The 45131-nt window shown below is 71.3% G+C and carries 39 protein-coding genes and 1 riboswitch; of the genes, 14 read left to right on the top strand and 25 right to left on the bottom strand.

All coding sequences use genetic code 11. The annotated features are described in order from the left end of the window. Positions 1–138 precede the first annotated feature (138 nt). Both BG452_RS35435 and BG452_RS35430 read left to right on the top strand, forming a co-directional pair. Entirely contained in the window at positions 139–1590 is a 1452-nt protein-coding gene (locus tag BG452_RS35435) for a glycosyltransferase family 2 protein (RefSeq protein WP_188308442.1), read from the top strand. A 16-nt stretch (positions 1591–1606) separates the two neighbouring features. Then, entirely contained in the window at positions 1607–2800 is a 1194-nt protein-coding gene (locus BG452_RS35430) for a glycoside hydrolase family 113 (RefSeq protein ID WP_188308441.1), read from the top strand. Positions 2801–2836: 36 nt separating this feature from the next. Here BG452_RS35430 and BG452_RS35425 read toward each other — a convergent pair whose 3' ends face one another. Then, the gene (locus tag BG452_RS35425; RefSeq protein WP_188308440.1) at positions 2837–4951 is read right to left on the bottom strand and encodes an acyltransferase family protein; all 2115 of its coding nucleotides are present in this window, start codon (positions 4949–4951) and stop codon (positions 2837–2839) included. Between the two features lie 192 nt (positions 4952–5143). Beyond that, on the bottom strand, positions 5144–5638 hold the full coding sequence (locus tag BG452_RS35420) for a GNAT family N-acetyltransferase (protein WP_188308439.1): 495 nt from the start codon (positions 5636–5638) through the stop codon (positions 5144–5146). Positions 5639–6038: 400 nt separating this feature from the next. Between BG452_RS35420 and BG452_RS35415 the strand changes: the two genes are divergently transcribed. Beyond that, positions 6039–6995 (top strand): helix-turn-helix domain-containing protein, encoded by a 957-nt coding sequence (locus BG452_RS35415; protein WP_188308438.1) that lies wholly within the window; start codon positions 6039–6041, stop codon positions 6993–6995. Between the two features lie 146 nt (positions 6996–7141). Here the strand turns inward: BG452_RS35415 and BG452_RS35410 are convergent, their stop codons facing one another. From BG452_RS35410 to BG452_RS35395, 4 genes are all read right to left on the bottom strand, one after another. Further along, positions 7142–7999 (bottom strand): histidine phosphatase family protein, encoded by an 858-nt coding sequence (locus tag BG452_RS35410; RefSeq protein WP_223243192.1) that lies wholly within the window; start codon positions 7997–7999, stop codon positions 7142–7144. A 155-nt stretch (positions 8000–8154) separates the two neighbouring features. Then, a complete protein-coding gene (mctP, locus tag BG452_RS35405; RefSeq protein WP_188308437.1) occupies positions 8155–9765 on the bottom strand; it encodes a monocarboxylate uptake permease MctP in 1611 nt (536 codons plus the stop codon). After that, the gene (locus BG452_RS35400) at positions 9762–10025 is read right to left on the bottom strand and encodes a DUF3311 domain-containing protein (RefSeq protein WP_188308436.1); all 264 of its coding nucleotides are present in this window, start codon (positions 10023–10025) and stop codon (positions 9762–9764) included. The genes mctP and BG452_RS35400 overlap by 4 nt, the downstream gene beginning before the upstream one ends. 372 nt (positions 10026–10397) lie before the next feature. Next, a complete protein-coding gene (locus tag BG452_RS35395) occupies positions 10398–11189 on the bottom strand; it encodes a GntR family transcriptional regulator (RefSeq protein WP_223243191.1) in 792 nt (263 codons plus the stop codon). Positions 11190–11528: 339 nt separating this feature from the next. On the opposite strand from BG452_RS35395, the gene BG452_RS35390 reads away from it, so the two are divergent. From BG452_RS35390 to BG452_RS35360, 7 genes are all read left to right on the top strand, one after another. Further along, positions 11529–12815 carry an extracellular solute-binding protein gene (locus tag BG452_RS35390; RefSeq protein WP_188308435.1) on the top strand — a complete coding sequence of 429 codons (1287 nt, stop codon included), beginning with the start codon at positions 11529–11531 and terminating at the stop codon, positions 12813–12815. A gap of 91 nt (positions 12816–12906) precedes the next feature. Next, positions 12907–13935 carry a carbohydrate ABC transporter permease gene (locus BG452_RS35385; RefSeq protein ID WP_188308434.1) on the top strand — a complete coding sequence of 343 codons (1029 nt, stop codon included), beginning with the start codon at positions 12907–12909 and terminating at the stop codon, positions 13933–13935. Then, complete coding sequence (locus tag BG452_RS35380; RefSeq protein ID WP_188308433.1) at positions 13932–14759, top strand: carbohydrate ABC transporter permease; 828 nt, start codon at positions 13932–13934, stop codon at positions 14757–14759. Before BG452_RS35385 ends, BG452_RS35380 begins: the two co-directional genes overlap by 4 nt. A 6-nt stretch (positions 14760–14765) precedes the next feature. After that, positions 14766–16319, top strand: coding sequence for a glycoside hydrolase family 3 protein (locus tag BG452_RS35375; protein ID WP_188308432.1), 1554 nt, complete (start codon positions 14766–14768; stop codon positions 16317–16319). A 421-nt stretch (positions 16320–16740) separates the two neighbouring features. After that, on the top strand, positions 16741–18054 hold the full coding sequence (locus BG452_RS35370; protein WP_188308431.1) for an extracellular solute-binding protein: 1314 nt from the start codon (positions 16741–16743) through the stop codon (positions 18052–18054). 205 nt (positions 18055–18259) lie between these two features. Next, complete coding sequence (locus BG452_RS35365) at positions 18260–19318, top strand: SIS domain-containing protein (protein WP_188308430.1); 1059 nt, start codon at positions 18260–18262, stop codon at positions 19316–19318. Between the two features lie 775 nt (positions 19319–20093). Then, positions 20094–21614 carry a PAS domain-containing sensor histidine kinase gene (locus BG452_RS35360; protein WP_317621381.1) on the top strand — a complete coding sequence of 507 codons (1521 nt, stop codon included), beginning with the start codon at positions 20094–20096 and terminating at the stop codon, positions 21612–21614. Between the two features lie 482 nt (positions 21615–22096). Here the strand turns inward: BG452_RS35360 and BG452_RS35355 are convergent, their stop codons facing one another. Both BG452_RS35355 and BG452_RS35350 read right to left on the bottom strand, forming a co-directional pair. Further along, the gene (locus BG452_RS35355) at positions 22097–22348 is read right to left on the bottom strand and encodes a WhiB family transcriptional regulator (RefSeq protein WP_014138019.1); all 252 of its coding nucleotides are present in this window, start codon (positions 22346–22348) and stop codon (positions 22097–22099) included. Between the two features lie 369 nt (positions 22349–22717). After that, positions 22718–23689 carry a diacylglycerol/lipid kinase family protein gene (locus BG452_RS35350; RefSeq protein ID WP_188308429.1) on the bottom strand — a complete coding sequence of 324 codons (972 nt, stop codon included), beginning with the start codon at positions 23687–23689 and terminating at the stop codon, positions 22718–22720. Between the two features lie 50 nt (positions 23690–23739). Between BG452_RS35350 and BG452_RS35345 the strand changes: the two genes are divergently transcribed. Beyond that, the gene (locus BG452_RS35345; protein WP_188308428.1) at positions 23740–24156 is read left to right on the top strand and encodes a hypothetical protein; all 417 of its coding nucleotides are present in this window, start codon (positions 23740–23742) and stop codon (positions 24154–24156) included. A 93-nt stretch (positions 24157–24249) separates the two neighbouring features. Here the strand turns inward: BG452_RS35345 and BG452_RS35340 are convergent, their stop codons facing one another. The 8 genes from BG452_RS35340 to sodN all read right to left on the bottom strand — a co-directional run bounded on the left by BG452_RS35340 (position 24250) and on the right by sodN (position 30529). Then, complete coding sequence (locus BG452_RS35340; RefSeq protein WP_317621380.1) at positions 24250–25248, bottom strand: RNA polymerase sigma factor SigF; 999 nt, start codon at positions 25246–25248, stop codon at positions 24250–24252. Between the two features lie 154 nt (positions 25249–25402). Then, on the bottom strand, positions 25403–25813 hold the full coding sequence (locus BG452_RS35335; RefSeq protein WP_188308426.1) for an anti-sigma regulatory factor: 411 nt from the start codon (positions 25811–25813) through the stop codon (positions 25403–25405). 137 nt (positions 25814–25950) lie between these two features. Further along, on the bottom strand, positions 25951–26427 hold the full coding sequence (locus BG452_RS35330; protein ID WP_188308425.1) for a GNAT family N-acetyltransferase: 477 nt from the start codon (positions 26425–26427) through the stop codon (positions 25951–25953). A 9-nt stretch (positions 26428–26436) separates the two neighbouring features. Then, positions 26437–26820 carry a nuclear transport factor 2 family protein gene (locus tag BG452_RS35325; protein ID WP_188308424.1) on the bottom strand — a complete coding sequence of 128 codons (384 nt, stop codon included), beginning with the start codon at positions 26818–26820 and terminating at the stop codon, positions 26437–26439. 90 nt (positions 26821–26910) lie between these two features. Beyond that, positions 26911–27909 carry an ABC transporter substrate-binding protein gene (locus BG452_RS35320; RefSeq protein WP_188308423.1) on the bottom strand — a complete coding sequence of 333 codons (999 nt, stop codon included), beginning with the start codon at positions 27907–27909 and terminating at the stop codon, positions 26911–26913. Positions 27910–27961: 52 nt separating this feature from the next. Further along, positions 27962–28759: an ABC transporter ATP-binding protein gene (locus tag BG452_RS35315; protein WP_188308422.1), complete on the bottom strand. Its 798-nt coding sequence runs from the start codon at positions 28757–28759 to the stop codon at positions 27962–27964. Continuing rightward, positions 28756–29808 (bottom strand): FecCD family ABC transporter permease, encoded by a 1053-nt coding sequence (locus tag BG452_RS35310; protein WP_188308421.1) that lies wholly within the window; start codon positions 29806–29808, stop codon positions 28756–28758. The genes BG452_RS35315 and BG452_RS35310 overlap by 4 nt, the downstream gene beginning before the upstream one ends. A 96-nt stretch (positions 29809–29904) precedes the next feature. Next, positions 29905–30044: riboswitch (cobalamin riboswitch) on the bottom strand. Between the two features lie 89 nt (positions 30045–30133). After that, the gene (sodN, locus tag BG452_RS35305; protein ID WP_188308420.1) at positions 30134–30529 is read right to left on the bottom strand and encodes a superoxide dismutase, Ni; all 396 of its coding nucleotides are present in this window, start codon (positions 30527–30529) and stop codon (positions 30134–30136) included. A 176-nt stretch (positions 30530–30705) separates the two neighbouring features. Between sodN and sodX the strand changes: the two genes are divergently transcribed. Then, positions 30706–31149: a nickel-type superoxide dismutase maturation protease gene (gene sodX / locus BG452_RS35300; RefSeq protein ID WP_188308419.1), complete on the top strand. Its 444-nt coding sequence runs from the start codon at positions 30706–30708 to the stop codon at positions 31147–31149. Here the strand turns inward: sodX and BG452_RS35295 are convergent. From BG452_RS35295 to BG452_RS35275, 5 genes are all read right to left on the bottom strand, one after another. After that, positions 31146–31733, bottom strand: a complete 588-nt coding sequence (locus BG452_RS35295; RefSeq protein ID WP_188308418.1) for a CGNR zinc finger domain-containing protein — start codon at positions 31731–31733, stop codon at positions 31146–31148. The genes sodX and BG452_RS35295 overlap by 4 nt on opposite strands. A gap of 112 nt (positions 31734–31845) precedes the next feature. After that, positions 31846–32649: an amino acid ABC transporter ATP-binding protein gene (locus tag BG452_RS35290; RefSeq protein WP_317621379.1), complete on the bottom strand. Its 804-nt coding sequence runs from the start codon at positions 32647–32649 to the stop codon at positions 31846–31848. Next, on the bottom strand, positions 32646–33620 hold the full coding sequence (locus BG452_RS35285) for an amino acid ABC transporter permease (protein ID WP_317621378.1): 975 nt from the start codon (positions 33618–33620) through the stop codon (positions 32646–32648). The genes BG452_RS35290 and BG452_RS35285 overlap by 4 nt, the downstream gene beginning before the upstream one ends. 37 nt (positions 33621–33657) lie before the next feature. After that, positions 33658–34587 (bottom strand): ABC transporter substrate-binding protein, encoded by a 930-nt coding sequence (locus BG452_RS35280; protein WP_188308417.1) that lies wholly within the window; start codon positions 34585–34587, stop codon positions 33658–33660. A 454-nt stretch (positions 34588–35041) separates the two neighbouring features. Then, positions 35042–35968 (bottom strand): ABC transporter substrate-binding protein, encoded by a 927-nt coding sequence (locus BG452_RS35275; protein WP_188308416.1) that lies wholly within the window; start codon positions 35966–35968, stop codon positions 35042–35044. A 585-nt stretch (positions 35969–36553) separates the two neighbouring features. On the opposite strand from BG452_RS35275, the gene BG452_RS35270 reads away from it, so the two are divergent. Beyond that, positions 36554–37747: an NADP-dependent malic enzyme gene (locus BG452_RS35270; RefSeq protein ID WP_188308415.1), complete on the top strand. Its 1194-nt coding sequence runs from the start codon at positions 36554–36556 to the stop codon at positions 37745–37747. 203 nt (positions 37748–37950) lie between these two features. Further along, positions 37951–38913 (top strand): zinc-binding dehydrogenase, encoded by a 963-nt coding sequence (locus BG452_RS35265; protein WP_188308414.1) that lies wholly within the window; start codon positions 37951–37953, stop codon positions 38911–38913. A 60-nt stretch (positions 38914–38973) separates the two neighbouring features. Here the strand turns inward: BG452_RS35265 and BG452_RS35260 are convergent, their stop codons facing one another. The 4 genes from BG452_RS35260 to BG452_RS35245 all read right to left on the bottom strand — a co-directional run. Continuing rightward, positions 38974–40044 carry a PadR family transcriptional regulator gene (locus BG452_RS35260; protein WP_188308413.1) on the bottom strand — a complete coding sequence of 357 codons (1071 nt, stop codon included), beginning with the start codon at positions 40042–40044 and terminating at the stop codon, positions 38974–38976. A gap of 1 nt (position 40045) precedes the next feature. Continuing rightward, on the bottom strand, positions 40046–40969 hold the full coding sequence (locus BG452_RS35255; RefSeq protein WP_188308412.1) for a DUF4097 family beta strand repeat-containing protein: 924 nt from the start codon (positions 40967–40969) through the stop codon (positions 40046–40048). A gap of 205 nt (positions 40970–41174) precedes the next feature. Further along, positions 41175–41357: a DUF6104 family protein gene (locus tag BG452_RS35250; protein ID WP_188308411.1), complete on the bottom strand. Its 183-nt coding sequence runs from the start codon at positions 41355–41357 to the stop codon at positions 41175–41177. A gap of 127 nt (positions 41358–41484) precedes the next feature. Next, a partial coding sequence (locus BG452_RS35245) for a multifunctional oxoglutarate decarboxylase/oxoglutarate dehydrogenase thiamine pyrophosphate-binding subunit/dihydrolipoyllysine-residue succinyltransferase subunit (RefSeq protein WP_411293074.1) occupies positions 41485–45131 on the bottom strand: 3647 nt, incomplete at its 5' end.

Genomic DNA, 45131 nt, shown 5'->3' with positions numbered 1-45131 from the left:
CCGGTGGCCCCCGGCCCGGTCGTGCCGCCGCCCGCCGACGCCCCGCCGGCGAACCGGCCGCCGCAGGCCTGACCGCCCACCGACCACCCGTGCCCCGCCCGGGGCCGGACCGAGACCAGACGAGGAACGAGTCCCGCCATGACAGCGACAGCCCCCGCGCGGACGGTGCTCACCACCTCCCGCGAGGCCGCCCGGCTCGCCGAGCGACAGATGTCGTGGAAGCCCCGGGTGCTGCCGTTCTACATCGCCTTCGCGATCATCTTCACCTTCTCGATCTGGGCGTACGTGCCCAACCCGACCCCGCTCGGCTGGGCGATCACCATCCTGTGGGGCATGCCGGTGTTCGGTGTGCTGATCGGCTTCCAGGGGGTGCTGATGGTCCGCCGACGGCTGCGCCAGGTGGGCCGGATGACCCCGCCGGCGCCGGTCGAGGACGACTTCCTGATCGTGCTGGTGCCGACCATCGGCCGGCATGACACCTACCCGGCGCTGGAGCGCTCGGTGCTCTCGTACGTCGAGCACCTGCCGTCGTACTTCCCCTGGATGCGGGTGGACATCCTCACCGAGGAGGGCTGCGCCGCCGCCGAGAAGATCGACGAGCTGGCCGAACGCCACCCGCTGATCAGGGTGGTGACCGTGCCGAAGGCGTACCAGACGGCCAACGGCACCAAGTTCAAGGCCCGCGCCAACCACTACTCGCACGAGCTGCGGATCGAGGAGGGCGAGGCGCAGGACGACGTCTGGGTGCTGCACATGGACGACGACACCGGCGTCGGGCCGGACACCGCCGCCGCCGTCGCCCAGTTCGTCAACCGGCAGCGCCGGGCCGGGGACGACGCCAAGCACATGGCGCAGGGCATCCTGACGTACCCGCGGGAGAACGCCGTCTCCACCTTCACCTGGCTCGCCGACGCGATCCGCCCGGCCGACGACATCGCCCGCTTCCGCGCGATGACCGGCACCGGCACCCCGATCGCCGGCGTCCACGGCGAACTGCTGATCGTGCGCTCCTCGGTGGAGGCCACCATCGGCTGGGACTTCGGGCCGAAGACCATCGTCGAGGACGCCCAGATGGCGCTGAACTTCTGTCAGCGCTACCCGGGCCGCAGCGACTGGTTCAACGGCCGCTGCTACGGCGCCTCGCCGGCCGGTGTCAAGGACTTCCTCAAGCAGCGCGAGCGCTGGGCCTGGGGCCTGGTCGCGCTCTGCTTCAACAAGACCATCCCGCTGCGGTACCGGCTGTTCATCGGGATGGGCATGGTCAGCTGGGTGCTCGGCCCGCTGCAGCACGTCGGCCTGGTGCTGATGGTCGCCTGGTTCACCGGCACGTGGAACACCTCACCGGTCACCCAGTCCGTGGTGCTGCTGTGGGCGATCAACTTCGCCTACGTGATCTGGACCTACTGGGAGGGGCTGCGGCTGAACGTGGTCGCCTCGGCCAACCACCGGCGCAAGTGGTGGGAGCCGATCGTCGTGGTGGCCTGCATCCCGGTGTTCTCCTTCCTGGAGGGCTGGGGCGGGCTGCGGGGGCTGATCAAGTTCCTCAAGCGCGAGGAGAACAAGTTCGTCGTCATCGCCAAGCCGGCCTGATCGGAAGTCACGACCGTTGAAGCGCCCAGCCATCTTCATCCTGCCGACCGTCGTCGTCGCCATAGCCGTCGCCGTCCCCGTGGTGTGGGGCGACCACCCGATCCGGTTCGACCACCAGCGCCCCACCACCGTCCACTTCGCCGCCCCCACCGAGCAGGGCCGGGTCTGGGGCTTCGGCAAGGACGCGCCGCCGGTCGCGGACACCGGCCCCAAGGTGGCCCGCCCGTGGACCAAGGGAAGCCCCGAGTGGGGCGTGCAGGTGTACTGGCTGGACGACCCGGCGGACCCGGACAACTTCGTCCAGGGCAAGGCCGACCGCATCGTCAAGTACGTGGTCGGCCTGAACGCCAACTCCCTGTCGGTGACCTTCCCTTACTACACGACGGGTTCCAAGTCGAACGCCGTCGCCGCCCGGCCGACCTCGCCCACCCCGGAGCGGCTCGCCATGCTGCTGGACGCCGCGCACCGGGCCGGACTGCGCACCACCGTGCGTCCGATCATGGACGAGGAGGTGTTCGACTACCTCAACACCCTCAAGTGGCGCGGCAACATCGCCCCGACCGACCGGGACGCCTGGTTCGCCAGCTACGCCGCCTTCCTGGAGCCGTACCTGAAGACCGCCCAGGACCACAGCGCGGCCGAGTTCACCATCGGTACGGAGTTCAACTCGCTGGAGGGCGACCCGCACTGGCCGGGGCTGATCGAGCAGGCGCGCAAGACCTTCCACGGCGAGCTGGCGTACGACGCGAACTTCGACAACTGGTCCCAGGCGCCGGTCGCGGTGCCGGCCGACGTCACGGGTGTGGACGCCTACCCGCCGGCCAAGAACGCCGCCGACGACGCCTCGATCGCCGAGCTGGAGGCCAGTTGGAACGCCTGGCTCGACAAGCGCGGCAAGGGCGCGCAGCCCACCACCAAGCTCACCGAGGTGGGCATCCCGGCGCAGAAGGGCGCGTACAAGACGCCCGGTGAGTACTACAAGAAGACCGAGGTGAACGAGGCCGTCCAGGCCAGCTGGTTCACCGCGGTCTGCCAGGTGGCGCAGCAGCGCAAGCTGAGCGGGGTGTACTTCTGGTCGCTGTACTTCGGCATCGACCCGACCCTGCCGATCACCCCGGACACCCCGCGGATGGACTACGCGGGGCGCGCGGGCTCCGAGAAGGCGATCCGCGACTGCTTCGCGCAGACCTACGAACTCCCGCCCGCGTAAGCCCTGTCCGGCCGCCGGTCACTGCCGGGCCGGGCCCTAGCCGGCCGTCGCCCTGCTGGTCGGGCTGTGGGCCGGCCTGGTGGTGCTCGGGTGGGCTCCGGGCTTGCTGGCAGTCGGCGTCGGAGTCGGGGTCGGTGTGGGGGTCGGCGTGGGCGTCGGGGCCGGAGTGGCGGTGGGGGACGCCGTCGGCGCCGGGGCGGCCGGGGGGTCCGGCTGCACCCCGGCCAGCGCGTCCGCGATCTGCTTCTCCAGCCACGGCGTCACGAACCGCATGCCGGCCGGCGTGAGGTGCACCCCGTCGTTGGCGGGGGTGACCCAGTGGCCGTCCTTGTCCTTCCACACGCAGGTGTCGTACGGGCAGTAGAAGCCGTCCAGGTCGACCAGCCGGACGGTGCCGCCGGCGGACTTCACGTAGTCGGAGATCTGCTGGTCGTAGCAGGTGCCCCAGGCCTTGCTGATGGCGCCGTTCTCGACGCGCTCGTTCATCAGCAGCACCTGGGCGCCGGGCGCCCGCCGGTGGATCTGGTCCACGGCCTGGGCGAGCTGGGTGCGGTACCGGGTGCGGTAGTCGTCGTCGCAGGGGTTGAGCCAGGTGCCGTCCAGGTGCTGCTCGGCGGCGTCCCAGCCGAGGTGGACCAGGACGGCCTTCGGGGCGGCGGAGGCGAGCTGCCGGTCCCACGCGGCGGCCCGGTCCCGGCAGTCCGTCTCGGTGTCGAACTCCACCTGGGAGGTGGTGCGCACCTTGTCCGGGTCGAACACCCCGCAGCCGCTGATGCCGCCGTCGACCACCCGGTAGCGGTCGCCGTGCCGGTAGAGGCCGGTGGCGAGGTCCTGGGCGAAGGAGTCGCCGAGTACCAGGACCATCGGCTTGCCGTCCGGACCGGACCGCATGTCGTGGGTGACCCAGGCGGGCAGGTACCAGGCTCCGGCGGTGGCCACCGCGGTGGTGACGGCCAGCAGCGGGACGGCCGGGAAGGCCCGCCAGCGCAGCACCCGCAGCTTCTCGGTGGCGGTGTGCAGCAGCCAGGCCAGCACCCAGGAGACCGGTCCCCCGATCAGCAGCAGCTTCTGCGGCGAGATGTCGTCGACGTAGTGCTGCAGCAGCCAGTACACCGGCAGGTGGAGCAGGTAGAGGCTGTACGAGATGGTGCCGGTGAGCCGCAGCGGGGGCAGTGACAGCAGCCACACCAGGGGGCCGCGGTCGTGGCAGAGCGAGGCGGTCAGTACGGCGGCGAGCGCCGCGACCACGGCCAGTCCGCCCTGGTAGAGCCAGGGGTCGTGGTAGGTGCCGACGGACAGGCTGGCCCAGACCAGGCCGCCGAGGGCCGCGGTGCCGACCAGGGTGGGCAGCGCGACGCCACCGCGCCGGGTCGAACGGGAGCCGTCGGTGGTGGCGCGGGCCTTGCCGCGCAGCCACAGGTAGACCCCGAAGGCGGCGGTGGCGCCGGCTGCGAAGCCGACGGCGCGGGTCTCGGTGCCGAGGTAGAGGCGGTCGCTGTTGCCGCCGTTCCACATCAGCGGGGCGACCGCCGCGGCGGCCGCGAACAGGACGGCGGTGGCGATGCCGGTCGCGCGCAGCGAGCGGCGGCACAGGCCGAAGACCACGAGCAGCAGCACCGGCCAGACCGCGTAGAACTGCTCGGTGATGCTGAGCGACCACATGGCGGCCAGCGGGTCGATCGACGCGAAGTGCTGCCAGTAGGCGTCGCCGCGCGACAGCTGGGCCCAGTTGGCGACCTGGGCGAGCGCGGCGAGTGCCTGCGGGCGCAGGTCCTTGACGTCCCGTAGCGGGCTGACCAGGGCGGACAGTCCGACGACCAGGATGATGGTGGCGAGCAGGCCGGGCAGCAGCCGCTTGGCGCGGCGGCGGTAGAAGACGCCGAGCCGGATGCCGTCGGTGCGATCCAGCTCGCGGATCAGCACCAGGCTGACCAGGAAGCCTGAGAGCACGAAGAAGACGTCCACACCGAACAGGCCGTTCTGGAACCAGTCGGTGTGGTAGAGCAGCACGGAGGCGATGGCGAGGCCGCGCAGCCCGTCGACCGCTGTGAAGCGGACCGAGGGCGGCAGGGGGCCGCGCGGCGCGGGGACCGGCGCGGGGATCGCGTAGCGGCTGGTGGTCGGGGCCGCTGTGCCCCGTGCTTCGCGCATGTCCTGAAGCGTGGGGCCGCTTCCGGGCACGCCGAGGCTGGGCCCGTCGTCCATGTGGTGCGTCCCCCCGGTCGATCGACTGTCGCGACGTGTCAAAGACATGTCTTGATCTGTGGTTTATATCAAAAGACGCCTGTTGATCGTCTGCCGGTCACCGGGGACGGGGATGACCGGCGAGCCGGCGCCGGGGTGTCAGAACGCCATGGTGTAGACCATCAGGTCCATCCCCGGGTAGGGCGCCCAGTCGCGTTCCGGGGTGCGGCGGAAGCCGACCCGCTCGTAGACGCGGTGGGCGGCGGTCATCTCGGGGCGGGTGGAGAACGCCATGCCGGCCAGGCCGAGTTCGCGGGTGCGGGCGACGGAGGCGCGGACCAGGGCCTCGCCGACGCCGCGGCCGCGGGAGGCGGCAGCGGTGGCGAGCATCCGGATCTCGCCCTCCCGCGGGGTCGCGATGTCGGCCCACTCGGTGCCGCCGACGGCGAAGGTCACGCAGCCGAGGACCTGTTCGCCCGCCGGGTCGACCGCGACCAGGAGTTCGGCCTCCCGGGAGCGGCGCTCGGCGTCGCGCAGCAGCTCGACGTAGCTGCTCGTGGGCCGGGTGTAGCCGTCGCCGACGAAGGCGTCGACGGTGATCCGGCCGGCGTCTTCGAGGTCGCGGGGGAGGGCGTGGCGGATGAGGTAGTCCATCGGGCCAGTGTGCCGGAGCCGTGCTGGGTGGTGATCTGGGGGGTCGAGCGGACCGGGAGGGTGGCCGGGTCGGCGGACGGGCGCAGCGAGGCGGCCGGCAGGGTGCCGTACAGCCGGTCGGCGCGGTGCGGGTCGGCGGGGTAGCCGCCGGGGCGGTGGTAGTTGTCGCGGCCGGCGGCGGGACCGCGGGAGAGTTCGCGGCCGATGAGGGTGCCGAGCAGGCCGAAGCCGCCGACGACGCCGGTCAGGGCGAGCGCGCTTGCGAGGGTGCCGGGTTCCATGGCCACCACTGTGGCCGGGGGGTGCCGGTGGCCACGAGTGGCAGGAACGCCGCGTTGCCTCGAAATCCTGCCAGCCGGGCCCTTCCCGGCGCCCGGCCCGCCGGGGCATCCTGGTCGGCATGCTGAAGAACGTGGTCACGGTGGTGCTGGAGGAGGTCCATCCGTTCGAACTGGGGGTGGCCTGCGAGGTCTTCGGCCTGGACCGCACCGCCGACGGCCTGCCCGGGTACGACTTCGCGCTGGCCGGGGCCCGCTCCGGACCGCACGCGACCCACTCCGGCTTCACGGTGGACGTCCCGTACGGCCCGGAGCGCCTCGCCGGGGCGGACCTGGCGGTGGTCACCGCCTCCGGGATCCGCGAGCAGTACCCGGAGCCGCTGCTGGAGGCGCTGCGCGGGGTGGTGGCGGACGGCGGCCGGGTGCTGTCCATCTGCAGCGGTGCCTTCGTGCTGGGCGCGGCCGGACTGCTGGACGGCCGCCGGTCCGCCACCCACTGGCGGCACAGCGAAGAGCTGGCCGGGCGCTTCCCGGGGACGGTGGTGGAGCCGGACGTGCTGTACGTGGACGACGACCCGGTGATCACCTCGGCCGGTACGGCGGCCGGCATCGACGCCTGTCTGCACCTGGTGCGCAAGCTGCAGGGGGCGGAGGTGGCCCGGGGGATCGCCCGCCGGATGGTGGTGGCGCCGCACCGGGAGGGCGGGCAGGCGCAGTTCGTGAACCGTCCGCTGCCGGAGGGCGGCGGCGACTCGCTGGCCCCGCTGCTGGACTGGATGCGCCACCACCCGGACCAGGAGGCGACCGTCGAGCAGCTGGCCGCCCGGGCGCACATGTCGCCGCGCACCTTCGCCCGGCGCTTCCAGCAGGAGACCGGCACCACCCCGCACCGCTGGCTGGTGGGGCAGCGGGTGCTGCTGGCCCAGCGGCTGCTGGAGTCCACCACCGAACCGGTGGACGCGATCGCCGCCCGCTGCGGCTTCGGCAACGCGGCGGCGCTGCGGCACCACTTCGGCCGTCGGCTGGGCACCACGCCGCTGGCCTACCGGCGCTGCTTCGCCGACCCGGCGGCGAGCTGACGCAGCGGTGAGCCGACGCAGCGGCGAGCTGACGCAGCGGTGAGCCGACGCAGCGGCGAGCTGATGCAGTGGCAAGCCGACGCGGTCGCGAGCCGACCCGGCCGACCCGGCCGGCCCGTCCGTGGGGACGGCCGGCGAACGTCCCGTCAGTCCGCCGTCCCGCCCAGGTGCCCGACGCCGTTCCAGCCGTCCGGCCGCAGCCGCCCGTCCTGGGCCCGCCACAGGCTGGTGGAACAGTTGTGCACCGGCCCGAGCGCGGTGAGCTGCTGTTCGCTGAGCCGGTCCAGCGCGTAGCGCAGCATCAGCACCGTGCAGTCGTGGGCGACCAGCAGGGCGGGCCGTCCGGCGTCCTCCTCGCACACGTCCCGCAGCAGGCTGCGCACCCGCAGGGCGACGTCGGCCCAGGACTCGCCGCCGGGCGGGCGGTAGTACAGCTCGCCCATCTTGCGCCGCCGGGCCGCCTCCTCCGGGTGCTTGGCCTCGATGGCGGCCTTGGGGAGCATCTCCAGGACGCCGAGTTCGCGGTCGCGCAGCCGCTCGTCGTACCGGACGGCGAGGGTGACGGGCACGGCGCCGAGCCCGGCGGCCTGGGCGTGCGCGATCCGGGCGGTCTCGGCGGTGCGCACGTACGGCGAGCACCAGACGCTGCGCGGGCGGTCGGCGCCGGGCAGGGCGGCCCACCAGCGGCCGAGCGCCCGGGCCTGCTGCTGGCCGCGCAGCGACAGCGGGATGTCGGCGTCGCGGCAGCTGATCGGGACGCTGAGCGAGCCGGCGGCCTCGGCCAGCTGGAACTCGACGTTGGCGGTGGACTCGCCGTGCCGGGTGGCGATCAGCACGGACGGCAGTCGGGTGGCCGACGCCGGGCGGTGGGCGGGGACGTGGTGGTGCGCGCCCTGGCCGGGCTGGTGCGGGCTCTGGGCGGACTGGTGCGCGCCCTGGCCGGGCTGGTGCGGGCTCTGGGTGGACTGGTGTTGGCCGTTGAGGGTGGTGCCGAGTTCTGCCATGGCCGCGAGCTCCCCGTGGGTCGATCAGGTTCCGGCCGGATGCCGGTCCGGTCTGGTGGTGCCCGGCGTGCACGCCTGTTCATACATATGATCGCGCCGCCTTCTCCAGTGTTCACGGAGAAGGCGGCACGATCACAGGGCGCGCGCAGTGCCAATCAGTGCGCCGCTACGGGCTCCGGCGCGTTCTCCCGCTCGTCGTCACCGGCCTCGGCGCTGTAGTCGGAGGGCTTGGTCTCGTCCGGGAGGTCGGGGGCCTTGACCGCCCGCAGCACCAGGGTGAGCGCCACCGCGATGATCAGGTTGAGCGCGAAGGCGGTCAGGCCGATGTAGCCGATCTCGCCGATGCCGGGGATCTCGGCCGCGTTCCCGCCGAAGTGCTTGGTGGCCGGGCTGGCCAGCCCGTACGCCTTCCAGGTGCCGTAGCCCATGCCGGCCGCCCAGCCGGCGAACAGCGCCCAGTGGTGGAACCAGCGGGTGAACAGGCCGCCGACGATCGCCACGAAGGTCTGCAGGATCCACAGGCCGCCCAGCAGTTGGAGGTTGATCGCGGCCTGCTTGTCCATGCCGAGCACGAAGACCAGCGCGCCGACCTTCACCAGCAGCGAGACCAGCTTGGCGACCCGGGTCTCGTCGGCGGGGGTGGCGGCGGGCTTGAGCCACTCCTTGTAGACGTTGCGGGTGAACAGGTTGGCCGCCGCGATGGACATGATGGCGGCCGGCACCAGGGCGCCGATCCCGATCGCGGCGAAGGCCACACCGGTGAACCAGTCCGGGAACATGTTCGCGAACAGCTGCGGCACCGACAGCTGGGAGTTGTAGCCCTTGACGCCGCTGCCGACGCCCGCCGCGATCGCCATGAAGCCGAGCAGCGCCAGCAGCCCGAGCATCAGCGAGTAGGCGGGCATGATCGCCATGTTGCGGCGCACGGTGTTGCGGGACTTGGAGGCCAGCACGCCGGTCACCGAGTGCGGGTACATGAACAGCGCCATCGCCGAGCCCAGGCCGAGCGTGGCGTACGTCCACTGCTTGTTCTCCGGGAGGGTCAGCCCGCCCGCCTTGGCCTGCTTGAAGTGGTCCGCGGCTGCGTCGAAGATGTGCCCGTAGCCGCCGAGCCGGATCGGGATGTAGATCACCGCGACGATGATCACGATGTAGACCAGGGCGTCCTTGACGAAGGCGATCAGCGCCGGGGCGCGCAGGCCGGAGGAGTAGGTGTAGGCGGCCAGCACGCCGAAGGCGAGGAACAGCGGCAGGTCCTTGACGAACCAGTTGGCGTTCTCCCCGCCGCCGACGCCGAGTACGTCCAGCACCGCCTGGATGCCGACCAGTTGCAGGGCGATGTACGGCATGGTGGCCAGGATCCCGGTCAGCGCGACGACCAGGGACAGCGGCCGGGAGCCGTACCGGCCGCGGATGAAGTCCGCCGGGGTCACGTAGCCGTGCACCCGGGAGACCGACCAGAGCCGGGGCAGGAACAGGAAGACCAGCGGGTAGGCGACGATCGTGTACGGCACCGCGAAGAAGCCCGCCGCGCCGGTCGCGTACACCGCCGCCGGGACGGCCACGAAGGTGTACGCGGTGTAGAGGTCGCCGCCGAGCAGGAACCAGGTCACCCAGGTCCCGAAGCTGCGCCCGCCCAGGCCCCACTCGTCCAGGTGGGCCGAGCTGTCCGCGCGCCGCCAGCGGGAGGCGAGGAAGCCCATCACGGTGACCAGCAGAAAGAACAGCACGAAGACCGCGAGGGCCGGCACGTTGACGTCCTTCATCGCGCACCGCCGTTCCGGGCCGCCTTGCGGGCCTTCTCGTCCCGGTTGATCAACAGGTAGGCGGCGACCGTGAAGACGGCCGACGCCGGCACCCAGAGCAGCTGGTACCAGTAGAAGAAGGGGACCCCGGCCACCGCCGGGTCGCTCTTGTCGTACGAGGAGACCCAGAGCATCGCGACGATCGGCACGAGCAGGGCGAGTCCGGCCAGCACCCGCTCGGGAGTCACGGCCGGGACGGGACTCCCGGCTGGCTCGGGCATGACAGCTTCGCTGGGGGATTGATCAGACGACATCGTGGGCTCCGCTCCGGAGGGTTCCGCCCGTCGGCGCCGCTGCTCCGGAGGTACCGCGCACCCCCGTGAGCCCGCCGGGCAGCACCATCGGTGATCGGCAGTCAGTACGGCTGCGCAATCTAGGGCATGGAGTGATCCATGTCACCGGAATTGACGTAACTTCCCGCGATCCGGACACGAAGGGGACGCCTGAGGACACCGGGACCCACCGGGACCCACCAGGACGCCCGGGGAAGCCCAGGAACGCGAACGAGAACGCGAACGGGCACCGGCGCGCAGGTCGTGCGCGCTGGTGCCCGTGGTGAGCAGGGGGCGCCCGGTCGCTCCGGGCGCTCCCGGTTACTCCGGACGCTTCAGCCGGGTGATGAACTTGTAGCGGTCGCCGCGGTAGATGGAGCGCACCCACTCCACCGGGTCGCCGTCCGCGTCGAAGGAGTGCCGGGAGAGCTGCAGCATCGGCAGCCCGAGGTCGGAGCCGAGCAGCCCGGCCTCGCGCGGGTCGGCGAGGGTGGTCTCGATGGTCTCCTCGGCCTCGGCCACGGTGACTCCGTAGACCTCGCGCAGCGCCGCGTACAGCGAGTTGTGCTTGGCGAGGTTGCGCCGCAGAGCGGGGAAGCGCTTGGCGGAGAGGTGGGCGACCTCGATGGCCATCGGGTCGCCGTTGGCCAGCCGCAGCCGCTCGATCCGCAGGACCCGGCCGCCGGGCTTGATGTCCAGCAGCGGGGCGAGCCGGTCGTCGGCGGTGATGTAGCCGATCTCGATCAGCCGGGAGGTGGGCTCCAGGCCCTGGGCGCGCATGTCCTCCGTGTAGGAGGTGAGCTGCAGGGCCTGGGCGACCTTGGGCTTGGCCACGAAGGTGCCCTTGCCCTGGATGCGCTCCAACCGGCCCTCGACGACCAGTTCCTGCAGGGCCTGGCGGACGGTGGTGCGCGAGGTGTCGAACTGGGCGGCCAGCGCGCGCTCGGGCGGGACCGGGGTGCCCGCGGGCTGGGTCTCGGTGAGCTGGAGGAGGTGGCGCTTGAGGCCGTAGTACTTGGGGACGCGCGCGGTCGGGTCGGCGCCGGCCTGCGTCGGGAGGTTCTTCACCTCGGGGTCGTCGGCCTGGGCGGTGGATCCCCCGTCGCTGCTCATCGGACCTGTTCTCCCGCTTCTCGCGAGGCCTTTTACCGCCCCACCACATCGTTAACGGACCACATCGTTGCATGTATGGCTACGGAACGAATACCTCATCACGCGATGAACGATGTGCGGTGTCGGCTTGATAACGGGTGGTCGAGATCGGTCGAACAGCCGTTGACAGGCCCATTGGTCTAGGCCAAGCTCCAGGCATCTGGTCTACACCACTAGGCCGGTAACGATGAATCCCCCCACCCGTTCGAAGGGGCCCGCGGCACCTGTTCCTCCCGCTTTGCGCGGGTCTGCCGCTGCCACCCGACGGGGGTATCCCCAGGCATCCCTCAGGAGGATGGCGTGAAGCGTCAGCTCATCGCGGCGGTCGGCGTCGCGGCAATGGTCGTCGGTCTCGCGGCTTGTGGCTCGGACGGCAAGAAGAGTGACGGCGGATCGTCGTCGTCGTCCAACGCCGCCGACAAGTACAAGGGCAAGACGCTCAAGGTGTGGACGATGACCGGCTCGGCCCCCAAGGGCTGGACCGACGCGGTCAAGTCCGAGTTCGAGACCACCTACCCGGGCTCCAAGGTCGACTTCCAGACCCAGGAGTGGACCGACATCGGCCCGAAGGTCACCGCCGCGCTGTCCGAGGGCTCGGTCGACGTCCTGGAGATCGGCAACACCCAGACCGCCGGCTACGCCTCCACCGGCGGCCTGCTGGACATCACCAAGGACAAGTCCGCGCTGGGCGGCGACGGCTGGGCCGCCAACCAGAACGAGGCCGCGCTCCTGGACGGCAAGCAGTACGCCGCCCCGTGGTGGGTCTCCAACCGCGTGGTCGCGTACAACAAGGACCTCTGGAAGGCCGCGAACCTCACCGACGCGCCGAAGACCCTGGACGAGTTCTACGCCGACCTGGACAAGCTGAAGGCCACCCAGGGCGTCGCCGACCCGATCTACCTGCCCGGCCAGGAGTGGTACACCTACTTCGGCCTGCTCACCGGCGAGGGCGGCAAGATCGCCAAGAAGGACGGCGACAAGTGGGTCGGCGGCCTGTCCTCCCCCGAGGCGCAGAAGGCCTTCGAGACCTACAAGAAGCTGCAGAGCTACTCGGCCACCGGTCCGAAGGACAAGGACGAGGCCACCCCGCAGCAGAAGGACGTCTTCGCCAAGGGCAACGTCGGCACCATGATCGCCCTCGGCTGGGAGCTCCCGGACGAGAAGGACCTGCCCAAGGACAAGATCGGCTTCTTCCCGCTCCCGGGCAAGACCGCCGACAAGCCCTCCGGCGTGTTCCTCGGCGGCTCGAACCTCGCGATCGCCGCGCAGAGCAAGAACACCGACATGGCGAAGGACTTCCTGAAGATCGCCCTCAACGACAAGAACGAGGGCCTGGTCGCCGCGGCCGGCAACATCCCGAACAAGGCCGCGCTGAACAGCCAGCTCACCGGTGACTTCGCGAAGGCCGCCCAGACGGCCGCCGCGGTCGGCGGGATCACCCCGAACACCCCGAACTGGGCCAGCGTCGAGAACAAGCCGAACCCGATCAAGGACTTCCTGACCGCGGCCCTGCAGGGCGGCGACTACGCGGCCACCGCCAAGAAGTACGACGACGAGATCGCCAAGCGGCTCAACGAGAAGAACTAAAGCACTGAGCGGCGTCGCTCACCGGCCCCCGGCGGGGGGGCCGGTGGGCGGCGCCCGTCCGTCGTGGCCGGGTTGTGAGGAAGTGAGAACGATGGCTGTGCATTCGGAGCGGGTGCAGACACAGTCCCCGGAGTCAGGGAAGGCTGTTGTGGCCGAGATTGACACCAGTGCCGCCGGCGGCGGGGCCGAGGGCGCCGCGCCGAAGCGCACCAGATCCGCGGGCGGCCCCGGCCTGGGTGCCCGCTTCGCCCCGTACCTGCTGCTGCTGCCGGCCACCGTGGCGACCATCGTCCTGCTGGGATGGCCGCTGCTGAAGACCGTCCTGCTGTCGTTCCAGAACCTCAACCGGCGCCAGCTGGTGATGCACCTGACCGAGTGGACGGGGTTCGACAACTACAAGGAGCAGCTGACCGACCCGGAGTTCTGGTCGGTCACCGGGCGCACCGTCGCCTTCACCCTGGTCAACGTGGTGCTGATCATGGTCGGCGGCACCCTGATCGGCCTGCTGCTCAACACCCTCGGCAAGAAGATGCGGCTGGCGCTGTCGGTCGCGCTGCTGATGGCCTGGGCGATGCCCGTCGTCGCCGCGACCACCGTCTACACCTGGCTGTTCGACGACCAGTGGGGCGTCGTCAACTGGTTCCTGGACAAGCTGGGTTGGCACTCGATGGCCGACTACAACTGGATGAGCGACGAGTACTCGACCTTCTTCGTCGTCATCCTGCTGATCGTCTGGCAGTCGATCCCCTTCGTGGCGTTCAACATGTACGCCGGCCTGACCACCATCCCCAAGGAGCTCTACGAGGCCGCCCGGATGGACGGCGCCGGCTCCTCGAAGATCTTCAGCTCGGTGATCTTCCCGAACCTGAAGCCGTTCTTCCTGGCCACGACCTTCCTCGAGGTCATCTGGGTGTTCAAGTCCTTCACCCAGATCTACGCGATCAACGGCGGCGGCCCCGAGAAGCTCACCCGGACCCTGCCCGTGCACGCCTTCCTGGAGGGCCAGGGCAGCCAGCACTACGGCGTCGGCGCCGCGATCGCGGTGCTCACCATCCTGATGCTGGGCGTCCTGATGGCCTACTACTTCCGCATCATGATCAAGCAGGAGGACGAGCTGTGAGGCGCTCTCTCTTCGGACGTACCTGGCCGAACGTGATCGCGGTCGTCCTCATCGTCTTCTTCATCTTCCCCGTCTACTGGATGATCGCGACCGCGTTCAAGCAGGACCGCGACATCATCAGCAAGACGCCGGTCTTCATCCCCTTCGACGGGACGTTCGAGCACTTCACCACCGCGGTGAACGCCCCGGACTTCTGGACGTACGTCACCAACAGCGTCACCGTCACGGTCGGGGCGGTGCTGATCTCCCTGGTGATCGCGACCCTGGCGTCGTTCGCCATCGCCCGGATGAAGTTCCGCGGCCGCAAGACCTTCGTGCTGGTCGTCATGCTGGCCCAGATGGCGCCCTGGGAGGTCATGACCATCGGCGCCTACATCATCTCCCGCGACAACGACATGCTGAACAGCCTGCTGCCGCTGACGCTCTTCTACATGATGATGATCCTGCCCTTCACCATCTGGACGCTGCGCGGCTTCATCGCCGCGGTGCCGAAGGAGCTGGAGGAGTCGGCCATGGTGGACGGTTGCACCCGCACCCAGGCCTTCGTGAAGGTGATCTTCCCGCTGCTGGCCCCGGGCCTGATGTCGACCTCGCTGTTCGGCTTCATCACGGCCTGGAACGAGTTCCCGCTCGTCCTGTGGCTTAACAAGGAGCAGGGCAAGACCCTCCCGCTGTGGCTGTCCTCCTTCAAGACGGCCTTCGGCAACGACTGGGGCGCGACCATGGCGGCCTCCACGATGTTCGCCGTCCCCGTGCTGATCCTGTTCGTCTTCCTGCAGCGCAAGGCGGTCGGCGGTCTGACCGACGGCGCCGTGAAGGGCTGAGTCACCGTGAGCATCCTCGTTCCCACCGTCCCGGACAGCGACCAGCTCCACCGGGACGCCCTGACCGTCCTGCAGCCCGGCTTCGTCGGCACCGAGCCGCCCGCCTGGCTGCGCCGCCACCTGGCCGCCGGGCTCGGCTCGGTCGCGCTGTTCGACCGCAATGTGGTCGACCTCGACCAGCTCTCCGCCCTCACCGGCTCGCTGCGCGCGGAGAACCCCGACCTCCTGATCGCGATCGACGAGGAGAGCGGCGACGTCACCCGGCTGGAGGCCGGCTCCGGCTCCTCCTGGCCGGGCAACCTGGCCCTCGGCGCGATCGACGACCCGGCGCTGACCCGGGACGTCGCCCGTGAGCTGGGCCGGGCGCTGGCCGCGGCCGGCGTCAACTACAACTGGGCGCCGACCGCGGACGTCAACTCCAACCCGCGCAACCCGGTCATCGGCGTCCGCTCCTTCGGCGCCGACCCGGAGCTGTGCGCCCGGCACACCGCCGCCTGGGTGGAGGGCCTGCAGTCGGCCGGCGTGGCGGCCTGCTCCAAGCACTTCCCCGGCCACGGCGACACCGCGGTGGACTCGCACCACGGCATGCCGGTCATCGACGTCGACCTGGACGTGCTGCGCGCCCGCGACCTGGTGCCGTTCCAGGCCGCGATCGCGGCCGGCACCAAGGCCGTGATGACCGCCCACATCATGGTCCCGGCGCTGGACCCGAAGCTGCCGGCCACCCTGAGCCCGACCGTGCTGCGCGACCTGCTGCGGGCCGCCCCGGCCGATGGCGGCCTCGGCTACCAGGGCCTGATCGTCAGCGACGCGATCGAGATGGGCGCCATCGCGGACACCTTCGGCATGGGCGAGGGCACCGTGCTGGCGCTGGCGGCCGGCGCGGACGCGATCTGCGTCGGCGGCGGGCTGGCCGACGAGGAGACGGTGCTGATGCTGCGCGACGCCATCGTGGCGGGCGTGCGCTCCGGCCGGCTCACCGAGGAGCGGCTGGCGGACGCCGCCGACCGGGTGCGGGCGCTGGGCAGTTGGGGCCGGATCGCGGCCCAGGGCGAGCAGGCCGAGCCGGACCTCGCGGTGGGCCTGCGGGCCGCCCGCCGGGCGCTGAAGGTGGTCCGGGCGCCGGGCCGCGAGGTGCTGCCGGTGAGCGAGCGCCCGTACGTGGCCTCCTTCTCGGACGAGCCGAACATCGCGGTCGGCGACGTGACCCCGTGGGGCGTGGCCGGCATGCTGGCCGACCGCTTCCCGGGCACCCGCACCCGTGAGGTGTCGGCCGCCGAGGCCGCGCCGGCGCTGCTGGACGCCCTGGTGGCCGAGCTGGTGGCGGGCGCCGAGGGCCGCCGGCTGGTGCTGGTGGTCCGGGACGCCCACCGGCACGCCTGGATGGCCGCCGCGCTGGCCCGCCTGGTGGCGGCCCGGCCGGACGCCGCGGTGGTGGAGATGGGCCTGCCCCAGTCCGAGCCGGTCGGCGCGCTGTACATCGCCACCCACGGCGCCGCCCGGGTCTGCGGGCTGGCGGCCGTGGAGGTGCTCACCGGGCAGCCGGGAGCGGTCGGCTGAGACCGGAAGGACGTCACCGGCCGGGTCCGGGAGGCGTCGGCCGACGGGCCCGTCATGCGCATGTCGCATGGCGGGCCCGTTCCGCTTCCCGGGCGTCGACCTGGGCTTGCGTCAGATGACCGTGCTCCCTCAAGAGAGCCTTAAATCCACCTTAAGTTCCACTGAGGGTGACGGCCCGGCGACTGATCGCCACGCGGTACAACGGCTCTGCAACAGCCTTGGCAGCAGGGCCTGTTGGCCGTTGACACCACCCTTGGTCTAGGCCAGAGTCCATGCATCCGGTTCGAAATTGAACCTCACCGGATGTGGTATCGCGCCCCCTTCGAAGCTCTTCGCCGCCCCCGCCCGGACTCTCCCGCCGCGGGCGCCAATCACGCTGTCGGCGGGCACCACCGTTCTTGGACAACCCTCGGAGGATGGCGTGAAGAAGCGTCAGCTCGTGTCGACGCTCGGGACCATCGCACTGGCGGTCGGACTGACGGCCTGTTCCTCGTCCGGATCACCCTCGGGTGACGGCAAGAACGCCTCCTCGGACCCGAAGGCCGCCACCGGCACCGTCACCGTCTGGCTGATGGACGACGCCCAGAAGAACTGGCCGGACCTCGTCCAGCGGGTCAACGACGAGTTCGCGGCGAAGTACCCGGGCATCAGCCTCAAGCTGGTCTACCAGGGCTGGGCCGACAAGGTCGGCAAGCTCGACCGGGCCCTCGCCGACGGCAGCGCCCCCGACGTGGTCGAACTCGGCAACACCGAGACCATGAAGTACGTGCTCTCCGGCGCGCTCGCCCCGGTGGACCGCACCACCTTCGACAACTCCGACAGCTGGATCAAGGCGCTCGCCAACACCTGTACGTACCAGGACAAGCTGTGGTGCGTGCCGTACTACGCCGGTGCCCGGGTCGCCGTCTTCAACTCCGCCTCCTTCCAACAGGCCACCGGCAGCGCCGAGTTCCCCAAGAGCGAGACCGAACTGCTGACCGCGCTGGACCGGATCGCCGACAAGAACAAGGCGGACAAGACCTTCTCGCCGCTCTACCTGCCCGGCCCGTACTGGTACGCCGCGATGAGCTACGTGGCCGCGTACGGCGGCAGCATCGCCAAGTTCGACAGCTCCGGCAACTGGCACGGCACCCTGCACGACGCCAAGTCTCAGCAGGGCATCAGCCACTTCGCCGACCTCGTCCGCAAGTACAACAAGGGCGACCTGACGCAGAACGAGCAGAACCAGTTCGAGTCGATGGCGCGCGGGCACGCCGCGTCCTTCTACGGCAACGGCTACGAGGCGGCCAGCGTCACCGCGCCGGTCACCGGCGACCCGACCCTCAAGGACGCCGTCAAGGTCGCCACCATGCCCGGGCCGGACGGCAAGCCGCTGCCGACCTTCATCGGCGGCTCCGACCTCGCCGTCACCGCCAAGTCCCCGCAGGTCGCGCCGGCCACCGACTGGATCCGGATGTTCACCAGCACCAAGTCCGAACAGGCGCTGGCCGACAAGGACATCCTGCCGAACAACCTCACCCAGCTGAACCCGCTGAAGAACAAGCCCACCACCGCCGCCGCGGCCAACGCCGTCCCGGACGCCTGGTTCACCCCGCTGGCCCCCGGCTGGGGCGCGGTGGAGAAGCAGAAGATCATCCCCGACATGCTGACCGCGATCCTCAAGGGCAAGTCCGTCGACCAGGCCACCAAGGACGCCGACGCCGCGATCGACCAGCTGATCAACAACCCGTCCTGACGCCCGCTCCGCCCCGCCGCGCCGCCCCTCGCCGGGCCGCCCCACCCACCTCCGGGCGGGGCGGTCGCGGGGGTGCCGCGCCGGGTGCGCGCTCGTAGGATTGCGCAGCAGGAACCGCAGCGAGTGTGCGGACTCGCCGCCGTAGAGGTCCCCGTCGGGCAACCCGCCCGGGCGGGGTCGACCCATCTCATCGGAGGCAACCCAGATGTCCGACCCGCAGACTGTTTCCGTCCCCGGCCGGATCATGGCGGCGGAGATGGCCGAGCAGCCGGCCGTCCTCCAGCGCATCCTCGACGAGGGGGCGCCGAAGATCCGCGAGGTCGCGGCCGGGATCGCCGCCCGCAGCCCGCGCTTCGTCCTGCTGACCGCGCGCGGAACGTCCGACAACGCGGCGCTCTACGCCAAGTACCTGATCGAGATCCTGCTCGGCAAGCCGGCCGGCCTGACCTCGATGTCCACCACCACCGCCTACGGCGCCAAGCCGGACCTCACCGACGTCCTGGTGATCACCGTCAGCCAGTCCGGCGGCTCGCCGGACCTGGTCGCCTCCACCAAGGCCGCCCGCGAGGCCGGGGCGATCACCCTCGCCGTCACCAACAACCCCGACTCCCCGCTCGCCGAGGTCTCCGAGTTCCACATCGACGTGCTGGCCGGCCCGGAGAAGGCGCTGCCGGCCACCAAGACCTACACCGCCGAACTGCTGGCCCTCTACCTGCTGGTCGAGGGCCTGCGGGGCGGGGACGGCTCGGCCGCCAAGGAGCTGCCGGCCCTGGCCGCCGGGGTGCTGTCCCGCCAGGCCGAGGTGCGGGCGCTGGCCGAGCGCTACCGCTTCGCCCAGCGGCTGGTCATCACCTCGCGCGGCTACGGCTACCCGACCGCCCGCGAGGCGGCGCTCAAGCTGATGGAGACCACCTACATCCCGGCCACCCCGTTCTCCGGCGCCGACCTGCTGCACGGCCCGCTGGCCATGGTGGACAACGTCTCGCCGGTGATCGCGATCGTCCCGGACGGCAAGGGCGGCGAGGCCCTCCAGCCGGTGCTGGACCGGCTGCGCGGCCGCGGCGCGGACCTCGTGGTGATCGGCCAGCAGGCCCAGGTGGACGCCGCCTCGGCGGGCTTCGCGCTGCCGGCCGGCGTGCCCGAGGAGGTCCAGCCGATCCTGGAGATCCTGCCGCTGCAGCAGCTGGCCTACGAGGTCACCATCGCCCGCGGTCAGGACCCGGACGCCCCGCGCGCCCTCGCCAAGGTCACCGAGACCCACTGAGGCTGGTACTCGCCCGCTCGCCTCCGGGGCTGGTACTCGCCCGCTCGCCTCCGGGCCGCTCGGACCCGGTGCCGACGGTCGGCGCTCCGGCGCTCGTGCCTCGCTGGTCGCTTCTCCCTTTCGGCACCGGCGCGCCCCTTCGGCTCGGGGCTGGTACTCGCCCGCTCGCCTCCGGGGCGCTCGGACCCGGTGCCGACGGTCGGCGGGCGCTGCGCCACCTCCTTCGTCGGCAGCTTGGCCCTTCTCCCTTTCGGCACCGGCGCGCCCCTTCGGCTCGGGGCGGTATGGACGGGTCCGGCCCCCTGTCCACAGGCTGTGGACAGGGGGCCGGACCGCTGAGCGGCGGAACGTGGCTTCGGGGGAGGGGAGGTGCCGGTGGACGTCACGGCCCCTGCGGCCCCGCGGCTCGGGGTGGGACTCGGGTGGCCGCCCTCCTCCCGCTGTCCCCGCCGGAGGCGAAAACGCACTACGGGCCACGGCGCCGACACGGGACCCTCAACCCATGCGGCACCGCAGCCCGGAGCTGTCGTCGGGCACCGGTGTCGATCGAGAACTGTGCGGGGTCCTCGCTCGTCGGCGTCCGACCGAGGAGAAGCCGCGCGCGGTCAGGGCAGTTGCGCGGTGGCCTCTCCTTGGTGCGCTTCCATTGTGGACTAGACCAATCTGGGTTGTCCAGGTCGCCCGGCAAATTGGTCTAAACAACTCCGGACAGTCATCCACCGCCACCACACGGTCCGCCGAGCCCGCCGCCGGCCGGCGGCGCTACCCTCGCCATGTGCCCTCGTTGAACGAACTCGTCCGCCGCCACACCACCCTGACCGGGGCGGACGTGGAATGGCTCCACATGCTGGTCTCGGAGTGGCAGCTGCTCTCCGACCTCTCCTTCGCCGACCTGGTGCTGTGGATCCCCACCTGGGACGGCATCCGCTACGTCTCGGTGGCGCAGATGCGGCCCAACACCGGGCCCACCTCCTACCAGGACGACATGGTCGGCCACCTCGTCCCGCGCGGGCGCCGCCCGCTGCTGGACGCCGCCTTCGACGAGGGGCGGATCGTGCGCGAGGGCGACCCGGAGTGGCGCGAGGAGGTCCCGGTCCGGGTCGAGTCGATCCCGGTCCGGCGCGAGGGCAAGGTGCTCGGGGTGATCGCCCGCAACACCAACCTGCTGACCGTGCGCACCCCCAGCCGGCTGGAGCTCACCTACCTGCAGAGCGCCTCCGACCTGGCCCAGATGATCGCGGCCGGCAGCTTCCCGTACCCCGGTGTCGAGCAGGCCGACATGGACGCCGCGCCCCGGGTCGGCGACGGCCTGATCCGGGTGGACGCGGACGGCATCGTCACCTACGCCAGCCCCAACGCGCTCTCCGCCTACCACCGGCTCGGCCTCACCACCGACCTGGTCGGCAGCCACCTCGGCCGGGCCACCGCGGAGCTCGTCCCGCCGTCCCGTTCGGCCGTTCACGAGGCGCTGGTGAAGCTGGCCAGCGGCTGGGCACCCCGGCAGACCGAGGTGGAGGTGCAGGGGGGAGTGGTGACCCTGCGGGCGATCCCGCTCAAGCCCAAGGGCGTCCTGACCGGTTCGCTGGTGCTCTGCCGGGACGTCACCGAGCTGCGCCGCCGCGACCGCGAACTGATGACCAAGGACGCCACCATCCGGGAGATCCACCACCGGGTGAAGAACAACCTGCAGACCGTCGCCGCCCTGCTGCGGCTGCAGTCCCGCCGGATGGAGTCCGAGTCCGGCCGGGCCGCGCTGGACGAGGCGGTGCGCCGGGTCGGCTCGATCGCGATCGTGCACGAGACGCTCTCCCAGGCGCTGGACGAGCAGGTGGCCTTCGACGAGATCGCCGACCGGGTGCTGGCGATGGTCATGGAGCTGTCCCAGGACGGCCGGGTGGCGACCCGCCGCAGCGGCAGCTTCGGCATCCTCTCCGCCGAGGTGGCCACCCCGCTGTCGATGGTGCTGACCGAGCTGCTGCAGAACGCCCTGGAACACGCTTTCGGTCCGACGGCCTCCGGGAACCTGGAGGTGAGCGCGCTGCGCGGCCGGGCCCCGGCGACCGGCAAGGGCTGGTCGGACAGCTGGAACGGCGGTGCCCGGCCGGAGGAGTACCTGCTGATCACCGTGCAGGACGACGGCCGCGGCATGCCGGAGGGCTTCGACCCGAAGACGGCCGGCAACCTCGGGCTGCAGATCGTCCGGACGCTGGCCACCGGGGAGCTGGGTGGCACCTTCGACATGGTGGCCGGTCCGGACGGCGGGACCAAGGTGATCCTGGAGATCCCGGTCCGCTGATTTCTTGGCGCACTCGGGTGTGCGGCAGGGGCGTGCGCTCGACGGAAGCGCCGGGTGCACGCTCCGCGAGCCTCACCGTCGCTCGGGCGCGCGGACAGGCGCGCGGATGCAGGGGCGCGGGCACGGAGGCGCGGGAACGGGCGCGGAAACAGAAACGAGGCCCTGTCGACCGGGGGGGTGGGTCGACAGGGCCTCTCAACCCGTTCCGGCCGTCGGGGGGAGTCGGCCGGAACGGGGGCTCTGGGTGGTGCGACACCTCGCATGTGCGTTGCACACGGTGAGCGCCATAGCTCCACAATATTGCTCTAAGTGAACAGTATCAAGTGGCTGGACGGTCCGGTGTCGCGGGACCTCGCTGGGCAAGATCCTTGGTGCGGAAGGCTTCACCAGGAAGTGCAGGGAAGCCTTTGATCATGTGTTGATCGGTGTGGATCGGTCCTGCGGTTACTGCTGGTACTACGGCGTGTGACGGATGCTGCCGATCAGGCGGTGCGGGCGCGGTTGCGGGCGGCACGGCGCTTCATCGCGCGACGCTCGTCCTCGCTCATGCCGCCCCAGACGCCGGCGTCCTGGCCGGTCTCGAGAGCCCACTGGAGACACTGCTCCATCACCGGGCAGCGGCGGCACACGGCCTTGGCTTCCTCGATCTGCAGCAGAGCAGGACCGGTGTTCCCGATCGGGAAGAACAGCTCCGGGTCCTCTTCGCGGCAGACAGCGCGGTGGCGCCAGTCCATGGTCGTCCAACTCCTCCTGCCGCGGGGGTGGCCCGATCGGCATAATCGAATGGCTTGTGAATGTGAACGCTTTCACGAATCCCACAACAGCAAAAGAGACCAAAGGCCCATCGGGCCCGGGTGGTCTGTGCTGGGAGGGGATTCGGCGATTCGAGGGACACTCCGCGGTCGGCGCTCCTGTGGTTCCGGAGTTGCCGTCGCTGCGATGTGTCCCGATCGCCATGTAGAGGTTCGCAAACCTCGGGCTCGGATACAACCCCCTTCGGGGAGGAATTTTTGATTCTTCGGTGTCGCCTAGCTCACAGCCAGTACTTCTATGGAGTGAAGGGGGCTTGTGCGTTCGAGAAGAAGGGCGAAGCCCACTTCCGGTCACACAATCACACGCAGTGCCCGCCGTACGCCTGTGAAACTGACGCGCCTCCGGTCTCCAAGATGGTCCCCGTCCACCTGGAACGGGGCGGGTTCCTGGGAAACCAAGGTGAAGTGTTTGACGTCGTGATAGGAGACGACGTGCTTTCCGGACGGGCCGACCGGCGGGGCGCCGTCGCTCGAAGGCCCGTACGACCGCAGGATCTGACGGACCGTTCGAGCGGTACCGAACGCCGTCATACGGGTGATCCCGAAGACGTCGAGATCCGTGTCGAAGGAGGCGAGCGGTGAGGGGAAGACCGGACGGTTGCCGAGGAACGTCCACGGCGAGGTGTTGCTGACTATCGTCAACACCAGGCCCGGAACGGCCTCGTGGCCCGGAATCTCCAGGGCCACCGGGCCCGATCGGCGTTGCTCACGCTGGGTGAGGTAGTGCCGGAGGGCCTGCCCCACGTACAGGGCGTGGGTGGACTTGCGCCCGGCCCGCCGCTGCTCCTCGACCCGGCCGACCACCCCCGCGTCGAAGCCGAGGCCGGCGGTGAAGGTGAACCAGCGGTCCGGAAGCCCCTCGGTCATCGCCTTGCCCAGTCCGATCGGCCGCTCGCGCCCCCGCTCCAGCGCGTTCAGCAGGGCGCCGGTTGCCTCCACCGGGTCGTTCGGCAGGCCCAGCGCGCGGGCGAAGACATTGGTCGAACCGCCTGGCACCACGGCCAGTCGCGGGACCTTCTCGCTCGGGCCGTTCGTCAGCAGCCCGTTCACCACCTCGTTGACGGTGCCGTCCCCGCCGAGCGCCACCACCAGGTCGACCGTGCCGTCCTGCGCCGCCTCCCGGGCCAGATCGCGCGCGTGGCCCCGGTACTGCGTCTCGGCGACGTCCAGCTTGAGGTCGCTGCGCAGGGCGTGGATCAGTACGTCCCTGGTCCGGCCACTGGTGGTGGTGGCCTTGTGGTTCACGACCAGGAGAGCGCGCATGGGGAAAGCCTACGGGGCGGTACGGACCGACCGGCGGCTACCCTGCTGGAGTGACCGCAGAAACCACCGCCCCCGCACCCGCCCGCCCGGTCCCGCTCACCCTGGGCGCCGCCATCACCGCTCTGGAGGGCGCCGCGCTGGCCGTCGTCGGCGTCTCGGACATGGTGTCCGCGCTGTCCGGCCAGGCCAAGCAGCTGGCCCTGAACGAGTTCGGCGGCCTGGTGATCGTGCTGCTCGGGGTGCTGCCGATACTGGCCGCCCGCGCGCTGCTCAAGGGGCGCCGCTGGGGCCGCAGCCCGGCCGTGCTGACCAACTCGATCTGCCTGCCGGTCGCTTACTACATGGTCCAGAGCGGCGGCGCGATGATCGCGGTCGGCGTGCTGGTCGGCCTGCTCGGCCTGGTGGGCATCGGCGCGCTGCTGAACCCGAGCTCGACGGCGGCCCTGTACGCCCCGCAGGAGGACTGAGCGCCCCCCCGACACGCCCCGAACAGAACGGACGGCCGCCGCAGCTCGGAGCTGCGGCGGCCGTCCGTCTTGTCACTGCTACTGCTACTGCTGTCACTCCTCCACGAGGAGCTTCTCCCGCAGCTGGGCCAGGGTCCGCGCCAGCAGCCGGGACACGTGCATCTGGGAGATCCCCACCTCGGCGGCGATCTGCGACTGGGTCATGTTCCGGAAGAACCGCAGCACCAGGATCTTCTGCTCCCGGGGCGGCAGTTGGGCCAGCAGCGGCTTGAGCGACTCGCGGTACTCGACGCCCTCCAGCGCCTCGTCGGTGGCGCCCAGGGTGTCCGCGACGGCCGGCGACTCGTCGTCGCTGTCCGGCACGTCCAGGGACAGCGTGGAGTACGCGTTGGCGGACTCCAGGCCCTCCAGGACGTCCTCCTCGGAGATGCCCAGGTGCTCGGCCAGCTCGTGCACCGTGGGGGAGCGGCCGTGCCGCTGGGAGAGCTCGCTGGTCGCCGTGGTGAGCGACAGCCGCAGCTCCTGCAGGCGGCGCGGGACGCGCACCGCCCACCCCTTGTCGCGGAAGTGCCGCTTGATCTCGCCGACGATGGTCGGCGTCGCGTAGGTGGAGAACTCGACCCCGCGCTCGTGGTCGAAGCGGTCCACCGACTTGATCAGTCCGATGGTGGCGACCTGGGTCAGGTCGTCCAGCGGCTCGCCCCGGTTGCGGAACCGCCGGGCCAGGTGCTCCACCAGCGGGATGTGCATCCGCACCAGCTGGTTGCGCAGCTCGACGCGCTCCGGGGAGCCCTCGGGCAGCCCGGACAGCCGGACGAACAGCGCGCGGGCGGCCTCCCGGTCCGGCGCGCCGGAGCGGTGTGAGCCCTGGGCGGGCACGGCGCCGTGCAGCTCCGTGGCCTCCTCCGCCGCCGCCGGTTCCGGCGTGGGAGGGGAGTCGGGCGTCGGCTCGGACGTCGGCTCGGTCGGGTGGCTCATCCGGTGGGCGTCCTTCGGGTGCGCTTCGTCGTTGGCGGCGAGGCCGGAAACGCTCGCCTGGGTCGGTACGGCAGGTCCCGCCGTCGCGAGGCCGGTACGGTCCAGATCACTCACGGCCATTCCCCCGTTCCGTTCCGGGAGCACCGGGGCCTCGGCCCCGGCATCGTCTCGTTGGTCGTACCGCGTGGGGGGCGGTACCGGGAGCCGCCCGTCGGGCCCCGGGTGGGGAACGGCGGACGGCCCTTGCAGGGTGCTGCTCGGTGCCCGGTCAGTGGACGGCGGAGCCGCCGCGCTTCTTGTGCAGGCTGATCGTGACGGTGTTGTCCTCGGCGACCGAGGAGTCCACCTCGCCGGCCAGCGCGGAGAGCACCGTCCAGGCGAAGGTGTCCCGCTCGGGCGCCTTGCCGTCCGTGGTGGGAGCGGCGACGGTCACCTTCAACGAGTCGCCGACCAGGCGGAATTCGCAGGACAACACGGAGCCGGGCACCGCCTGCTGGAGCAGGATGGCGCAGGCCTCGTCGACCGCGATCCGCAGGTCCTCGATCTCGTCGAGGGTGAAGTCCAACCGGGCCGCGAGCCCGGCCGTCGCTGTTCGCAGCACGGAGAGGTATGCCCCTGCCGCGGGCAGCCGGACCTCGACAAAGTCCTGAACGCCGAGATCGCTGTCGATCTGGGACACCCTTGCCTCCTGGGTGACGCGCTGTACTTGCTTGGTACCCCCGAGGGGGCGTCCTCCGCACCCGGTGCGGGAGTTACTCATGGTAAGGCATTGCGACGCAGGGTGGCAGGGTCTTTACCCCTACTCCGTGCGTCCGTTCAACGGGCACCGGCGGCCTTGAGTGCCGCGTCGGTGAGCCGGTAGACCGTCCAGCCGTTCATCGGCACCGCGCCGAGCGACTTGTAGAAGTCGATCGAGGGCTGGTTCCAGTCGAGCACCGACCACTCCACCCGCGCGTAGCCGCGTTCCACGGCGATCCGGGCCAGCTCCAGCAGGAGCGCCTTGCCGTGGCCGCCGCCGCGGGCCGAGGGGCGGACGTACAGGTCCTCCAGGTAGATCCCGTGGGTGCCGCGCCAGGTCGAGAAGTTGAGGAACCAGAGCGCGAAGCCGACCGGCTCGCCGGTGGCCCCGTCCTCCGCGATCAGGCCGAACAGCGCCGGGTCGGCGCCGAACAGCGCCTCGCGCAGCTGATCCTCGGTGGCCACCGCCTCCTGCGGGGCCTTCTCGTAGTCCGCCAGTTCGCGGATCATGGCCAGGATGACGGGAACGTCGGTGACGACGGCGGTGCGGATCATGCCGTGAGCCTACTGCTCCGGCCCCGTCTCGTCCCAGGCCTGGACGGAGGTCTGGTCGACGATCCGGCCGTCCCGCAGGCCGGCCATCGACGCCATCAGCACCCGCACGCCGTCGGGGTAGCGGCAGGACTCCAGGAACGCGACCTGGTCGCCCTGGATCACCACCTGTTCCAGCTTGTGGGTCATCTCGCGGCCGTAGACGTCGCTGAGCATGGCGCCGATCTCGTCCCGCCCGTGCATCACCAGGGGGTGGCTGGGCTGGGTCTTGCGGTCGACCACGCGCAGCTCGGCGTCCTCGGCGTAGAGCGCCAGCAGGGTCTCGGCGTCACGGCGTTCGATGCCCTCGCGCAGGGCGCGGGCGTCGAAGGCGGTGGGGGCCGCCATGGTGGTCATGGTCCTCGCTCCTTCGGTCGGCTCCGTCGGTTCGCACCTTCGAGCCTACGCCCGGCGGGCCCGACCGGAACGGGGCGCGATCCCGGCCGGTCAGCGGGCCGGGACGGTGCGCAGGAAGTCGGCCAGGGTGCTGACCGCGGCCGGGTTGCGCGGGCTCTCGACCAGGTCGACGTAGTCCATGACGACGATCCGGTCGTTCTTGACCGCGGAGACCTCGGCCAGCGGCGGGAAGGACTTGAGGAACTTCCGCTTCTCCTCGGCCCCCGGCGTCGCGTAGTCGTTGATCACGATCACCTCGGGGTCGCGCCGCACCACGCTCTCCCAGCCGGCGGTGACCCAGGTGTCCGCCAGGTCGCCCATGATGTTGGTCCCGCCGGCCTTGTCGATGATCTCGTTCGCGGCGGCGAACCTCCCGGCGGTGTACGGCTTGTCCTGCCCGCTGTCGTACAGGAAGACGGACGGGCGGCGCTCGGGCCGGGGGACGGCGGCGATCGTCGCCCTGGACTCGGCGATCAGCTTGTCGGCGCGGTCCTTGACGTCGAAGATCGCGCCGAGGTTGGCCAGGTCGGTGTAGAGCGCCTCCAGCGGGTCCATCACCCCGCGTTCGGAGCCCTTGCCGCTGCGGCAGGACTCGCTGAGCACGTACGAGTCGACGCCGAGCGCCTTGAACGCCTCGGGGGTGACGCCGCTGCCCTCGACGAAGCCGTAGTGCCAGCCGGCGAACACCAGGTCGGCCCTGGCGTCCAGGGCGATCTCCTTGGTGAGCACCTTCTTGGAGAGCCAGGTGGTCTGCTGGTAGCCGTCCTTCCAGGGCACCTTGTCGACCCGGCCCTTGTCGTCGGGCATCACGTAGCCGGCCATCCGGTCGGCGAGGCCGAGGGAGAGCATCAGCTCGGTGATGTTGACGTCGTTGGTCACCACCCGGGCGGGCTTCCGCGCGAAGGTGAGCCGCTCGCCGCAGTTCTCCACGGTCACCGGGTAGTGGGCGGAGGCGGCGGCGCCGCCGGCCTCGCCCGGGGCGATCTCGGCGCCGCAGGCGGTCAGTCCGAGGGTGAGCAGGGCGGTGGCGGCAACGGCCTTGGTACGCACGCTTGTTCCTTCCGGGGTGGTGAGCGGGGTGGTGGACGGGGTGCGGGCGGGCTCAGGCGAGGCGGTCGAACAGCAGCTGGAGGGCGCCGGTGCCCGGGTGCCGGACGGGGGTGGCCCGGACGCCGAACACCTCGGCCAGCAGGTCCGGCCGGAGCACCTCCTCGGGCGTGCCGGCGGCGACGATCCGGCCGGCCGTCAGCACGTACAGCCGGTCGCAGTGGCCGGCCGCCAGGTTGAGGTCGTGCAGCGCGGTGAGCACCGTCGGCCCGGCCGCGCGGGCGAGGGCCAGCACCTCCAACTGGTGGGCGATGTCCAGGTGGTTGGTGGGTTCGTCCAGCACCAGCAGGCGCGGTTCCTGGACGAGCGCGCGGGCGATCAGCACCCGCTGCTTCTCGCCGCCGGACAGGCTCGGGAAGCCGCGCTCGGCGAGGTGCCCGGCCCCGACCCCGCGCAGCGCGGCCGCGCAGCTCTCCCGGTCCGCGTCGCTCGGGCCGCCGAGGCCGCGCCGGTGCGGCAGCCGGCCCATGGCGACCACCTCGGCCACCGTGAAGTCGAACTCGGCGGGGTGCTCCTGGGTCAGCGCGGCCACCCGGCGGGCCGCCTGGCGCGCGGTGAGCACGTGCAGGTCGTCGCCGTCCAGCCGGACCGTCCCGCCGGCCGGCCGCAGCACCCGGTAGACGCAGCGCAGCAGGGTCGACTTGCCGCTGCCGTTCGGGCCGATCAGTCCGATCACCTGCCCGGCGGCGGCCGCCAGGCTCACCTCGTGGACGAGCCGGGCGCCGGCCAGCTCCACCGAGACGCCGTCGACGCGCAGTTCCTCGGCCGGGCTCGTGCCCTTCGCCGGGCTCATCGCCCACCCCCGAAGGCCTGGCCGCGCCGGCGCATCATCAACAGGAAGGCGGGCACCCCGAGCACCGCGGTGAACACCCCGACCGGCAGTTCGGCGGGCGCCAGCAGGGTGCGCGAGGCGATGTCCACCCAGACCAGCAGCAGCGCCCCGGCGAGCGGCGCGATCACCAGCACCCGGCGGTGCCCGGCGCCGACCAGCATCCGGGCCAGGTGCGGCATCAGCAGTCCGACGAAGCCGATCGCCCCGCTGACCGCGACCACGGTGCCGGTGACGGCGGCGGTCACCACGAACAGCTCCCGGCGCAGCCGGTCCGGGTCCACGCCGAGCGAGGCGGAGGTCTCGTCGCCCATCGCGAGCGCGTCCAACCGCCCGGCGGCGCAGGCCAGATAGGCCAGTCCGGCGAGGACGGTGCAGGCGGCGATCGGCACCGAGCCCCAGGTGGCGCCGCCGAGGCTGCCGAGCAGCCACATCATGGCGTCCCGGGCGGCCTCGGCGTGGTCGGCGGAGAAGACCATCAGGGTGGTGACGGCGGAGAAGCCGTAGGAGAGCGCGGTGCCGGTGAGCACCAGCCGCAGCGGGGTGAGCCCGTACGCGGTGCGGGCGGCGAGGTAGACCAGCACCATGGCGACCAGCGCGGAGCCGAACGCGGAGACGGAGATCGCCCACACCCCGAGCGAGGCGAAGGCGCCGAGCAGCAGGACGGCGTTGGCGCCGACGGCGGCGCCGGAGGAGATGCCGAGCACGAAGGGGTCGGCGAGGGCGTTGCGCACCAGGGCCTGGACGGCGACGCCGGTGGCGGCCAGTCCGCCGCCGACCACGGCGGCCAGCAGGGTGCGCGGCAGCCGGATCTCCCAGACGATCGCGTACGCCGCGGCCTCGTCGGCGTCCAGCCGGCCGCCCGTCAGTCCGGCGCCCAACAGCCTCAGGACGTGAGGGAGTTCGATGCCGGAGGCGCCGAAGGCGGCCCCGCAGACCAGGGATGCCAGCAGGGCGACGCCGAGGCCGGCGGCGAGCGGGAGGGTCGGTGTTCGGCGAACGGGGTCACTCACGTGCGGTCGCGCCTTGCCTCGGGCCGCAGGGTGTGCCGGGGCGGGCGCCGGCCGGGGGCGTGCCCGGGCGCCATCCCCTCGCAGTCCGCGGCGAGTCGTCGGGAGTCCAGCGGCCGAGGGCGATCGGGCTGGCGCGGTCCTACGGACCGTGCTCACCGTTGCGGGTCAGCGCCGGATTCACACCGGACTTCCCCCTCGGACGCCCTGGCAGCATAACAGCCACTCAGGCTAGGCAACCCTTACCAGGGGTGGGCCGGACGTGAACGCACGACCGCCCCCGTCCGAACGGTGCGGACGGGGGCGGCCGGGTGGCGACGCGTCAGGCTCAGGCCTGCTTGGTCTCCCAGAAGATCTTGTCGACCTCGGCGATCAGGTCCAGCAGGGCCTGGCCGGTGGCCGGGTCGGTGGACGCCTTGGCGGCCGAGGCGGCCTTCAGGGTGTCGTTGATCAGCTGGTGCAGCTGCGGGTACTTCTCGAAGTGCGGGGCCTTGAAGTAGTCGCTCCACAGCACCGAGATGTGGTGCTTGACGGCCTCGGCGCGCTGCTCCTTGATGATGATGGCGCGGGCGCGGAAGTGCGCGTCCTCGTTGGCCTGGTACTTCTCCTGGGTGGCCTTGACCGACTCGGCCTCCAGCTTGGCCTGCGCGGGGTCGTACACGCCGCAGGGCAGGTCGCAGTGGGCGTGAGCGGTGGCGCGCGGTGCAAACAGACGAGAGAACATGGGAGTCCTTCCTTAGATCGTCTTCCCGCGCCCGAGATTACCCTTCCGCCCTCGGGGTTTCGCGGCCGGGCGGCGGGCCTAGGGCAAAAGGCGGACCCTGAACCGGGGTAATCCGGACATCGAACGGATGACGGTCCGTACGGCAGACTGGGGCGGTCGGTCCGGGAGGAGGAGCCATGGCGCGGAGCACGGAACCGCAGGGCGGCGCGGGCGGTGGCGCGGTGCCGTTCGGGCTGGTCGACGTGTCGGGCCCGTCGATGGTTCCGACCCTGCGCGAGGGCGACCAGCTGCTGGTCCGCTACGGTGCGCCGATCCGCCCCGGCGCGGTGGTGCTGTTCCGCCACCCCTTCCAGCAGGACCTGCTGGTGGTGAAGCGGGCCGCCGAGCGCCGGCCGAAGGGCTGGTGGCTGCTGTCCGACAACCGCCCGGTCGACAGCGACAGCCGCAGCTACGGCCCCGTCCCGGACGACCTGGTACTCGGCCGGGTGCTGCTGCGGCTGCGCCCGAGCCCGGCCTGGCTGGCGCCGGGCCGCGGGCTGGAGCGGCTGCTGCTCGGCCCCCGGCTGGCCCGGGTGCCGGGCCTGGCCCGCCGCCTCGGGGTGTTCGTCGACGAGGCCTAGCTCCCCGAGTGCAGTGCTGCCTCGGCCTCCTGGCGCTTGCGGGCCCGGTACGCGGCGACGTTGGCGCGGGTCGCGCAGCGGTCGGAGCAGTAGCGGCGGGAGCGGTTGGTCGAGGTGTCCAGGTAGGCGTTGCGGCAGGGCGCGGCCTGGCAGATGCCGAGCCGGTCGGCGCCCAGCTCGGTGAGGTGGACGGCCAGGCCCATGCAGGCGACGGCGCTGAAGTGGGCGGTGGCGGTCGGTGAGTTGTCGGCCAGGTGCAGGTGCCAGCGCGGCCGGCCGGCGTCGTCCAGGTAGTCGTGCCCGGAGACCAGCGGGCTGACGGGGTACTCCATCAGCAGGCTGTTCAGCAGGTCGACGCCCCGGATCTCGTCGCCCTCGGCGGCGGCCTCGAACACCCCGCGCAGCCTGGTCCGCACCGCCCGCAGCCGGGGCACGTCGGACTCGTCGGCCAGCGCGGCGGCGCGGGAGGAGTCGGAGAACAGGGCGCGCACCGCGTCCACCGAGGTCAGTGCGTCGGTGCCGCGCTCGGGTTCCTCGGTGTTCACCAGCCGAACGGCGAGATCGGCGTACGAGGCGAGCTCCACGGCGGTCCTTCCAGTGCTTCGGTAACGGGCTGATTGCTTCCAGCCTATTACCCGGCTGGGGAAAACGTCGGCGCCCGGCAGGAAACCGCCTGCCGGGCGCCGACGGTACGGCTCAGAGGACCTTGGAGAGGAAGGCCCTGGTGCGCTCGTGCTGGGGGTTGGTGAGCACCTCGCGGGGGTTGCCGGACTCGACCACCACACCGCCGTCCATGAACACCAGCGCGTCGCCGACCTCGCGGGCGAAGCCCATCTCGTGGGTGACGACCACCATCGTCATGCCCTCCTCGGCCAGGCCGCGCATGACGTCCAGGACGTCGCCGACCAGCTCCGGGTCGAGCGCCGAGGTGGGCTCGTCGAAGAGCATCAGCTTGGGCTTCATGGCCAGCGCGCGGGCGATCGCCACGCGCTGCTGCTGGCCGCCGGAGAGCTGCGAGGGGTAGTTCTTCGCCTTGTCGGCGAGGCCGACCCGCTCCAGCAGGGCCATTCCGCGCTCCCGGGCCGCGGCCCTGGTCTCGCCCTTGACCTGGACCGGCGCCTCGATGACGTTCTCTATGGCGGTCATGTGCGGGAACAGGTTGAAGCGCTGGAACACCATGCCGATGTCGCGCCGCTTCAGGGCGACCTCGCGGTCCCTGAGCTCGTGGAGCTTGTCGCCCTTCTGCCGGTAGCCGACCAGTTCGCCGTCCACCCAGAGGCGGCCGCCGTTGATCTTCTCCAGGTGGTTGATGCACCGCAGGAAGGTCGACTTGCCGGAGCCGGACGGGCCGATGAGGCAGAACACCTCGCCCTGTCGGACCTCCAGGTCGATGCCCTTGAGCACCTCGACCAGGCCGTAGGACTTGTGCACGTTCTCGGCGCGGACCATCGGCTCGGTGGAGGCGACGGAGCCGGCGGGGGTCTTGCTCAGATCGGTCATACGTGACCACCTCCCTCGAGCCCCGGGACGACGTCGGCGCTCGTCTTCGGGGTGGGCTTCCCGGCGAACAGTCCCCGCAGTCGCTGCAGCGGGGTGGGCGGGAGGGTGCGGTTGGAGCCCCGGGCGTAGTGGCGCTCGATGTAGTACTGACCGATGGTCAGCACGGAGGTGAAGAACAGGTACCAGATGCTGACCACGATCAGCAGCGGGATGTTCTGGTAGTTCCGGGAGTAGATGACCTGCCCGGCCCGGAAGATCTCCTCCAGGGAGATCACCGAGACCAGCGAGGTGGTCTTCAGCATCGAGATGGTCTCGTTGCCGGTCGGCGGGATGATCACCCGCATGGCCTGCGGCAGGACGATCCGCCGCATGGTCTGGAACCGGCTCATCCCGAGCGCGTGGGCGGCTTCGGTCTGGCCCTCGTCGACCGACTGGATGCCGCCGCGGACGATCTCCGCCATGTAGGCGGCCTCGTTGAGGCCGAGGCCCAGCAGGGCGGCGACGAAGGTCGGGATCAGGACGTTGGTCTCGCCGGACCAGAACTCCGGCCCCCACGGGACGCCGATCGACAGCTTGGCCCAGATCAGGCCGAGGAAGTTCCAGAACACCAGCTGCACCAGGACCGGGGTGCCGCGGAAGATCCAGATGTAGACCCAGGCGGTGCCGGCCAGCAGCGGGTTCGGGGACAGGCGCATCACCGCGAGGATGATGCCGCCGACCACGCCCATGAGCATGGAGAGGGCGGTCAGCTCCAGGGTCACGAGCAGCCCGTGCATGATGCTGTCGTGGAACAGGTACTGCCCGACGATGTCCCACTTGAAAGCGGGGTTGGTGAAGAGGGCGCTCAGCAGCATCGCCGCGAGCAGGGCGATGACGACGGCGCCCGCCCAGCGTCCGGGGTGGCGGACCGGGACGGCCTTGATGGTCTCAGGCCGTCCCTTCTGCGCCGTCCCCTTGTCCAGAGAGTTCACGGTGTGGCCTCGGGGGAGAGATGAAGCGTACGAGGGGTCAGCTGACGGCGCCGTTGACGGTCGACTTGGTGAGCGCACCGGCCTCGACGCCCCACTTGGTGAGGATCTGCTTGTAGGTGCCGTCGTCGATCAGCGACTGGATGGCACCCTGGACGGCCGGGGTGAGCTTGGAGTCCTTGGCCAGGGCCACGCCGTAGGGGGCCACGCCGTAGGTGTCGCCGAGCTTCTCCAGCTGGCCGCCGGCCTGCTTGATCGCGTAGTCGACGACCTGGGAGTCGGCCATCATCGCCTGGTCGCGGCCGGAGACCACGGCGTTGGTGACGTCCGTCTGGAGGTCGAACTTGTCGCCGTCGTTCGGGATGCCCGGCTTGCCGGCCTTGGCGCAGTCCGGGTTGCGGGTGTCCTTGATCTCGTCGGCCTGGGTGGTGCCGGTCTGGACGGCGACCTTCTTGCCGCAGAGGTCCTTCGGGTCGACCTTGTCCGGGTTGCCCTTCTTGACCGCGATGGCGCTGCCGGAGTTGAAGTAGGTCACCATGTCGACGACCGCTTCGCGCTCCTTGTTGTCCGTGAAGGACGACATGCCGAGCTGGAACTTGTTCGACTGGATGCCCGGGATGATCGCGGTGAAGCCGGAGTCCTGGACCTCGGCCTTGAGGCCGAGCTTGGCGGCGATCGCGTTGGCGAGGTCGACGTCCATGCCGATGACCTTGCCGCTGTCGTCCTTGAACTCGTCCGGCGCGTACGAGGCGTCCGCGCCGACCACGAGCTTCCCGGCCGACTTGACGTCGGCGGGGACGAGGGCGGCCAGCTTGTCGTCGGCCTTGACCTCGTTGACGGTCGCGGAGGCGTTCGGGGCGCCGCTGCCGTCGCTGCTCTTGCTGCTGCTGCAGCCGGTCAGCACCAGGGACACGGAGACGGCAGCCACGCCGGCCGCGAAGAGGCGGGTGCGCTGGGTACGGACGGTCATGAGGGGGATCTCCTCCTGGGGAGAGAAATCGGGCGGAGCGCGCCGCGGGAGCGGCGCACCGGGGCAGCTGGCCGTACGGAGCCGTACGGATGGGTATGTCGCTGTACGTCGTCGTACGTGCGTTGCCGGGTGGTGCAGTTGCCCGGGCGCAGGGGGCCGCCCGGGGTGGTGCGGGTACTGCTTCCGCCACCCTCCGCCGAGGTGGACGTCGACCTGAACCGCCTCGACCCAGTGGCCGGCTCGATCCGAGATGGGGGGAATCCTGCCATCTGATGACGGTCAGGTGGCCCTCATCCAGATCAAAATCGGATAACGAGGGCTCTTGCTGTCCGCTATTCGGACGGATCGCGTGCCCCTGTCACGCTGCGTATAAGTATGCAGATCCGCCTGTGCTCCGTCGGGAAGCCCCGCCGCCGCCCGCCACCGCCCGCCGCCGCCCCGTCGGCCCGCGGGCTCAGATGCCCCCGTTGACCACCGCGTTCTGCGCCGCGCCCGCGCTCACGTTCCACTTGCCGAGGATCTTGTCGTACTCGCCGCTGCGGATCAGCTGGTCCACCGCCTTGGACAGGGTGTCGCGCAGCTCGGTGTCCTCCTTGCGCACCGCGATCCCGTACGGGTTGGAGGTGGACTGGGCGCCGGTCACCTCGAAGCGGCCCCCGCCGTCCATGGTCTTCGCCGCGTAGGCGGCCACCGGGAAGTCGTCCAGCCCGGCCGCGGCGCTGCCGGCGGACACCTCGGCCAGCGCCTTGGCGTCGGTGTCGAAGCGGTGCACCGTCAGCGGGCGGCCGGTGCGGGCGCAGACGGCGACCTGCCGGGTGGCGATGCCGTCCTGGGTGGTGCCCTGCTGGAAGGCGACCGTGCGGCCGCACAGGTCGTCGAGGGTCCGGATCCCCTTGGGGTTGCCCTTCGGGACGACGATCGAGGTGCCGGCGATGAAGTAGTCCACGAAGTCCACGCCCGGGTCGACCTGCTTGCCGTCGGCGTCCAGGCCCTCGCGGCGCTGGCGGACGTCGCTGAGCGCGGACATCGCCACGTCGAACTGCTTGCCCTGGAGGTTCGGCACCAGCTTGTCGAACGGGGTGTCCACGAACTCGACCCGCACGTCGAGGATCCGGCCGAGGGCGGCGGCGAGGTCCGGGTCCAGGCCGGCCGGCTTGCCGTCCGGGCCGCGGAACTCCACCGGCGCGTAGTTGACGTCCATGCCGATCCGCAGCACCCCCGCCGAGCGCTGGGCCTTGGGCAGTCTGCCGCGGATGTCCTTGACCGGGTCGCTCGCGGCAGCCTGCCCGCCACCGCCGCAACCGGTGAGCAGCAGGGAGCCGGCGGCGGCCAGGGCGGCTGCGGCGACGACCCGACGACGGGCATGGCGGAGGTGAGGCATGAGGGCTGCTCCTGAGGGCGGAACCGCGGTCACCGCGGTGTCACGCCGGTGTACGCGGAATGGCGGACAAGCGATCCTGCCATCCCACCCTGCCGGGCCCGGCGGCGGGTGTGTCAGAATTCGGTACCGGGTGACCCCCGAACGCTCGAACCAGACCGACGAGCCCCGACAGGCTCGGGGTGCTCAGGACCGGAAGTCATCACGTGGCTCCGTATCCGGGGCGCCGGATCCCCTACGGGTCTGCGTTCACTCCTGCGGGTGTGCGTGCCTCAACGCCGTTGCCGCCGCCGGAGCTCGGTGCTTCCGACACCGGGCCCCGTCCGACGCGACAGCACGGCGATGAACGGTGCGTGACGAGGACGAAAAGGCATAGGTGCGATGCCTTTGTCCGACCTACGCTCGGCCCGGTAGCACGACGCGGACAACACAAGACCCTATAAAAACCCTCATCCGAGGGCGCCACCCGACGGCAGCGCCCCCGCCCCGACCCCGGGTCCGCTTCGGCGTACCCGGTTTCCGGCTTCCGGACGGGGCGCCCAGCCCGTCGGCCGCGCACCTCGCCAGATCAATGACGAAGAGGTCATCGTGGCAGCGGAGATCATCAGCAGCACCCAGGACACCGCCGATCCGGTCGACGCCGTTTTCGCGCTCCACCGCGGCGGCAAGATGGAGATCCGGGCGACCGTGCCGGTGCGCGACGCGGACGACCTGTCCCTCGCCTACACCCCCGGTGTCGCCCGGGTCTGCACGGCCATCGCCGAGCAGCCGGAGCTGGTCAACGACTACACCTGGAAGTCCAACACCGTCGCGGTGGTCACCGACGGCACCGCGGTGCTCGGCCTCGGTGACATCGGCCCGGAGGCCTCGCTCCCGGTGATGGAGGGCAAGGCCATCCTGTTCAAGCAGTTCGGCGGGGTGGACGCGGTGCCGATCGCGCTCGCCTGCACCGAGGTGGACGAGATCGTCGAGACGGTGGTCCGGCTGGCCCCGTCCTTCGGCGGCGTCAACCTGGAGGACATCTCCGCCCCGCGCTGCTTCGAGATCGAGCGCCGGCTCCAGGAGGCCGTGGACATCCCGGTCTTCCACGACGACCAGCACGGCACCGCGATCGTCACCACCGCCGCCCTGTGGAACGCCGCCAAGGTGACCGGCCGGGAGATCGGCTCGCTGCGGGCCGTCATCTCCGGCGCGGGCGCGGCCGGCATCGCCATCGCCAAGATGCTGCTGGCGGCGGGCATCGGCGACGTGGCCGTCTGCGACCGCAAGGGCGTGGTGTACCGGGGCCGTGAGGACCTGACGGACGTCAAGGCCGAGATCGCCGAGCTGACCAACCGTTCGGACCTCAAGGGCTCGCTGGCCGACGCGCTGGCCGGCGCCGACGTGTTCATCGGCGTCTCCGGCGGCACCGTGCCGGAGCAGGTCGTGGCGACCATGGCCGAGGGCGCGTTCATCTTCGCGATGGCCAACCCCAACCCGGAGATCCACCCGGAGGTGGCGCACAAGTACGCGGCGGTCGTCGCCACCGGGCGCAGCGACTTCCCGAACCAGATCAACAACGTGCTGGCCTTCCCGGGCATCTTCGCCGGGGCCCTCCAGGTGCGGGCCTCCCGGATCACCGAGGGCATGAAGCTGGCCGCCGCCAAGGCGCTGGCCGGCGTGGTGGCCGACGAGCTGACCCCGCAGAAGGTCATCCCCTCGCCGTTCGACGAGCGGGTCGCCCCGGCGGTCAGCAAGGCCGTGGCCGAGGCCGCCCGCGCCGAGGGCGTGGCCCGGATCTGACGGGCGGGCACCCCCCGAGCCGAAGGGCGCGCCGCCGCCGAAGGCGAGGAGCGACCAGCGAGGTACGAGCGCCGGAGCGCCGACCGTCGGCAGCGGGTCCGGGCGCCCGGAGGCGAGCGGGGGGACAGCAGAACTGGGGCCGGGACACGCGTCACACTCACGCGTGGTTCCCGGCCCCGGCCGTCCCGGCTAGTGTCCGGGGCATGTTTGCTGCCTATGCCGCCCGTATCGACGCCGACGACCCGCTGAGCGGGCTGGAGTTGGGCGAACTCCCCGAGCCGCAGGCCCGTCCCGGGTGGAGCGTGGTCACGGTCCGGGCCGCCAGCCTCAACCACCACGACCTGTGGTCGCTGCGCGGGGTCGGCCTGCCCGCCGAGAAGCTGCCGATGATCCTCGGCTGCGACGCCGCCGGCGTCGACGAGGACGGCAACGAGGTGGTCATCCACTCGGTGATCGGCCAGTCCGGCCACGGGGTGGGCCCGAACGAGCCCCGCTCCATCCTGACCGAGCGTTACCAGGGCACTTTCGCCCAGCAGGTGGCCGTGCCCACCTGGAACCTGCTGCCCAAGCCCGCCGAGCTGAGCTTCGAGGAGGCCGCCTGCCTGCCCACGGCCTGGCTGACGGCGTACCGGATGCTGTTCACCAACGCCGGGGTCAAGCCCGGTGACACCGTCCTGGTGCAGGGAGCCGGCGGCGGGGTGGCGACCGCGTTGGTCGTCCTCGGCAAGGCGGCCGGCCTGCGGGTCTGGGTCACCGGCCGGGACGAGGCCAAGCGCCGTCGGGCGGTCGAGCTCGGCGCGGACGCGGCCTTCGAGAGCGGCGCCCGGCTGCCCGCCCGGGTGGACGCGGTGATGGAGACGGTCGGCGCCGCGACCTGGTCGCACTCGGTGAAGTCGCTGCGCCCGGGCGGCACCATCGTCATCTCCGGTGCCACCTCCGGCCCGAGCCCGAAGGCCGCCGAGCTGAACCGGATCTTCTTCCTGGAGCTCAAGGTGGTCGGTTCGACCATGGGCACCAAGGAGGAGCTGGCCGGGCTGCTGGCGCTGTGCGCGAACACCGGGGTCCGTCCGGTGATCGACTCGGTGCTGCCGCTGGCCGAGGCCCGGGACGGCTTCGCCAAGCTCGCCAAGGGCGAGGTCTTCGGCAAGATCCTGCTCAACCCCTGAGCCGCGACGGCCCGGTGCCCCTGCTACGAGGGGCGCCGGGCCGCGGGAGGAAGGCGAGGCTCAGCCGAGCAGCCGCTTCAGCCGCTCGCCGGCCGCGCCCAGCACCGAGCGGGCCTCGGTCAGCTTGTCGGTGCTCACCCCGCCGTCCCGGGCCGCGTCGCGGACCTGGTCGCGGAAGCGGTCGAGCAGCCGCTCCAGTTCGCGGGCCGGGTCGCCGTCCGGGTCGGTGCGGGCCCACTCCGGCAGGTCGGCGGGGGCGGTCGCGGTGTCCCCGTCCTTGTCCAGGTCGATCCTGGTCACCGTGATCCGCTCGGACGACTCGGACGGCTCGGACGACTCGGCGGTCCCGCCCGTCGGGTGGCCCCAGCGGGCCGCGTCGGCCAGCCCGGCCAGGCCCTTGGTCAGCTCGGCCAGGCCCTCGGCCAGTCCGGTCGGCCAGTCGCCCTTCGCCGCGTGCTCGCGCACCTGCTGCTCGACCCGGCGCTTGATCCGCAGCGCCTCCTGCTGGGCGGCGGTGCGGGAGGCCTTGGCCTGCTCGCGCAGCCGGCGGGCCTCCTCCTCGGCGGCCTTCGCCTTGGCCTTGGCGGCCCGCTCCTGCTCCCGGGCGCGCTTGGCCTGCTCCTTGGCCTGTCGCTTGAACTGGGCGAACTCCTCCTTGGCGCGCTGCCAGGACTCGTTGTCGCCCCAGGGGCCGGCCCACGGGTCGCCGCCGGTCCTGCCGCCGGTCTCGGGGCGCTCCGGCCGGGGGGCCTGCTTGGCGGCCTGCCACAGCTCCTCGCGCAGGTCCTTGGCGCTGTCCCGGACGTCCTCCCGGATCGCCCCGGCGAGCTGGGCCACCGAGTCGTGGATCTCCAGCTCCAGCTCGTCCAACTCGCCCTGTCGGGCTTCGAGTTCGGCGCGCCCGGCGTCGGTCAGCCGGTAGACCTTGCGGCCGCCCTCGGTGGCGTGGCTGACCAGGCCCTCCTGCTCCAGCTTCGCCAGCCGCGGGTAGACCGTGCCGGCGGAGGGGGCGTACAGGCCCTGGAAGCGCTCCTCCAGCATGCGGATCACCTCGTAGCCGTGCCGCGGGGCTTCGTCCAGCAGCTTCAGCAGGTAGAGCCGGAGCCGGCCGTGGCCGAACACGGGGGTCATCTCAGGCCTCCTTGGTGAAGTCGGGCCCGGCGGGCTTGTCGGAGGCGGGGGAGGCCGGGAGCTCCTTGACCACCACCGGGGCGTCGTCCTCGGACTCGGGACGGCGCAGCACGGTGACGGCGCCGGAGACGGTGGTGACGTTGAGGCTGCCGCGGCCCTCGCCGAGCTGGCCGGAGATCTTCTTGGCGCCCCAGGTGCTGCTCATGGTGAGCTCGTCGAAGGTGCTGGAGACGTCGCCGCTGGTGGAGCCGGCCTCGACGGTGGCGTCGGCCAGCGAGGGGATGCGGACCACGACCGGGCCGCTGACGGTGTTGACCTTGACGTCGGTCTCGCCGGCCACGTCCAGGTCGAGGGTGACGGCGCCGGTGACGGTGTTGGCCTGGACCCGGTCGGCGGTGCCGGCGATCACGGTGAGCTGCCCGGAGACGGTGTTCACCTTCAGCCGGCCGCCGACCGCCTGGGCGTCCACGTCGCCGGTGACGGTGCCGGCGTCGATCCGCCCGGTGACCCCGGCCAGGGTGGTGTCGCCGCTGGCGCTCTGCACCGAGACGTGCCCGTCGATGCCGGTGACGGTGGAGTGGGCCGACACGGTGCCGACCTTGACTTCGGTGCCGGCCGGCACGGTCAGGGTGAGGTCGACGGAGCGCTTGCGCTTGAAGGAGTCGAAGAAGCTGCGGACCGAGCCGACCGACTTGATCCAGTCGCCGAACTCGCCCCAGCTGTTGATGTCCTTGTAGGTGGCGGTGAGGACGCCGTCCACCAGCGTCACATGCAGCGGGTCGCCCTTGAGGCCGGTGACCTCCAGGCGGGCCGGGCCCTCGGCCGCGACCACGTTCACGGTGCCGTCGATGACGCGCACGTGCAGCGCGCGGACCGGCTCCTCGAAGGTGGTCCTGCCGGGTCCCTCGATCGTCCACTGGCTCATCTCTGCCGCCTCCCGTCGCGGATCGCGATGTATCGCGTTCTCTCCTGAAGACGATATATCGCGTGCCGGGAAAAGCAAGCGGTTCACCCCCGAGACGGGCCCGGACCCACCCCGGAGCCGTCCCCTACGGGCTCCCCGGAGACGCGCCGAGGGCCCGGGAGGCGGTTGCCTCCCGGGCCCTCGACGGGATCACGGCGTCAGGACGTCACTCGTCGTCGTCCTCGTCGTCGAGCCGGGCCAGCCAGGTGGCCAGCCGCTCGACCGGGATCTCGAAGTCCGGGTTGAGGTCGACGAACTCGCGCAGGCGCTCGGCCAGCCACTCGAAGGTGACCTCCTCCTCGCCGCGCCGGCGTGCCAGCTCCTCGATGCCTCGGTCGGTGAAGTACACGGTTCGCTCCGGTCCGATGGGGATTGACCTGGTCAGGATAGACCGGGCCGGGAACGGCCCGCGGCCCCGCCTCCCTGGTCGGGAGACGGGGCCGCGGGGCGTCACTGCGGTGCGGGGCTTCGGCTCGTCAGAGCGAGAAGACCTCCTCGATCAGCGCCTGCTGCTCGGCGGCGTGCCGCTTGGCCGAGCCGACGGCCGGGGACGAGGCCGCGGTGCGGGCCACCCGGCGCAGACGGGCGTCGCCGCCGGTGCGGCCGATGACGACCTGCAGGTGGTCGACCAGGTTCATCGCGATGAACGGCCAGGCGCCCTGGTTGGACGGCTCCTCCTGGGCCCAGACGAACTGGACGTCGTCGCCGTAGCGGGCCAGCTCCTCCTGGAGCTCGGACACCGGCAGCGGGTAGAGCCGCTCGACCCGGACGATCGCGGTGTCGGTGACGCCGCGCTCGGTGCGGGCGGCCTCCAGGTCGTAGTAGAACTTGCCGGCGGTGATGACCACCTTGCGGACCTGGGCCGGGTCGACGGTGGAGTCGCCGATGACCGGGCGGAACGAGCCGGACAGGAACTCCTCGGTCGCACTCGCCGCGGCCTTCAGACGCAGCATCGACTTCGGGGTGAAGACGACCAGCGGCTTGTGGTGCGGGTTGTGCGCCTGCCAGCGCAGCAGGTGGAAGTAGTTCGACGGCAGGGTCGGCATCGCGACCGTCATGTTGTTCTGCGCGCAGAGCTGGAGGAAGCGCTCCGGGCGGGCGGACGAGTGGTCCGGGCCCTGGCCCTCGTAGCCGTGCGGCAGCAGCAGCGTGACGCCGGAGTTCTGGCCCCACTTGGTCTCGGCGGAGGCGATGTACTCGTCCACCATGGTCTGGGCGCCGTTGACGAAGTCGCCGAACTGCGCCTCCCACATGACCAGCGCGTTCGGGCGGGTCAGCGAGTACCCGTACTCGAAGCCCATGGCCGCGTACTCCGACAGCAGGCTGTCGTAGACGGTGTAGCGGGACTGGTCCTCGGTGAGGTACTGCAGCGGGGTGTAGTCCTCGCCGGTCTTGCGGTCGATCAGGACGGCGTGCCGCTGCCCGAAGGTGCCGCGGCGGCTGTCCTGGCCGGCCAGGCGGACCGGGTGGCCCTCCATGAGCAGCGAGCCGATGGCGAGGGTCTCGCCCATCGCCCAGTCGATGGTGTTGTCCTCGACCGAGGCGGCGCGGCGCTGCAGCTGCGGCAGCAGGCGCGGGTGGACGGTCAGCCAGTCCGGGTGGTTGACCTGCGAGGCGGCGATCCGCTTGACCATCTCCTGGGAGATGCCGGTCTGGATGGAGACCGGGAAGTCGGCGACCGGCTTGCCGGCGGTGGCGTCGGCCGGCGCCTGGGCCGCGTCGCGGACCTCGGCGAAGACCTTCTCCAGCTGGCCCTGGAAGTCCTGGAGCGCCTGCTCCGCCTCTTCCATGGTGATGTCGCCGCGACCGATCAGGCCCTCGGTGTACAGCTTGCGCACCGAGCGCTTCTTGTCGATCAGGTCGTACATCAGCGGCTGGGTGAACGACGGGTTGTCGGCCTCGTTGTGACCGCGGCGGCGGTAGCAGATGAGGTCGATCACGACGTCCTTGTGGAACGCCTGGCGGAACTCGAAGGCGAGCCGCGCGATGCGGACCACGGCCTCCGGGTCGTCGCCGTTCACGTGGAAGATCGGGGCCTCGATCATCCGGGCCACGTCGGTGCAGTACATCGAGGAGCGGCTGCTGGCCGGGGCGGCGGTGAAGCCGACCTGGTTGTTCACCACGACGTGCACGGTGCCGCCGGTGCGGTAGCCGCGCAGCTGCGACATGTTCAGGGTCTCCGCGACGACGCCCTGGCCGGCGAAGGCCGCGTCACCGTGGATCTGGATCGGCAGCACCGGGAAGGTCGTGCCGCCCTGGTCCAGGATGTCCTGCTTGGCGCGGGCGATGCCCTCGACGACCGGGTCCACGGCCTCCAGGTGGGAGGGGTTCGCGGCGAGCGAGACCTTGATGGTCTCGCCGTCCAGGCCGGTGAAGGTGCCGTCGGCGCCCAGGTGGTACTTGACGTCGCCGGAGCCGTGCATCGACTTCGGGTCGAGGTTGCCCTCGAACTCGCCGAAGATCTTGCCGTACGGCTTGCCGACGATGTTGGCCAGCACGTTCAGGCGGCCGCGGTGGGCCATGCCGATGACGGCCTCGTCCAGGCGGTGCTCGGCGGCGGAGTCGATGGTCGCGTCCAGCAGGGCGATCAGCGACTCACCGCCCTCCAGCGAGAAGCGCTTCTGACCGACGTACTTGGTCTGAAGGAAGGTCTCGAAGGCCTCCGCCGAGTTCAGCCGGCGCAGGATCCGCAGCTGCTCCTCGCGCTCCGGCTTCGAGTACGGCTTCTCCAGGCGCTCCTGCAGCCACTTGCGCTGCTTCGGGTCCTGGATGTGCATGTACTCGATGCCGACGGTGCGGCAGTAGGTGTTGCGCAGCAGGCCGAGGATGTCGCGGAGCTTCATCATCTTCTGGCCGCCGAAGCCGCCGACCGCGAACTCGCGCTCCAGGTCCCACAGGGTGAGGCCGTGGGTGGTGACGTCCAGGTCGGGGTGCTTGCGCTGCTTGTACTCCAGCGGGTCGGTGTCGGCCATGAGGTGGCCGCGGACCCGGTAGGAGTGGATCAGCTCCATGACGCGCGCGGTCTTGTTGACCTCGTCGTCGTGGGTGGTGGCGACGTCGGTGGCCCAGCGGACCGGCTCGTACGGGATCCGCAGCGACTCGAAGATCTCGTCGTAGAAGCCGTTCTCGCCGAGCAGCAGGCGGTGGATCTCGCGCAGGAACTCGCCGGACGCCGCGCCCTGGATGACGCGGTGGTCGTAGGTCGAGGTCAGCGTCATGATCTTGGAGACGCCCAGGCGGGACAGGGTCTCCGGGGCGGAGCCCTGGAACTCGGCCGGGTACTCCATGGCGCCGACACCGACGATGGTGCCCTGGTTCTGCATCAGGCGCGGCACGGAGTGCACGGTGCCGATGCCGCCGGGGTTGGTCAGCGAGACCGTGACGCCGGTGAAGTCGTCCATCGTCAGCTTGTTGGCGCGGGCCCGGCGGACGATGTCCTCGTAGGCCTGCCAGAAGCCGAAGAAGTCGAGGGTCTCGGCCTTCTTGATGGCCGCGACGACGAGCTGGCGGTCGCCGTTCGGCTTGACCAGGTCGATGGCCAGGCCGAGGTTGACGTGCTCCGGCTTGACCAGGAAGGCCTTGCCGTCCTCCACCTTGTAGCTGTGGTTCATGCCCGGGGCGGCCTTGATGGCCTGGACCAGGGCGTAACCGATCAGGTGGGTGAAGGAGACCTTGCCGCCGCGGGCGCGCTGCAGGTGGTTGTTGATGACGATGCGGTTGTCGATCAACAGCTTCGCCGGGACGGCGCGGACCGAGGTCGCGGTCGGCACCTCCAGCGAGGCGTCCATGTTGGTGGCGACGGCCTTGGCCGGGCCGCGCAGCTGGACCAGCTCGGGGCCGGCCGGTGCGGCGGCGGGTGCGGCCGGGGCAGGGGGCGGGTGGGGCCGCCGCGCGGGCGCCGCGGCGGGGGGCGGGGCGGCCGGGGGGGGGGGGGGGGGGGGGGGGGGGGGGGGGGGGGGGGGGGGGGGGGGGGGGGGGGGGGGGGGGGGGGGGTGGGGGCCGGCGGGACGCCCCAGGACCGCAGGGTCTGGGAGACCTGCCGGGAGACCGCGACGGTGGTGCTGCCGAGCCGTTCGGCCGCCAGGTAGAGGCCCTTGACGCCTCGGGTGACCGGCCGGCCCTC

Origin of the sequence: Streptomyces sp. CBMA123 (assembly GCF_014596465.1) — a bacterium.
Classification (GTDB): Bacteria; Actinomycetota; Actinomycetes; order Streptomycetales; family Streptomycetaceae; genus Kitasatospora.
The sequence above is the reverse complement of the archived record's forward strand: the minus strand, read 5'-3'. Positions and strand labels throughout refer to the sequence as shown.

What these genes read in the sequence shown, in the direction of transcription:
- BG452_RS35435 (WP_188308442.1), top strand. Translation starts at nt 139, where the DNA reads ATGACAGCGACAGCCCCCGCGCGGACGGTGCTCACCACCTCCCGCGAG.
- BG452_RS35425 (WP_188308440.1), bottom strand. Translation starts at nt 4,951, where the DNA reads ATGCGCGAAGCACGGGGCACAGCGGCCCCGACCACCAGCCGCTACGCG.
- BG452_RS35420 (WP_188308439.1), bottom strand. Translation starts at nt 5,638, where the DNA reads ATGGACTACCTCATCCGCCACGCCCTCCCCCGCGACCTCGAAGACGCC.
- BG452_RS35415 (WP_188308438.1), top strand. Translation starts at nt 6,039, where the DNA reads ATGCTGAAGAACGTGGTCACGGTGGTGCTGGAGGAGGTCCATCCGTTC.
- BG452_RS35410 (WP_223243192.1), bottom strand. Translation starts at nt 7,999, where the DNA reads ATGGCAGAACTCGGCACCACCCTCAACGGCCAACACCAGTCCACCCAG.
- mctP (WP_188308437.1), bottom strand. Translation starts at nt 9,765, where the DNA reads ATGAAGGACGTCAACGTGCCGGCCCTCGCGGTCTTCGTGCTGTTCTTT.
- BG452_RS35400 (WP_188308436.1), bottom strand. Translation starts at nt 10,025, where the DNA reads ATGCCCGAGCCAGCCGGGAGTCCCGTCCCGGCCGTGACTCCCGAGCGG.
- BG452_RS35395 (WP_223243191.1), bottom strand. Translation starts at nt 11,189, where the DNA reads ATGAGCAGCGACGGGGGATCCACCGCCCAGGCCGACGACCCCGAGGTG.
- BG452_RS35385 (WP_188308434.1), top strand. Translation starts at nt 12,907, where the DNA reads ATGGCTGTGCATTCGGAGCGGGTGCAGACACAGTCCCCGGAGTCAGGG.
- BG452_RS35365 (WP_188308430.1), top strand. Translation starts at nt 18,260, where the DNA reads ATGTCCGACCCGCAGACTGTTTCCGTCCCCGGCCGGATCATGGCGGCG.
- BG452_RS35355 (WP_014138019.1), bottom strand. Translation starts at nt 22,348, where the DNA reads ATGGACTGGCGCCACCGCGCTGTCTGCCGCGAAGAGGACCCGGAGCTG.
- BG452_RS35350 (WP_188308429.1), bottom strand. Translation starts at nt 23,689, where the DNA reads ATGCGCGCTCTCCTGGTCGTGAACCACAAGGCCACCACCACCAGTGGC.
- BG452_RS35330 (WP_188308425.1), bottom strand. Translation starts at nt 26,427, where the DNA reads ATGATCCGCACCGCCGTCGTCACCGACGTTCCCGTCATCCTGGCCATG.
- BG452_RS35325 (WP_188308424.1), bottom strand. Translation starts at nt 26,820, where the DNA reads ATGACCACCATGGCGGCCCCCACCGCCTTCGACGCCCGCGCCCTGCGC.
- BG452_RS35315 (WP_188308422.1), bottom strand. Translation starts at nt 28,759, where the DNA reads ATGAGCCCGGCGAAGGGCACGAGCCCGGCCGAGGAACTGCGCGTCGAC.
- sodN (WP_188308420.1), bottom strand. Translation starts at nt 30,529, where the DNA reads ATGTTCTCTCGTCTGTTTGCACCGCGCGCCACCGCTCACGCCCACTGC.
- sodX (WP_188308419.1), top strand. Translation starts at nt 30,706, where the DNA reads ATGGCGCGGAGCACGGAACCGCAGGGCGGCGCGGGCGGTGGCGCGGTG.
- BG452_RS35290 (WP_317621379.1), bottom strand. Translation starts at nt 32,649, where the DNA reads ATGACCGATCTGAGCAAGACCCCCGCCGGCTCCGTCGCCTCCACCGAG.
- BG452_RS35280 (WP_188308417.1), bottom strand. Translation starts at nt 34,587, where the DNA reads ATGACCGTCCGTACCCAGCGCACCCGCCTCTTCGCGGCCGGCGTGGCT.
- BG452_RS35275 (WP_188308416.1), bottom strand. Translation starts at nt 35,968, where the DNA reads ATGCCTCACCTCCGCCATGCCCGTCGTCGGGTCGTCGCCGCAGCCGCC.
- BG452_RS35265 (WP_188308414.1), top strand. Translation starts at nt 37,951, where the DNA reads ATGTTTGCTGCCTATGCCGCCCGTATCGACGCCGACGACCCGCTGAGC.
- BG452_RS35260 (WP_188308413.1), bottom strand. Translation starts at nt 40,044, where the DNA reads ATGACCCCCGTGTTCGGCCACGGCCGGCTCCGGCTCTACCTGCTGAAG.
- BG452_RS35255 (WP_188308412.1), bottom strand. Translation starts at nt 40,969, where the DNA reads ATGAGCCAGTGGACGATCGAGGGACCCGGCAGGACCACCTTCGAGGAG.